Here is a 56,787-nt window from a genome sequence, read left to right on the forward strand (position 1 = left end):
GACGGTGTCCTGGGGTCCGGCCCTGACCGACCTGTCGTACTTCCTGGGCTGCGCGCTGCCGACCCAGGATCGCCGGGAGCACTACGACGCGCTTCTGCGCGCCTACCACCGGGCGCTGGGGCCATCGGCACCCCTGTCGCTCGCCGACGTGGCCGAAGGCGTGCGCCGGCAAAGCTTTTTCGGCGTGATGATGGCGATCGTGTCCTCGATGCTGGTGGAACGTACCGAGCGCGGCGACCGGATGTTCATGACGATGCTGCAGCGACACTGCGATCATGTGCTCGACACGGACGCGCTGGCGACGCTGCCCGTCGCGCAGACGCCCGAACCCCTGCGGCCTTCGGAGGCCGACGAACTCGCGCATGCCCCGACCGCCGAGCCGCTGTGGAGCGAAAGCTGGTACGCCGACTTCGCCGATGCGGCACAGGGATTGGGTGGCTGGTTTCGCCTCGGCCTGATCGCCAACGAGCAGACGGCGTGGGTGCACGCGCTGCTGTGCGGCCCGGACATGCCGACCGTGGCCGTGGACGTGCGGGTGCCGCTGCCGGCGGACCCGTGGGTATTGGGCACCGACTCCTTCGAACTCGGCCACGCCGCGACGGCGCCGCTGCAGGCCTACCGCCTCGACCTGCGAGCGCGGGCTCAGGCCTACCCCGATCCGTCGGCGTTGTTGCGCGGCGAGGCCGGCACCCCGGTCGAGATGACGATGAACCTGGTGTGGGACACCGACGGCGTCCCCTACAAGTACCGCATGACCACCCGGTATGAGATCCCTTGCCGGGTCTCGGGCACGGTCACCGTCGGCGACACCGGCTACCGGGTCGAGTCGGTTCCCGGCCAGCGCGACCATTCCTGGGGTGTGCGCGACTGGTGGAGCATGGACTGGATTTGGAGCGCGCTGCACCTCGATGACGGCACCCACCTGCACGGGGTGAACATCCGCATTCCCGGCGCGCCGGCCTTCAGCATCGGCTACGCGCAGGGCGCGGACGGCGGCGTCACCGAACTGCAGACCGTCGACTCACGAGAGTCCTTCGGCGCCAACGGCTTACCGCTGAACGCCACGCTGACCCTGCAGCCCGGCGACATCACCGCCGACATCAACGTCTGCGGGCACGCGCCGGTACGCCTGACCGCGACCGACGGGCGGGTCAGCCAGTTTCCGCGGGCCTGGGCCACGGTCGCGACGGCCGACGGCCGACGCGGGGTCGGCTGGGTGGAGTGGAACCGCAACCTTCCCGCAGAAACCGAGTGAGCGGACCCGCGCCCGTCGTGGTGATGGGTGTCTCGGGTTCGGGCAAGTCGACCGTGGGAACAGCACTCGCGCAACGCTTGCGGGTTCCCTTCGTCGACGCCGACACGCTGCACCCGCGGGCCAACATCGCCAAGATGGCGGCCGGTGAGCCACTCGACGACGATGACCGCTTTCCGTGGTTGGACCGGGTCGGCGAGTGGTTGGCCGCACACCGCCGCGGCGGCGTGGTGAGTTGCTCGGCGCTCAAGCGCAAATACCGCGACCAGTTGCGCGGGCACTGCCCGCGGGTCGAGTTCCTCCACCTCGCGGGTTCACCGGCACTGATCAGCGGCCGACTGGCCACCCGGACGGGTCACTTCATGCCGGCCGCGCTGTTGCGCTCGCAATTCGACGCGCTCGAGCCGCTCGCCGCCGACGAGTCCGGCGTGACCGTCGACGCCGGCCGGGACGTCGACGCGATCATCGACGCGTTCCTGTCGGGCCGGACGCCCTAGCCGGCGGGCGATCCGCTCAGGAGGAAAGCTTGCGGTGACCGGTCTTGACCTGCTCACCGAGTCGCTCGCGGGCGGTGTCCGCCAGGTAGCCGCCGCGAGCGCGGGCGGTCTCGGCCAGGTAGCTGCCACGCGCGCGGGCGGTGTCGGCGAACTCCTCGCCCCGATCCAGCGCCGTGCTCGCCAATTCCTCCCCGCGCTTGCGCGCCTTCTTGGCCACCTTCTCGCTGCGCTTGCGCGCCTTCTTGGCCAGCGGCGCGGCCCAGTCGGCGGCGTCGTCGGCGAGTTCTTCTCCGCGCTTCTGCGCCTTCTTCACCAGCGGCGCGGCCCGCTCTGCGGCCTCTTCGGCGAGTTCTTCTCCGCGCTTGCGGGCCTTCTTGGCCAGCGGCTTGCTTCGTTCGGCGGCCGTGCTGGCGAATTCACGGCCACGTTCCAGCGCGGCCTCGGCGTAGGGCGCGCCCCGTTCGGCGGCCGTGCTGGCGAATTCACGGCCCCGTTCGGCGCCGATCTGCAGGCTGTGCACGATCTTCTCGCCCAGCTCCGAGAAGTCGGTGTCGAATGTGGCGTCGTCTGACCCCGGGAGCGCCGACGACACTCGCTCCGAGAGCCGCTCGGCCGCCCGGCGCCCGCGCCATCCGAGTGACGGCTTGCCCGCCGTGTCGGCGGACGCGATCAACAACCCGCCGACCAGGCTGAGGTCCGTGAGAAATTGCTGGCGCTTCTGGGCTTTCGCCTGCGGATCGCTCTCGTTCCAGAACGAGTGCGCGCCGAGGTTGGCGGGCAGCACCGTGACGGCGAGCGCGGCCGAGGCGACGCGGGGCAGCTTGCCGGTGGCAAGCAGCAGGCCTCCGCCGATCTGGACGGCCGCGGTGATTTGCGCGAACGTCTCGGGGTCGCTCGGAATGTTGCCGCTCACCGAATTCGGCAGCGCCTGCAAACCGTCGACCGCGGGCGCGGCGGCCGCCGCGGCCGATTTGGGGTTGAGCAGGGAATTGACTCCTTGGCCGATGAATGCCACTGACAGCAATGGGCGCGCGATTCTCCGGATCAACATGGCCGGTGGATTACCCGACTGGTTCGCGGACAAACCGCCCCGGGCGTCTGCGCAGCTGAAGTGCCGTGGCGGGCGACACCGTTAGGGTGAAACCCGTGAGGGCGTTGATCATCGTCGACGTGCAAAACGATTTCTGCGAGGGCGGTTCGCTTCCGGTGGCCGGCGGCGCCGCCGTCGCACCCGCTATCACCGCCTATCTGGCCGGCGAGCCGGGCTATCAGCATGTGGTAGCAACCCAGGACTTTCACATCCGGCCCGGCGACCATTTCTCCGACCGGCCGGATTATTCGTCGTCGTGGCCCCCGCACTGCATCGCGGGAAGCCCCGGCGCTCAGTTGCGGCCCGACCTGGACACCCGCCGGATCGAGGCGGTGTTCCGCAAGGGCGCCTACGCCGCGGCCTACAGCGGTTTCGAGGGCGTCGACGAGAACGGGGCCCCACTGCTGGACTGGTTGCGGCAGCGGGGGGTCGACGAGGTCGACGTGGTCGGCATCGCCACCGACCAGTGCGTCCGCGAAACCGCGGAGGACGCCGCACGGGCGGGCCTGTCCACCCGGGTGCTGGTGAACCTGACGGCGGCCGTCTCGCCGGACTCGGCCGCCGAGGCGCTGAAGGCGATGCGGGCCGCCGGCGTCGAGCTGGTCGGGGGACCGTGATGGCGGCGCCACCGGATCGGGAGACGCTGCTCGCCGCCGTCGAGCGCTCGCCGCGCGCGGCCGCCGCGCACGACCGCGCCGGGTGGGTGGCGCTGTTCACCGACGACGCCCGGGTGGAGGACCCGGTCGGATCGCGCCCGCACGTCGGGCACGAACAGATCGGCCGCTTCTACGACACCTTCATCGGTCCGCGCGACATCACCTTTCACCGCGACCTCGACATCGTCTTCGAGACCGTGGTGCTGCGCGATCTCGAGCTCGAAGTGGCGATGGGCTCAGGGGTCACGATGCACATCCCCGCCTTCTTGCGCTACGACCTGCGAGACATCAACGGGCGGTGGCGGATTGAGGAACTGCGGGCCTATTGGGAACTGCCCGCGATGGTGCTGCAATTCCTGTCGACCGGATCGCGCGCGGCGTCGCCGGCCCTGCGACTGACGCGGGGCCTGCTGAGCAATCAGCGGCTGCGCGGCACGGCCGGCTTCCTGACGGGGTTCCGGCGGGTGCGCGCGGGGCGCAAGAAACTCGCCGAGGAGTTCCTGCGCGCCGCCGGGCGGCGCGATCACGGCGCAGCCGGGCGGGCCCTATCGCCAAGGGCCACAATAACTCTGGGTGACCACGAGCAGCTGGACCTCGCTGACCTCGCCGATCAGCTGGACGGCGCCCGTCCGACCAAGACGATCAGCGCGGGCCCCACGGTGACGATCTCGGTCGACTCCCGGCGTGGGCGCGGGATGCTGTTCGCCGACATGGGCCGGCGGGGCGCCACCATCAACCGGGTCCGGTATTTTCCCGGCTGAGCGCGAACCCGGTCAACGCAACACCAGCAGCGCCAGTGAGGCGACCGACAGGCACAGGTATGCCCCGGGGAACGCGATGTTGTAGAGCACGCCTGCCCGCAGGTGCGTCACGACGGCGCCGACGAAGAACAGCACCAGGCCGGCCCCGGCCGCGATTCCCAAGGCGGGCAGCCCCATCAGGCCCACGACCAGGCCGACCGCGCCGGCCAGCTTCACCGCACCCAGCGCCGGCAACCACGAACGCGGCACCCCCACTTCGGCCGAGTTCGCCAGGACGAACCCCGCCGGGATGAGGTCGGCCACGGCGATCCCGGCGGTGCCGGCGGCGGTCAACACGGTGATCACGACGCAGGCGGTGTTCATCTGCGCCAAACCTCCGCGGGGCGGCCGGTTTTGCGGCGGCGAGCCGGATGGTCGCCGCGGGCGCCGCGGCGCACAATCGATAAGGTCATGGTGCAGGCCTCCTTTGCAACAGAGAGCTCGAGGGACGCGGTCATTCTCTTGACGGCTCCTGTGCGGAAAAGGTGACCTATGAGCGCCCATAAGAATCTGGCCGATCTCGCGCGGCGCTTCGACGCCGACCGGCGACACCTGAGGTCCGTCGCGTTCCAGCTGCTGGGCTCGGCGGCCGACGCCGACGACGCGGTTCAGTCGGCGTGGCTCAAGGCCAGCCGCGCCGATTTCGGCGCGGTCGACAACCTCACCGGCTGGTTCACCACCATGACCGCGCGCGAGGCCGTCGACCAGCTCCGGGCGCGCAAGAGACGGGCCGAACAGCCGCTCATCACCACCGACGAGCTGGATCGGCTGACCGCGGCCTCAACGGCGCCCGCGGACGAGGACGCGCTGTTGAAGGAGTCGGTGAGCAACGCGCTGCTCGTGGTCCTCGATCGGCTCTCGCCGGCGCAGCGCGTCGCGTTCGTGCTGCATGACCTGTTCGCGGTGCCCTTCGAAGAGGTCGCCACCCTGCTGAACCGGTCGCCGGACGCCGCGAAGAAACTGGCAAGCCGGGCGCGTGGGCGGCTGCAGGCGGAGCCGGATGGGCCACCCGGGCGCGCGGCCAAGCACCTCGAGATCGTCGAAGCGTTTCTCGCGGCGTCCCGCGGCGGTGACATCGCCGCCTTGCTCGAGCTGCTGGCGCCCGACGTGGTCCGCACGGTGGATCGGGCGCTGGTTCCCGAGGACGTGCCGACCCAGGTGCGCGGCGCCGCGCAGGTCGCGGAGGAGACCCGCCGGTTCGCTCAGCGGGCGCGTGCCGGTGCGGTCATGTTCATCGACGGGGCGCCGGGCGTGGTGATCGCCCCGCAGGGGCGGGCGCAGGCCCTGTTGCTGATCGCCGTCGGAGCCGACGACCGCATCCACGCGATCGACATCATCGGGGACCGCGACCGCATTCACCGGGCCGTTCTGGCGCTGCCGAGCCGGCCGATTCCTCAGCACCACAGCCGTGTCGGGTACCAAGGACATCAGACACCGCCGGCAGGGCAGCCGGCACCGGGGCGAAAACGGGAGCGCGATGCTCGATAAGCCGTTCGGACGGCGCGGCCTGCTGCGCGGGGCCGGCGCGCTCACCGCGGCATCGCTGGCGCCCTGGGCCGGCGGCTGCGCCCCCGAGGACGACTCCTTGACGTTCTTCTTCGCGGCCAACCCCGAGGAACGCGACGCCAGGCTCCGCATCGTCGACGAGTTCGCGCGCCGCCACCCGGACATCAAGGTTCGCCCGGTGCTTTCGGCGCCGGGCGTGATGCAGCAGTTGTCCACGTTCTGCGCCGGCGGCAAGTGCCCGGACGTCTTGATGGCGTGGGATCTCAGCTACGCCGAGCTGGCCGCCCGGGGCGTGCTGCTCGACCTCAACACGATGCTGTCGCGCGACCAGGCCTTCGCGGCCGAGTTGAAGTCCGACGGCATCGGGGCGCTGTTTGACACCTTCACCTTCAACGGAGGCCAGTACGCGCTCCCGGAGCAATGGTCCGGAAACTATTTGTTCTACAACAAGCGGCTGTTCGCCGAGGCCGGGGTGCAGCCGCCGCCCACTTCGTGGGAGCGGCCCTGGGATTTCACCGAGTTCCTGAATACCGCCACCGCGCTCACCAAACGCAGCGGAACCGGGCGGGCCACCCAGTGGGGGTTCGTGAACATGTTCGTTTCGTACTACTCGGCCGGGCTGTTCGCCATGAACAATGGTGTGCCGTGGTCCAGCCCGTTGAAGAACCCGACCCACTTCAATTTCGGTGACGATGCGTTCATCGAGGCGGTGCAGTTCTATGCCGATCTGGCCAACAGGCACAGGGTCGCGCCCAATGCGTCCGAGGTGCAGTCGATGTCCGCGCCCGACCTGTTCGCGGCGGGCCGGGCGGCGATGGCGATGGGCGGCCACTGGCGCTACCAGACCTTCATCCGGGCCGACGGCCTGGATTTCGACGTCACGCCGTTGCCGGTCGGGCCGCGACGGCAGGGGCAGGCCGCGCACTCCGACATCGGCTCCACCGGACTGGCCATCTCCTCGAGCAGTCCACGCAAGGAGCAGGCATGGGAGTTCGTGAAATTCGCGACCGGGCCCGTCGGTCAGGCGCTGATCAGTGAGTCCAGCCTCTTCGTGCCGGTGCTGCAATCGGCGCTCAATTCGCCCGGATTCGCCAGGGCCCACCGGAACGTCGGCAACCTCGCCGTGCTCACCCAAGGGCCGGCGTACTCCGAAGGGTTGCCGGTCACTCCGGCGTGGGAGAAGATCGTCGCCTTGATGGACCGCAGCTTCGGGCCGGTGCTGCGTGGCTCGCGGCCCGCGGCATCCCTGGCCGGTCTGTCGCCCGCCATCAACGAGGTGCTGCGCAACCCATGACCTCCGTCGACACCGGCCCGGCGGCCGGCCGCGCGACCCGCAAGCCCGTCAACGGCGCGGGCCCCTGGCGGCGGCGCGCCCGGGCCGGCCGCCTCTTCGTGGCGCCGAACCTGGCCGCCGTCGCGGTGTTCATGCTGTTTCCGCTGGGATTCTCGCTCTACATGAGCTTTCAGCGGTGGGATATCTTCAGACCGCCGAAGTTTGTGGGCCTCAAGAACTTCCACGACCTGTTCACCTCGGATCCGCTCTTCCTGATCGCCATCCGCAACACCGTCGTCTTCACCCTCGGAACGGTCGTGCCCACCATCGTCGTCAGCCTCGTCGTGGCCGGCGTGCTGAACCGCAAGGTCCGGGGCATCGGCATCTTCCGCACCATCGTCTTTCTGCCCCTGGCCATCTCGTCGGTGGTCATGGCGGTCGTGTGGCAATTCGTGTTCAACACGGACAGCGGGTTGCTCAACATCATGCTGGGCTGGCTCGGGATCGGGCCGGTCCCGTGGTTGGTCGACCCACGATGGGCCATGGCCTCGCTCTGCGTCGTCAGCGTGTGGCGCAGCGTGCCGTTCGCCACCGTCATCCTGCTCGCGGCGATGCAGGGGGTTCCCGAGACCGTCTACGAGGCGGCCCGAATCGACGGGGCGGGCGAGATCCGGCAGTTCGTGTCCATCACGGTGCCGCTGATCCGCGGGTCGATATCATTCGTGGGCGTCATCTCGATCATCCACGCGTTCCAGGCCTTTGACATGGTGTACGTCCTCAACGGCGCGAACGGCGGTCCGGAAACCGCCACGTATGTCCTGGGCATCATGCTGTTTCAGCACGCGTTCTCGTTCCTGGAATTCGGGTACGCGTCCGCGCTGGCGTGGGTGATGTTCGCCATCCTGCTCGTGTTGACCGTGGTGCAGCTGCGGATCACCCGGCAACGGTCCTGGGAGACGTCTCGTGGCCTCAGCTGAGCGGTTGTTCACCCGCCATGTCGTACGCGGTGTGCTCGTTTACGCCGCGCTGATCGGGATCGCCTGGTGCTGGTTGTTCCCGATCGCCTGGGCCGTGTCCGGCTCGTTGAAGGGCGAGGGAGAGGTCACCGAGCCGAGGTTGCTGCCGGCGCATCCGAGGTGGTCCAACTACACCGAGGTGTTCTCGTTGATGCCCTTCGCACGAATGTTTTTCAACACCGTGCTGTACGCCGGGTGCGTGACCGCCGGGCAGGTGTTCTTCTGCTCGTTGGCCGGATACGCGTTCGCCCGGCTGCAGTTCCGCGGCCGTGACACGCTGTTCGTGCTCTACCTGGGCACCTTGATGGTGCCGCTGACCGTGACCGTGATCCCGCAGTTCATCCTGATGCGGACGGTCGGGTGGGTCGACACCCCCTGGTCGATGATCGTGCCGGGCTTGTTCGGCAGCGCATTCGGCACGTACCTGATGCGTCAGTCCTTTCGGACGCTGCCGACCGATCTCGAGGAGGCGGCGATACTCGACGGCTGTTCGCCGTGGCAGATCTACTGGCGAATCCTGCTGCCCCATGCCCGTCCCGCGGTGATGGTTCTGGCGGTGCTCACCTGGGTCAACGTCTGGAACGACTTCCTGTGGCCGCTGCTGATGCTTCAGCGCAACAGCCTGGCCACGCTGACGCTCGGCCTGGTACGGCTGCGGGGCGAGTACGTCGCGCGCTGGCCGATCATCATGGCGGCCTCGATGGTGATCATGTTGCCGTTGGTGATCATCTATGCGGTCGCGCAGCGCTCGTTTGTCAGGGGCATCGCCGTCACGGGACTCAACGGTTAAGCCCATGGCCTCCGTCACTTTCGAGCAGGCGACCCGCCGCTACGCCGGAGCCGAGCGCCCGGCCCTCGACCGCCTCGATCTGGAGGTCGGTGACGGCGAGTTCGTCGTTCTGGTCGGCCCCTCCGGATGCGGCAAGACCACCTCGCTGCGAATGGTCGCGGGGCTCGAGGCGCTGGACTCCGGGCGCATCCGGATCGGGGACCGCGACGTCACCACCGTCGATCCCAAGGACCGCGACGTCGCGATGGTGTTCCAGAACTATGCGCTCTACCCGCACATGACGGTGGCGCAGAACATGGGCTTCGCCCTCAAGATCGCCAAGACGCCGAAGGCCGAGATTCGCGACCGGGTCCTGGATGCGGCGAAACTGCTGGACCTGCAGCCATATCTGGACCGCAAGCCCAAGGAGCTTTCCGGTGGGCAACGCCAACGGGTGGCGATGGGACGCGCGATCGTGCGCCGCCCCCAGGTCTTCCTGATGGACGAGCCGCTGTCCAATCTCGATGCCAAGCTGCGCGTGCAGACCCGCAATCAGATCGCGGCGCTGCAACGGCGGCTCGGCACCACCACCGTCTACGTCACCCACGACCAGGTCGAGGCGATGACCATGGGCGATCGGGTCGCGGTCCTGAGCGACGGCGTGCTGCAACAGTTCGCCGCGCCGCGCGAGCTGTACCGCAACCCGGTCAACGTCTTCGTCGCGGGCTTCATCGGGTCCCCGGCGATGAATCTGTTCACCCTGCCGATCGTCGATTCCTCAGTGTCGCTGGGGGATTGGCTTATCCCGCTTCCGCGGCAGCTCGCCGGCGCCGCGAGCGAGGTGGTCGTCGGAGTGCGCCCCGAGCATTTCGAACTGGGCGGCCAGGGCGTCGAGATGGAGGTCGACGTGGTCGAGGAGCTCGGGGCGGACGCCTACCTCTACGGCCGAATCACGGGCTCCGGCAAGGTCATCGACCAGCCCGTCGTCGCGCGCGCCGACGGGCGCCGGCCGCCGGAGAAGGGCAGCCGGGTGCGCCTGCACCCGGAACCGGGCCACCTGCACTTCTTCGGTGTGGACGGCCGGCGAATCTCTTGAGGGAGGGTGAGGCGATGGAGGCGGCAATGAGCGTATCCCGCGCCGACTTGGTGTGTGAAGGCGGCGGCGTCCGGGGCATCGGGCTGGTCGGTGCGGTCGACGCGCTGTCCGAGGCCGGCTACCGGTTTCCGCGCGTTGCGGGCAGCAGCGCGGGCTCGGTCGTCGCGTCGCTGGTGGCCGCCCTACAGGTCGCGGGGGAGCCGCTGAGCCGGCTGACGGAAGTGATGCGGACCATCGACTACCGGAAGTTCCTCGACCGCAGCGTGATCGGCGAGGTGCCGCTGATCGGTGGGGCACTGTCGCTGTTGGTGTCCGACGGTGTCTACCGCGGTGCCTATCTGGAACGGCTGCTCGCCGGCCTGCTCGCCGACTTGGGCGTGCGGACGTTCGGCGACCTGCGCACGGGCGAGGAGCCGGACCAGTTCGCCTGGTCGCTCGTCGTCACGGCCAGTGACCTGTCCCGGCGAAGGCTGGTGCGCATCCCCTGGGACCTCGACTCCTATGGCATCGACCCGGACGAGTTTCCGGTGGCCCGCGCCGTGCACGCCTCCTCGGCGATTCCCTATGTGTTCGAACCCGTCCGGGTGGGCGGCGCCACGTGGGTCGATGGTGGCTTGCTGTCGGATTTCCCGGTCGAGCTGTTTGATCGCCCCGACGCCCAGCCGCGCTGGCCGACTTTCGGCATCCGGCTGTCCGCGCGTCCCGGCATCCCGCCCACCCATCCGGTGCGTGGTCCGGTTTCGTTGGGCATCGCCGCGATAGAGACCCTGGTGAGCAATCAGGACAATGCGTACATCGACGATCCGTGCACCGTACGGCGCACCATCTTCGTTCCCGCCGACGAGGTGAGCCCGATCGACTTCGACATCACCGCCGAGCAACGCGACGCCCTGTATCAACGAGGACGGCAGGCGGGCCAACAATTTCTGCGGACCTGGAGTTACCCGGACTACCTGGCCGCCTGCGGCGCCCCGGCGAAAGGGGCGCCCTAGCTTGGGCCCGATTCCGGGCTCCGAAGCTTATCGGCGCGCGCAGCGGATCGCGTGGAGGCGGTGCTCGACGCGCTCGACGTCAGCCGGTGACGGCAACTGGTTGGTGACGCGGGTGATCTCGACGCCGATATCAACGGGGTTGATCGGCCAGAATTGGCGCCTCATGAGTTTGTTTGCGATGGCGGTGATCTCGTCGTTGCAGAGCCGCCGGCGGGCCAGGGCGGCCAGGGGTGCATATCCGGTCGTCGGCATGCCGGCGGGATAGCCGGCCCGCACGAAAGCCACAATGCTCGACACCCAAAGGGCCAGGTCCATCGTCCACCTCGCTCACCGCCGCGTTTCTAAAGGAGCGGCAGTTCTTACGACTAGCAACGTACCATCGGCGATGTCATCAGCTGAGTAACGCCACACAGTTAAAACACAATTTTTACGCGCCGGCGGTCGCGGGTCGTGCGAGCGATCTTGGCCACGATGCTCGCGGGCGGGCGCGCCGTAACGGCGTTTGGCCGCAAGGGTTCCTAGTATTGCCGGGTGGCTGATCGCTATGGAACCGATGTCCTTGCCGCCGCGGGCCGGCGCAAGCCCCGCTCGACCGAGCACGCCGCCGAACCGGGGCTGGTGGTCGAGGACGTGCAGACCGGATACGTCGGAGCGGTGGTAAGAGTCGAGTACGGGCGGGTCGACCTCGAGGACCGGCACGGGCACGTGCGTGGCTTCCCTTTGGGCCCAGGTTATTTGCTGGAGGGCCGCCCGGTGATCCTGACGGCGCCGCGTCGTGCGGCGCCGGTCGCGGCGGCGAGGACGGCTTCCGGTTCGGTCGCGGTGCCGGGCGCCCGCGCCCGGGTAGCGCGTGCCAGCCGGATCTATGTCGAGGGCCGCCACGACGCCGAACTCATCGCGCAGGTCTGGGGTGAGGATTTGCGGATCGAGGGGGTCGTCGTCGAGCACCTCGGCGGTGTGGACGACCTGGTGGACATCGTGGCCGAGTTCGCGCCCGCTCCGGGGCGGCGGCTTGGGGTGCTCGTCGATCACCTCGTCACGGGTTCGAAGGAGGCGCGGATCGCCGATGCGGTGCGGCGCGGTCCGGGCGGCAGCGACACCCTGGTGGTCGGTCATCCTTACGTCGACATCTGGCAAGCGGTGAAACCCCAGCGGCTCGGCCTGACCGACTGGCCCGATGTGCCGCGGCACATCGAGTGGAAGCACGGCGCGTGCCGGGCGCTCGGGTTGCCCCACGCCAACCAGGCGGACATCGCCAGGGCCTGGCGGCATATTCGGTCCCGCGTGCGCGACTGGAATGACTTGGAGCCCGCGCTGATCAGTCGCGTCGAGGAACTCATCGACTTCGTGACGCAGCCGGCGTCCTGACCTGGCGGGTGGCGGCGTCCCCGGGCCGTCCAACGAGAAAGGAGGCCGATTGCCGGCGCCCAGTACCGCCCCCGGACGGCGCAGGACGTTCGGGTTGCGCTCGGCCGCAGTGGCTTTGGTGGTGATTGCGGTGACGTCCGCGTGCGGGCATTCCAGTGGCGACTCGGGCCGTGCACGAGCGGGCAAACCCGGCGCAGCCGCGGTGAAGGTCACCATGGCCGGCGTCGGCGGCAACGAGGTGTGCGCGCTGGACAACACCAGCGTGGCCGCCGGCCCGGTGACGTTCACGCTCGCGAACACGAATGCGCCCGGGATCAGCGAGGTCGAATTGCTCTCCGACCAGCGGATCGTCGGCGAAACGGAGGACCTCGCGCCTGGACTGGACCCGGTGTCGTTCACCGTCATTCTCGACGGTGGATCGTATGACCTGTTTTGCCCCGGCGCGAGCCGCGAACACCAGACTTTGACGGTGACGGGCCGGGCGCCGGCCAGACCGGCGGGTGCCGCCGCGAGCGTGCTCAACCGGGGTGCCCAGGATTACGCGGCGTACGTCATCAAGCAGATCGGCCAGCTCGGCGACGGGGTCAAGGCGCTCGACGCCGCCGTGCAGTCGGGCAACGTCGAGGCCGCGAAGGCCGCGTACGCCAAAGCCCGGCTCTGCTGGGAACGTTCGGAGTCCGCCGTCGGAGGCTTCATCGTGTTGGGCTTCCCGGCCGGCGACAATGCCGGGCGGTTCGACTACCTGATCGACATGCGCGAGTCCACCCCCGTCGATGCGAAAGTCGGCTGGAAGGGTTTCCACGCCATCGAGCGGGACCTGTGGCGGGGCGGGGTGATCACCCCCGCCACCATGAGTCTGAGCTCCGAATTGGTCGGCAACGTGGGCAGGTTGAACGCCGTCGTCGCGCTGCTGCAGTATCAGCCCGAGGACCTGGCCAACGGCGCCAGCGACCTGATCGAAGAGATTCAGAACACCAAGATCAGCGGCGAGGAGGAGGCCTTCAGCCACATCGATCTGGTTGACTTTTCGGGCAATGTGGAGGGCGCCCAGCAGGCGTACGCGTCGCTACGGCCGGGCCTGGAGAAGATCGACGGCACCCTGGTCGGCCGGATCGACCAGCAATTCCGCACGGTGCTGGCCACTTTGGCCGGATACCGCGACCCCTCCGCGCTGGGCGGCTTCCGGACGTACACCCCAGCGCTGAAGGCCACCGACGCGGCGAAGCTGACCGCGGTCATCCAGCCGCTGCACCAAAGCCTGTCGATGGTCGCCCAGAAAGTCGTCACTGCGGGCTGATCGTGACCGACGACACCACCGAGCCCGACGAAGCCGTATCGGTTTCGCGCCGGCGCGTGCTCGGCGGCGCCGCCCTGGCCGGGCTTGCCGGCACCGCGGTCGGCGCCGCGGGCGGCGGCGTTGCGGGGTACGCGACGGCAGCCGGACGCGCGGTTGACGGTGACGACGACAACGTCGACTTGCGTCGTAGCTACCCCTTCTACGGCCAGTCGCATCAGGGTGGAATCGCCACGCCCCCACAGCGTTACGCCGTGTTCATGTCCTTCTCGCTGGCCGCCGGTGCGGGGCGCACCGAGCTGCAGACGCTGCTGGCACGCTGGTCGGCGGCGGCGGCGATCCTGCAGCGCGGAAGGCCGGTGGGCACCATCCAGCCACGGGTCGAGGTCCAGCCACCGGCCGATACCGGGGAGGCCTACGGACTGAGCCCGGCCAGTCTCACCGTCACCGTCGGACTCGGACCGTCGCTGTTCGGCGATCGGTTCGGGCTCGCCGCGCGGCGACCCGCGGTCTTCGCCGATCTGCCCCCGCTCAACGGGGACAACCTGGACCCTCGGCTGCGCGGCGGCGACCTGTCCGTGCAGGCCTGCGCCGACGACCCCCAGGTCTGCTATCACGCCGTGCGCAACCTGGCCCGGCTGGGCCGCACCATCGTCTCACCATCCTGGGCGGTGCTGGGGTTCGGGCGAGCCTCGGCCGGTCCGGGCCAGCGCACCCCGCGAAATCTCCTGGGCTTCAAGGACGGGACCCGCAACATCGCCACGCAGGCCGAGTACGACCGCTTCGTCTGGGTCGACGACAGCGACCAGCCGTGGATGAACGGTGGGACGTATCAAGTCGTGCGGAAGATCCGGATGCTGCTCGAGACGTGGGATGTCGACCGCATCGGCAATCAGCAGCGGATCTTCGGCCGCACCAAGGATGAGGGGGCGCCGCTGAGCGGCACGGGCGAATTCGATACGCCCGCCTTCGCCGCCACGGGCGCCGGAGGCAGCCCGCTCATCGACCCGATGTCTCACGTTGCCTTGGCCGCCCGGGAGAACAACGACGGCATCATGATCCGCCGGCGGTCCTACAACTACACCGACGGCCTGGACGCCAACGGCCAACTCGACGCCGGCCTGCTGTTCATCTCGTATCAAAATGATCCGCAGGATTTTATTCGCCTACAGAACCGGTTGGGCGCCCACGACCTGCTCAACGAGTACATCCGCCACGTCGGCTCGGCAATCTTCGCGGTGCCGCCCGCGCCCGCCGAAGGCCACTACATCGGGCAAGGCCTTTTCGCCTAAGCAAAACCCCCGGGATTCAGCCGGCGATGGACGGCGCCACGTTTCGGCTGTGTGATGCTTCGTGTCGCCCACGTAAACCAATCGGGTCCACCGTCACACATCGGCCGCCGCAGAGCACTAACTCGGTGAAGACGCAGAATCAGCGAAACGGAGGAAGTCACATGACCAACGCGCTCGTCATCGACGCCGAAGGCCTCGACAAGCTGTCGTGCAACGCCAGGGCCAACCCGGAGACGGGAAAGAAGACCCTGAAAGCCAAGACGGTGTGCGAGACCGGGTTCCGCAACATGACCTATGTCCGTGACCTGGCGCCGATGCTGGTGGGTGAGCCGCCCGCGCTGCTCGGCGATGACTCCGCGCCCAACCCTTCCGAAACGGCGCTGGCGGCGCTGGGTTCGTGCGTGTCGGTGGGCTTGCTGGCGAACGCGACGCACCGCGGCGTGACGCTGACCAAGATCGAGGTCGAGATGGAAGGCGACATCGACATCTCCGCGGTGTGGGGTGTGGGTGACACCCCCGAGGGAAAGCGCCTCGGCTTCAGCGCCGTTCGCTGCAGGGTGACGTTGGCCGGAGACGCCGACGAGGCGACGCTCAAGGAGATCCACGACAACGCGATCGCCTGGTCACCCGTGGTGAACACGTTCCGCAACCCGGTGAGCGTCGACTCCACCCTGTTCACCGGATAGGCATCGAGACGGGAATCGGGCTATGGCAACCACATTGACCAAGAGCGATCTCGGCCAGGTCATCAGGCTGGCCCGCGTCAAGCGGGGGCTGAGCTGGGCGAAGATCGCCGAATCGATCGGCAAGGACCCGGTGTGGACCGTCGCGGCGCTGCTCGGGCAGCATCCGCTGCCGGCCGGCGACGCGGAGACGGTCGCATCGCTTCTGGACCTCGACGACGAGGCGGTGGCGGTCCTGCAAATGATGCCGTATCGGGGTTCCGATGCGACGATGGCAACAGATCCCACGATCTACCGGTTCCACGAGGCGCTGGACGTCTACGGCCCGGCGATCAAGGAACTCATCGGTGAAGAATTCGGTGACGGCATCATGAGCGCCATCAACTTCCAGATGAGCGTGCGGCGGCGGCCGCACCCCGAAGGCGACAGAGTGGTCGTCACTTTCGACGGCAAATTCCTCGACTACGCGTGGAAGCACTCGGCCCAGGAGGTATCGAGATGACGGCGACGATGAACCCGGCGGCGGGCCAGGTGGATGCCGAACTGTTGGAAGACATCCGGGCCCACGCCGGGGCGCTGGACCGCGGCGAGCACCAGTCTCGCCGCAGCTTCACGGCCCTGGGTGGGGCCGGCCTGCTCGGGGTCGGTGCGCCCGGCAACGCCGACGGCAGACTCCCCGCCATGGCCGAGGTGATCCGGCTGATCTCCGGAGAATGCATGAGCACCGGGTTCTCTCTCTGGGCCCATCGGATGGCGGTGGAGTATCTGCTAACGGCAGCAACGCCTTTCAGCATGGCGGTGGCCCAGCCACTGCTCGCCGGCACCACGCTCGGGGTGACTGGGATGGCTTCGGCGTTCAAGGAGGCGGCCGGCTGCGGAGGTATGGAGTTGACTGCCGCGCCGGTCGATGGCGGCTACGCGGTGTCCGGATCGATCAGGTGGGCGAGCAACCTCTATCCCGACTCGACGATGGTGACCGGGGTGCGCACCGACACGGGCGAGCGGCTGATCGTGGCCTTGCCGCTGAGCACGCCCGGCGTTGCGGTTGGTGATCATTTCGACCTGCTGGCAATGGGCAGCACCGCCTCGTCATACCTGAAGCTGGCGGACGCCTACGTCCCTTCGGGGCAGGTGTTGTCGAGTGACTTCGACGCCTTCCTGCAGGCGGTCCGCCCGACGTTCCTCGTCCTGCAATCGGCCATGTGCCTGGGGCTGACCAGAACCGCGGTGGAGCAGGCCAAAAACGGTCTCAGCGGGGTCAACTCGGTCTTCACAGCCCAAGTCGACGCCGTCGAGGAGAAGCTCGCCGGCGCGGAAGCGGCATTGGCGGAGCTGGCCGCGGCGGTGGGTGGGGACGAGCCGCCCAGCAAACGACAGCTGTTGTCGCTGCGGCTGGCCGCGGCCGAACTGTCCAGCGCCAGCGCCGATCTCGAGGTCCGTACCGCCGGTGGCAAGGGGTATGCGAGCAGGACATCGGCGAGTCGCCGTTACCGGGAGGCGGCGTTCATCCCCGTCCAATCCCCGTCAGAAGGCCAGCTGCGGTGGGAACTTGCCGCATGCGCCTGAGTGCGAGACCATGGTGACCCCGGTGGCGGTGCCGCCGGGGGGCACCGAATCCGAACGCGTCGTCGGCGGTGTCCCGCTTGCCAGCCTGGTCCGCGACTTTCACCTGCCGATGGTCAATTTTGCCCGCACCATGGTGGATTCGGCGACGGTGGCCGAAGAGGCCGTGCAGGAGGCCTGGGTGCAGGTCCTGCAGTCCGCGGATTCCTTCGAGGGCCGTTCTTCGGTGGCCACGTGGTTGTTCGGGATCGTCAAGAACACCGCATCGCGGCACCGGCGCCGCGAATCGCGCATCCGGGACCACGAGGTGCTGTCCGCGGAGGACGTCGATCCGCTGGCGGGCCGCATGCATCCCGCCGGCCATCCCGACGCAGGACATTGGAACCTTCCGCCGTCGCGGCGCTTCCTGCCGGAGGACCACACCGTCGAGAGCGAGCTCGTCGGGCATGTGCGTGCGGCGCTGGATGCGCTGCCGGCGCGGCAACGCCAACTGGTCATCCTGCGTGACATCGTCGGCGCCTCCGCGGAGGAGGCGGCCGGACTGCTCGAACTCACCGCTGAAGGGCAGCGCGCGCTGCTGTACCGCGCCCGCGGAAATCTTCGCAACGAATTGGAAAAGCGGTATCGCCGATGACCGTCCACGACAACACCGTTCCGGCCGTCGACTGCGTCGAGTTCGTCCACCTCGTCGACGACCTCGTCGACTCCGATCCCCGGCAATGGGGCCCGATCGTCACCAAGCACCTCGACGAATGCCCCCCGTGCCTGGTCTACCTGCAACAGATGCTTGACCTGAAGATTCTGCTCAGCCACGTCTTCGAGGGGGAGAGGCTCAGCGAGGAGCACATCAGCGGAGTCATCGACGCGCTCAACGCTTTACGGAAAGGCGAACACGGATGACGATCAATACCCAAGCGCGGCAGTACAACGGCGAAGCGCCGCCGGGCGCTTTGGCCGCCCTACCCCCGACCGGTACGGCGGGCGACCCATTCGAGCCGCTCAGCGTGGGCGCCATGGTGGACCGGGTGGCTGCCATGGCCGTCGAGAAGGCGACGCACCCGTGGGCATTCCTGGTGCGCTCCCTGGTCGGCGGGGCGATGGTCGCGTTCGGGGCCCTGCTGGCGTTGATGGTGAGCACCGGGGTCAAGACCCCGGGGGTTGCCAGCCTGCTGATGGGCCTCGCGTTCGGCATGTCCTTCGTCCTCATCCTGGTGTCGGGCATGTCGCTGATCACCGCCGACATGGCCGCCGGCTTCCTGGCCGTGCTCAATCGCACCATGAGCGTCGGCGGCTACGCGTTCCTGGTGATCGTCGGCCTGATCGGCAACGTCGCGGGGGCGCTGGTCTTCGTCACCGTCTGCGGCGCCGCGGGAGGACCCTACCTGGGCGCCTTCGCCGAGCGGGCGGCTGCGGTCGGTGCGCAAAAGGCGGGCCAGCCGTTCTGGACGGCGCTGCTGCTGGCCGTGGTGTGCACCTGGTTCCTGCAGACCTCGATGTGCATGTTCTTCAAGGCCCGCAGCGACGTCGCCCGCATGACGTTCGCGTTCTACGGGCCGTTCGCATTCGTGATCGGCGGCACCCAGCACGTGATCGCCAACGTCGGCTTTCTCGGTCTTCCCCTGCTGCTCAACCTGTTTCATCCGGCCGCACCGCATGCGGGCATCGGTTGGGGCCTCGGTGCCCACGGCCTGCTCACCAACCTCTCGATCACCGCCGTGGGCAACCTGGTAGGCGGCACGCTGTTCGTGGCGCTACCGTTCTGGGTGATCGCGCAGTTACAGCGAAGCCTCAGCTAGCCGGCCGGTGACCATGGCGTTACGGCCGCCTTAACGGGTGGCGGCAAAAGCCCTCCGTCCCGGCGGTTAGGGACTAAAGCCCCACGACCGACACCCCGGCGGGTTATAGCGTCGCTCATGATGGAGGGAGAACGACATGTCAGCACCTGACCAGCACCGCGGCATCGTTGTCGCGGTCGACGGCTCGCCGGCCTCGGACGCGGCCGCGACCTGGGCCGCCCACGAAGCTTCGATGCGGAAAGTCCCACTCACCGTCGTCCACGCGGTGACGACCCCCACCGCCACCTGGCCGCCGGTCCCATACCCCGACTCTTTGGCGGTGCGGCTGGAAGACGAGGGCAAAAAGGCGATCATGCACGCGATCAAGCTCGCCAAGGAAGTACTTCCGGAGGACGGAACCGTCACGATCAACCGGGAACTCGTGTACTCCAGCCCGGCGCTGACCCTGATCGACATGTCCGACGGGGCAGAGATGATCGTCATGGGCACGGCCGGACGGGGACTGCTGGCCCGGGGCGTTCTCGGTTCGGTGAGTTCGACGGTCGTGCGGCATGCGCATTGCCCGGTCGCGGTGGTTCACGCCGACGGTCCGCCGAGCGTGCAAGACGCGCCGGTACTGGTCGGGGTCGACGGCTCACCGGCTTCTGAGCTCGCGGTCGGGGTCGCGTTCGACGAAGCCTCCCGGCGTGGTGTCGGCCTGACGGCCTTGCACGCCTGGAGCGACATCGCGATCAACGACCTCCCGGAAGCGGATTGGTCGTCCCTGGAAGCCGAAGCGCACCGCAGCCTGGCCGAGAACCTGGCGGGTTGGCAGGAACGCTACCCCGACGTGACGGTGCAACGATTGGTCGTGCGGGACCAACCGGCCCGGCAACTCGCCGAAAAGTCGGAGACCGCACAGCTTCTGGTCGTGGGCAGTCACGGCCGGGGCGGCTTGACCGGTCTGCTGTTGGGGTCGGTCAGCAACGCGGTCCTGCATTCCGTTCGCGTACCGGTGATCGTGGCGCGGCCACCGGCGTCCTCCTGATCCACGCCGGGCGAGACCACCGCCGCCGTCCATGCGCACAGGGCGGCGACGTCGCGTCCGGCGCGCGCCACGGTTCGATCCGGGCGCACCACAGCGCCGTTGGCATGTCCCCGGTGTAGCCATGTCGCCAGTGGGCCGCCGGCTTCGGCGACCAGCACGGCGACGTTGCGCCGCCGCAGCGCCGCCTCGTCGGCGGCACCGGGGCGAGCTGTACTGATCAACGCGAAACCGGTGCCCAGCACGTCGTCCAGCCGTCGACCTTCGCCGAGCGGCGCATTCGGGCACAGCGACCCGCCGAGCCGGCGCGGCGCCAGGGAGGTGCGCACCAGCGCGGAACGGTGCAGCGGCGGCGTGCTCGAGTCGACCACCTTGTCGCGCAGGCCCGGGATGAGCCGCAGCCGCGGCAACAGCGCCCGGCGCGCCGCACTGCCTACCCGGCCACCGCCGGTCATCGCCCAACCGACGCTCAGCGCCAGCCGAATCATGGATCGGGTATGCGGTTTGCGTTCCCGCTCATAGGTTTCCAGAACGCCAGGCGCCAGGGTGCCGTGGTGGACCCCGGCGATCTTCCACGCGAGGTTGGCGGCATCGCGCAACCCCGCCCCCATGCCCTGGCCGATGAACGGGGGAGTGAGGTGTGCCGCGTCGCCGAGGATGAAGACGTTGCCGCGGCGCCAGCGGTCGGCGATCTGCGCGCGGAAGGTGTACTCGGCGACGCGCACCACGGTCAGCTCACCGAGAGGCACCGTGCTGGTCCACGGCCTGATCAATGGCTGCAATCGGTCCAGGGTGCCGAAGTCGTCCGCGGTCTCGCCGTCCAGCAACTGGAATTCCCACCGGTAGCGGGCCGGCCCGATGCGCATGTAGGTCCCCGCGCGAATCGGGTCGCACAACTGGTGAACCCCGTCCCACTGGCCCAGGTCGGCGTCGGTGGCGACGTCGACGACCAGCCAGCGCTGCTGAAAGTTCAAGTCCCGCATGGTCGCACCGATACCGGCGCGCACCAGGCTGTTGGCGCCGTCGCAGCCGAGCACGTAGTCGGTGTCGACCCGGTGGAGTCCGCCGTCGCAGCGGTCGGTGAACGTGACCTGAATACCTGTCCCGCCCGTCACGACGTCGGTGACTTCGGAGTTGCCCCGGAGTTCGGCGTACGGGTGGCGCTCGAGGTTGGTCCGCAGCAGGGTCTCCAGCTCCGGCTGGTCGAACATGTTGGCCGGCGGGAAGCCGTGCACATTGTGCCCGGGGTCGCGGTTGAACTCGGCGAGCGTCCGGAGCCGGTTGTCCACCAACCGCAGACCCAGTGTCGGCCGCGATATCCCGGCGAATTCGTCGGCCAGCCCGAGGCGGGCGATGATGCGATAGATCTCGTCGTCCAGATGCACGGCGCGCGGCTGGGGGTACACGCCGGGCCACCGGTCGAGCACCAGACAGTCCACGCCGTACTGCGCCAGCAGCGTGGCCGCGGTGACGCCGGTCGGTCCGGCGCCGACGATGACGACGGGAACCCGCCGGGTGGGCGGAGTCGTCACGCGAATCGGACTGTGGTGCGCTGCGTTCCGAGGTCGATGGCCCCGTCGTCGGTCGCCACCGAAGCCTCGACGACGTCACCGTCACGCAGGTAGTTGCGGTTGGCGGCCTGGCGCGAGAAGAACATCTTCCATTTCACCGCCGGCGGCAACAGGTTTCCGACGAGCTGCACGGCCTTGGGCGGGGCGCTCAGCGCGGTGCCGGCCGGCGTGCCGGTGAGCACCAGGTCGCCCGGGGCGAGTTCCTGGAACTGGGTGAGCGACTGCAGCGCCTGCAGCGGCCGGTAGAGCATGTCACCCTCGACGAGCGCGTTCTGGCGTTCCTGGCCATTGACACTCAGGCGCAGTCGCAAATCACCGAAGCGCTTCAGCTCGTCGGCGGTGAGCAGGACCAGCGCCGGCCCGACCGGCGTGAAGGTCGGATACGACTTGGCCTCGTAGAACTGCGTTTGCGGGAGCTGGATGTCACGTGCGGAGACGTCGTTGGTGACCACCAAGCCGGCGACGAAATCGCTCAAGTTCGCTTCGGAGATGGCGGTGCCGACCGGGATCCCGCGGCCGATCACCAGGCCGATCTCCACCTCGTAGTCCAGCAGCCGGACATGCGGGGGTTTGACGATGTCGTCGAAAGGCCCGTTGATGGAGGCCGACGCCTTGCGGAAGAAGGTGAGCGGTATCGACGCCGGATCCATGCCCGCGTCTTTGACGTGCGACTCGTAGTTGGTCATCTGGGCGATCACCCGGCACGGCCGGGTCACCGGCGACACCAACTTCAGGGACTCGACGGCAACGGTATCGGTGCTGTGGGCCGCGTTCTCGACGGCGGTGCGGTCGGCCAGCAGCGCGGCGGTGCTGGCCGCGGAGGTGTCGATCTGCACCGCACCCCGGGCGGTTTTGAGCCACCACGCGTGGCCGGTTTCGGAGGCGGAGTGCAGCACGGAAAGGGTCATGAGGTGGGAACTTTCAGTAGGCCGATCAGGCGGTTGACATCGAACTCGTTGTGTGCGCGGAGCCCGGTGATCATCGAAACCAGTTCGCGGCCAGCTGATTTCGGGTCGGTGCCGAGAAAATCCCTGGTCGCCGGCGGTCCCCACTGGGCCAGACCGGACGCGGTGAAGGGCGCCCAGCCGGGGTCCAGCGTGTTGTCGAACAGGTCCCCATCGGCGAAGTGCTCGAACAAGTACCCGTCGGGATCGCGCCAGTAGTCGAAGATCTGACTGCCCTGGACGTGCCTACCGATCCCCCAGGACCGGGAATAGCCTTGGGCGCCAAGGTATTCGCCGCCAGCGGCCAGCGCGTCGAGATCGCTGACCTGATATGCCGAATGGACGTAACGGTTGGCCGGGCCGAGGGCCATCGCCAGGGTGTGGTGGTCGGCCGGTGTCGACCCGCGGTCGCAACGGATGAAACTCATCGTCGGCCCCCGGTCGCGCTGGCCGGGAAAGTACAGGAAGTCGCTGACGATCATGCCCAGGTAGTCCAGGTACCAGTTCAGCGTCTCGATGTACTTGGTCGACTGCAGCACCAGATGGCCCAGGCGCTGGACCTGTGCGGGTGCCCGCGGGGGGCGCTGGCCGGCATTGATGCGCCGCACATCCCGTCCGAAATTGAACTGGTGGACTGGCTGGCCGGGCAGCTCGGGGAGTTCGTGCATGCCGGCGACCACGCGGACCGGCATGCCGCTGGGGTCGACCAACGCGACCGACAGTCCACCGATGGTCTCCGGCAGCGGCTCGACGGGGGCGCCGAAGCTGTCCGCCAACCGAAGCACGTCGGCCTCGTCGCACGCCCGGAAAGCCGCACCGGTGAAGCGTTTTCGCGGGCCGCGGCGCAGGATGACGCACGGCGCGCCTTCCCGGGTTCCCCTCAGCTGCAGTTCGTCCACGCCGCGTTGCGCCGTGTGCAGGCCGAAGGCCCGCGCGAACGTCTCCGCCCGCGCCAGGTCGGGCCGCTCGAACTCCAGCCACGCGATGTCGGCGACTTTGATGACCGGATTGCGGGCCCGGCCGGGGTGCTCGCCGCGCCGCGAACCCCGTTCCCCGTGCGCGTGAGCGCTCTTCGTCAGATGCATGACCACTCCATCGAGTAACTGACGAAATCGTCACATACGAGAGAACGTTCAGTCAAGACCCTGACGGAATCGTCATCACCGATGCATACTGCTGGGGATGAGCGCGATGGCAGAGCCGCCCAACCGGCTGGAGCGGCGCAAGTGGCGGACCCGGGCGGCGCTGGTCAAGGCGGCGCAGCGGCTGATCGCCGAGGGCAAGGTCAATGTGCCCGTCCTCGAGATCACCCAGGCTGCCGACGTCGGGATGGGTTCCTTCTACAACCACTTCGACAGCAAGGAGCAGCTGTTCGAGGCCGCCGTCGCCGACGTGCTCGACGCCTACGGGTCGATGCTGGACCGGCTCACCGCGTCCATCGAGGACCCGGCCGAGACTTTCGCCACGAGTTTCCGGCTGACCGGTCGGTTGTTTCGCCGTCGACCCCAAGAGAGCCGGATTCTGTTGGCCAACGGGCTGGAGCTGTTGTCGTCGCAACGGGGCCTGGCGCCCCGGGCCCTCCGCGATATCCGGGCCGGGGTGGCCGCCGGGCGGTTCGACGTCGAGGATCCCGAGTTGGCCCTTGCCATGGCCGGCGGCGCGCTGCTCGGCCTGGGCGCTCTGCTGCGTGACGATCCCGATCGCGACGACGCGCGCGCGGCGGACCTCGTCACCGAGAACGTGCTGCGGCTGTTCGGCCTCAGCGCCGCCGACGCGCGGGCGATCTGCCGACGCCCGCTGCCCGACGACGGACTCGACGGGGATTAGCGGGCGAGGGCACGCACCGAGAATGCGACGTTGTCCGCTCGGCGCTGCGTCGCGGTCTCGCCCTCATGGAAGCCCGTCGTAGCCCGTCGCGGTCACAGGCGGCGGAACGAGGTTGCCGCGGCGAAGCTTCCGCGCGGAGGAGGGGAGGTCCGGAGCCGGGCGCCGTACCTAGGCGACCGACACGATGCGGGCGACCAACTTGCCGCCGCGGATGACCTCGATCGTCTGTCCGGCCGCGACCTCGTCGAAGTATCGGCCCGCGCGCTTGCGTAGCTCGTCGAGTTCGATCCCGCCGCCTGCACCGGCCGGGGCCGCGGCGCGCTCCGCGTCGCCGGCGGGCACGATCTGTGCCAGTAATCGACCGCCGCGAACCACACTGAGGGTTTCCCCTGCCGCGACCCGGTCGAAGCACCGCCCGGCCCGTGTTCGCAGTTCGTCGAGGCCGACCCAACCGCCGGCGTCCGACGCCGCGGGTTCGACCGATCGCGCGGGGATCGGGGCGACCCGCCAATCACCGACGGGCACGATCCGGGCCACCAGTTTGCCGCGCCGGACGACGTCGATGGTCTCGCCGGTCGCCACGCGCTCGAGATACCTGCACGCGTCGCTCCGAAGTTGGCCCAGGCCAATGGTTTCGCGCGTCTCGCGGCGGGCGCGGTGTCCACCGACGGGCCGCGGGGATGTCGAACCGACGGAGCCGGCTCGAGTCAGCCGCGCGGTGCCAGCATGTCCTTCCATCCGTCGTCTCCTGTCTTACTCGAATTCTCAACCGCATACTTGACGCCGTCGGGCCCCACCAGTTCACCGCTCTGGGGAAGGTAGACGGCCGGGGGAGGGCCGCCGGGTGTGTAGACGCACGGGTTGGGTTGCTGCCCATTGCATTCCACGGTGCCCGATCCCGGCCGCTGCAGTGCATCGCTGACGGGGGGCGGTGTGCCCGCCACCCGGTCGGAGGGCGCCGGGTTGAGGCCGTTGTCAACCGACGGCGCGGGGATGACCTGACCCGGCTTCACCGGCTGGTCGCAGCGCGCGGCGGGTGCCGGGCAGGTCAGGATCTGGTTGGGGTCGCCGTACCAGGGGTTGGTGCCCAGTGGTACATACGGTTTGGGGTCGCGGCACTCTCGCGGTGTCGCGGCGCGTTTACCGGGGACGTCCACACAGGGCAGATTGCGCGCACCGCGCACGGCGTTGGCGGGAGTGTCCTGCGGGATCCTGCAATAGGTTCCGGACGGCATCGGCGCCAGGCTGGTGTCAGCGGGGGACCGCCACTGATCTGCCGGGAGAAAGCCGGTCAGGCAGGGCGGGGGCTGGTTGATCGTCAGCGAGGTGCCGAGCGACGCGTAGCCCGGGAAAGCCGACGTGACCGTCTGGCCTTCCGAGGCGCCCTGCGGATAGGCCACCAGCAGTTGCTCGACGCCCTTGTGGTAGCGCTTGAGCATCTCCAGCACGATCTCGAGATTCGCCAGTGTCTGCGGCAGCGACTCGCGGACGTCGCCGAACACCTCGTTGATCTGGTCGGCGGTCGGCGCCCCTTGGGTGAGGATGCTTCGCACGTGCTGGTCGCTTTCCGCGCTCTGCGCGGCCAGGATGCTCAGGTTGTGCGACCAGCGCTCGATCGAGTCGGCGGAGTCGACCTGGCTGTCGAGGATCGGCCCGGAATTCTGGATGATGTCGTTGACGTCGGCGATGTTGGTCTTGAAGTCGCCGGCGATGGCCTGGGTGGCGTCGACCAGCCGCTGCAGCGCGGGCCCCAATCCGCCGACCGCTTGGGCGGTTTCGTCGAGCAGCGAGGCGATCTTGTCCTTGGGTAGCACCGCGAGGCCGCGGTTGGCGGCGTCGAGCGCCGGCCCGATCTCGGTGGGCACCGTGCCCTTGGTGATGGTCTGTCCCGGCGAGAAGTACTGGCCGGGGTTGCCCGCCGACACCAGATCCAGATACTGCTCGCCGACCGCCGACACCGAATGCACGTTCGCCGACGCGTCGATCGGGATCTTGTAGCGGTCGGCGATGCTCATCGTGGCTCGCGCGCCGGTCATGGTCGGCTCGACGGCGGTGACCGTGCCGATGGTTTCCCCGCGATAGGTCACGTTGGAGGTCTTGTAGAGACCGCCCGACGCGGGCAGGTCCGCCTTCAGGGTGTACTGGCCGATCCCCGCGGCGCTGGGGATCTGCAAGTAATACCAGCCCAGCGCAACGGCCGTGATCGCGGTCAGGACGGCGAACATGACCAGTTGGCGCTTGATGAAGCGGGTCAGCATTGCCTGTCCGCCCTTTCGACCAGCGGCCCACCCGGGGCGTCGTTCGGGTTCGGCGTGTACCGGACGTCGGGGATCATCGTTTCGGGGTCGCGGCCCCACGATTGCTCGAGTGCGCGCAGCGCTCCGGAGAACCCGGTCCCGGTCAGGACCGCGTTGTCGACGGCGCTCATGGTCAGGTCCAGCGTGAGCGACAGGTTGAAGTAGTCGCCGCGGAACGCCTTGGGCACGGCGTCGATGTCGAACGGCCGGACGAGGATCAGCTTGAGTGCGCGAATGAGATACGGCGCCGCACGGCCGAGTTCCCGCAACGGGCACTGCAGCGACAACAGGTCCTGGTGTATGTCGCCGCGCGAGGGGGACAGGTACTGGTCGGCGAGCTGGCTGAGCCGCCCGGTCGCGTCGACCGCGTCGATCAGAAGGTTCTGCTTGTCGGCGAAATGCTTGAGTAGCGGCGGGAATTCGGTGAGGACACGATCCAGGACGTCCGACCGGGGACCCACGTACGCCAGCAGTCGGTTGGTGGAATCGATGGCCCGGGTGATGTCGGCGCGTTGCTCGTCGAGTCGGGCGGTGAAGGTGTCGAGCTTGTTCAGGAAGGCGCGGATCTGCTCGGCCCGACCGTTCACGATGTTGTAGACCTCGTTCTGCAGCACTTCGAGGTTCGGGACGCCGCCGCCGTGCAGCACGATGGCAAGGCTTGCCAGCGTCTGCTCGGTCGTGGGGTACGTGGACGAATTCTTCAGCGGGATGGTGTCGCCGTCCCTGAGTGGTTCGGGGGACGGGTTGGGCGGTGCGGCCAACTCCACATGCTGAGAACCCAGGAGGCTGGTCTGCCCGATTTTGGCGGTCGCGTTCTTGGGCAGCTTGACTTCCTTGCCCAGACGTAGCGTCAGTGTCGCGACCCAGTTCTTCAGCTCGATCGCGCGCACCGTGCCGACGAAGACGTCGGCCACCCGCACCCGGCTGTTGTCGTTGAGGGCCAGGGTGTCGGGCATCTGCACATAGACGGTGTAGGAGCCGGGCCCCGAACCCGGGCCGCCGGGCATCGGCACGTTCGCGATTCCGTGCCACTTCGCGCACGACGTCAGCACCGTCGCGGCCGTCACCAGAGCCAGCCCCTTCCAGGCGCTGCGCCGTGTGCGAGAACCGCACGCGCGCAGCGTTTTCCGGATTGCACTGCTTCGCGCGTGGCTCACGATCCCGCTCCCGTCGACGCGGCTGCCGGTGTGGGCGCGGCCGGGCCCGGGACCACACCCGGTGCCGGCGGCGGTGGCGGGATCGGCACCTGCGGGGCCTGCAGGCCGATGGGCGGCAGCACCGGGTTCTCGTCGTAGGCGTTCGGCGGCCCCGGCGGTGTCTGCAGCCCCGACGACGGCGGCGGGATGTCCGGACCGCCCATCAGTTCGGCCAGCGACGCGGGGGTGAGCAGGCCCCCGGTGGCCGGTCCGACCTGTGTACCCTGCATGCCCGGCGCGACAACCCAGCCCGGCTGGGTGTTGCGGTGCGACAACGGTGTATCGGGCACCCAGATCCCGGGCACGGTGGTGTCCTTGTACCCGTTCGGCGGCTGCAGCCGGGGTTCGGAGTAGGCGACCTCCTTGGGCAGCGCCTCGGCGGTGCTGAACAGATTCAGTCCGAACGGCAGGTAGTTGAACTTGATGGCATCGAGGATGGGCGCCAGGTATTGCGCACACAGTTCGGCGGAATCCTGATACCCCAGCCGGCTGCCGGCCTGAATCATGCTGCACACGAACTGCATCGGGTTCGCGAAGTTGGGGATCGCCGGGATGGACATGACCGCGCCGTGCGAAGGGTGATAGATCTGGCTGAGGTTGGTCTCCAGCGTCGGCAGGACGTGCAGGGCCGTCTCCAACCCGTTCAGCGGATCGGGCTGGACCAGCGTGGTGGTGAGAGTGGACAGGTTGTCCACGTCGTGTGCGAGCACCGCGCGGTTCTTGGCCAGGAATGGGCGCAGGGTGGACAGCAGGCTGTCGAACTGCCGGAGCGCGTTGGTGAGGTCGCGGTCGGAACCGGTCAACTTGTCGGTGAATTGGGCCAGGTTCTTGTTCAGCGCGACGAACTGCTGGTCGTCTTTGTGCAGGGCGTTGACGAACTGGGCCAGGCTGCGCACCACCGCGAAGAAGTCGCCGCGGCCCTCGTTCAGCGCGGTCAACGACCGCGACAGGCTGTTCAGCGTGGTGTTGATCTGCTTGCCCTTGCCGGCCAGCCCGTCCGCGAACGACTCGATGGCCTCACCGAACGGACCCTTGGGCTGCTCGGGCGTCGGGCCGAGTTTGGAGATGATGTTGGCGACGCTCTCGCGCAGTTCGTCCCACTCCGTCGGGACCTGGGTGCGCTCGATGGGGATCACCGCGTGATTGCCCATCACCGGGCCACCCTTGTAGGGCGGCTCCAGCTGGATGCTGCGCGACGCCACCAGAGTGGGGTTGACGATCACGGCGGACGCGTTGGCGGGCACCTTGTACTTGTTCTCGTAGTGAAACGTCACCTTCATCTTGTCGCCGGCCGGTTCGATCTTGTCGACCGCGCCGACCCGAACGCCCATGATCTGGACCTTGTCCCCGGAATAGAGCGCGTTCGCGGCCGGTAGGTAAGCGACCACGGTGTTGGTGGTCAACCTCTGGTAGAGCCGCCAGCCGACGAATCCGGCGACCAGGGCCAGCAGAACCACCAGCGCTCCGACGACCGTTCGGGGCCGCAGATGGCGGATGGGGAAGACGCTGCTCAATTCTGGCTACCTCCCGTGATGCCGCTGCCTCCCGTGCCGCCGGGGTTGATCAACGGTGCGGGCAACTGCTGCCCGGGTCCCGGCGGCGCCGGCGGCCCCGGCGGCAGCCCGGGCGCAAACGTCGACGGCGGCGGGGTGGGGCCTGCGGGTTGCAGGTTCTCGGTGCGCGCGCCCGGCGGCGCCTGGGCGGGCAGCGGCACCGGTGTGCCCGGGACGTTCGGCGGCAGGTCGCCCGGCCGGCCGGCGATCGGGATCCCCGGGGTGGGTGGCAGCCCGTCCGGGTTCGGCGGCGAGGTCGCGACGTCGATCGGTGCGGGGAGGCTGCCGCCGAACGGGCCGACGTCCACGCCCGCGCAGGGCAGCGGATTTCCCGGCCGCGGCAGCGCGTCGGCCGGCGGGGTGTACGAGCACGCCGTTCCGGGCGGGACGGCCGGTCCCGGGTGCTCCGGGGTGCCTTCCAGCACCGGAGGCGCGGGCGGCGGTGCCCCGTTGGGGAATCGGGTGCCGTTGGGATCGGGCCAGCGGAACGTGGGGAGCCCGGCGCTGCGCCAGAAGTCCTCCGGGTCGATCCCGCGCTTCTTGAAGGCGGCGTCGACGAAGGGCTGCAAGATCCAATACGGCAGCAGGTTGGACAAGACGATCTTGAAGTACGGTCCCGACGCGACGGATTCGCCGAGCGATGCGGCGAATTGGCTGACGTACGTGAGGGTCTGAGCCAGGTCGTCCTTGCGCGCCACCAGCACGTCGCTGATCGCCCGCAACTGCTCCAGGACGGGATTGAGGTTCGGGTTGTCGTTGATGAACCCCTGCACCTCAGCAGAGAACGAGGAAATGTTCTGCAGCAGGGCGCCGATCGCGCGGCCGCGTTCGTTGAACGCGACCAGCAGCGTCTTCGTGTTGACCAACAATCGGTTGATCTGTTCGCTACGGTCACCGAGCACACTGGCCACCTGGTGGGCCTGAGCGAGCAGGTGCTTGATCTCCTCGTCGCGTTTTCCGATGCTGTCGGAGAATCTCGTCAGCCCGTCGAGTGCGGAACTCAGGTGCGGGTAGGTCTGATTGATGGTCTGCGACAGAACATTCAGCGACTGCTTCACGGTGTCGATGTCCCAGCCGGTGGCGGCCTTGGTGACATCGAACGCGGCGTCGTAGAGCTGATAGGGGGTGGTGCTCTGCCCCAGCGGCAACACGGCCCCCGGCCGCAACGTCTGCGCGCCCCGCGGCTCGATCTCGAGCACCTTCTTGCCCAGGATGGTGTCGGTCTTGATCGCGAGCCGGCTCTCGCTGCCAATGGTGTTGGCGCCGATGTTGAATTTGATCCGGACGTGGTCGCCGTCGATTTCAAACCCCTCCACCTTGCCGACATTCACGCCGGAGATGCGCACCTTGTCGCCCTTGTTGAGTTGACCGGTGTCGGTGAACTGCCCGTAGTAGCTCGGGCTGGCGAACATCATCGGGATGCTGGTGAAGCTTTGGCCGACGGCGACCACGAGCACCAGCACGGTGATGCCCATCAGCCCGACCCGATTGCGGTTGAATTCCGTCAGCGTTCTCATTGCGGCGTGCACCTGCCGGTGGGCTGCTGCCAGAGCCGGACAGTGCGGACCGGCCCGCCGGGTTGCAGCCCGTTCCACTTGATCGTGAGGTCGCAGACGTAGAAGTTGACCCAGTCTCCGTAGAGGCCGATGCTGCGCCCGATCAGGTTGAGCGCGGTCGGGGTCTTGTGGATCAGGTCGCCGAGCTGATCACGTTGGTCGACGAGCGGTTGCTGAAGAGCCTGCAGGTAGTTGATCGCCTTGTGCAGCAGGGTGCGGTTGTCCGCGAGGAGGTCGGCCACCGTTCCGGCGGCGTTGCTGATGTTCGCGGTGCCGGCGGCCAGCGGGTCGGCGTGGTTTTGCAGCCCGGTGATCAGTCTCTCGAAGTTGTCGACGGTCTGGTCGAACTCCTTGCGATGCCGAACGGTGGTGTCCAGCACGGTGTTCAGGTTCTTGATCACCTCGCCGATCGCCTGATCGCGTTCGGCGATGTGCGCGGTCAGCTGCGCGGTCTGATCGAGGATGTCGTTGATGGTGCCGCCCTGACCCTGAAACACGGTGATGATGGCCGACGCGATGGTGTTGACCTTTTCCGGATCGAGCGCCCGGAACAGTGGCTTGAACCCACCGATCAGGGCGTCGAGATCCAGCGCCGGTGACGTCCGGGACAGCGGGATGGAGCCGCCCGGCGGCAGGATCCGGTCGGCGCCCTCGCCCTCGCCGCGCTTGAGCTCCAGGTAGCGGTCGGCGAACAGGTTGAGGTAGCGGATCTGCGCGGTCGTCGACTGGTAGAGCGGTATGGAGCGGTCGACATCGAAGTCGACCAGAACCCGCTGGCCGCGTTCGATCAGCCGTACCGCTTTCACCTTGCCGATCTCCACTCCGGCGGCGCGGACGAACTGCCCGTTCTTGAGTCCGGTGGCGTTCCGGAACTCCGCGGTATAGCTGTTGGTGCTGTTGAAGCGCATCTGAGCGAACACCACGACGATCGACACGGTGATCAGCAGCAGCACCAGCGAGACGATGCCGAGCTTGATAGCGGAGCCGGTGATTTTCATGGGTTGATCGTGTTGTCCCCGACTTGGCGGCCCCATACGTATTCGATTGCGTACGGAGAGCCGGTCTCCAGGTGGTTGTACGGGGCGAGGCTGGCGCCGGTGTCCACCACCAGACTCGGCGCAGGCCACAGGTCATGGCTGATGGCCTGCCAGCAGCCCGGCGCACCCCCCGGGCCGCCGTGCGCGTTCACCCGCGGCAGATTATCCGGATAGACAAAGGGATTCGGCGCGCCGCCGACCAACCCGGCCAGACCCAGGAGTCCCATCGTGGCCGCGGTGCCGGCTAACCCCGGGAGCGTGAGGATGCCGCCCAACCCCGATGTCAGTTCGGTCATGGTTCTCAGCGCGTAGCCGTTACCGCCGCCCGTCGTCGCATAGGCTGCGGGTTCTTCGTCGTAGTAGTTCTTGATGGTGCAATAGATCTCGGGACTGTAGGTGTCGAGCAGTCCGGCGGTGGGGACCAGGTCCGCCGCCCCCCGCTGCAGGTAGGGACCGCCGCGGGCGAAGATGTCTGCGCCGGTGTTACCCAAGCCGGCCGCGGCCAACAACGCGGCGTCCAGGTCGTTTTCCTGCGCACGCACCGTGCGCGCGGTGACCACCGCGTTGTTGAGGGCGTTCAGCAGATCGGGGGCGGCGTTGGCGTAGACGTCGCCCAGCGCCCCCAGCTGCTGAATGTCGTGCCGGATCTGCGGCATCTGCGGATTGACGTCGTCGAGGATGGCGTTGGCGTTGACGATCGACTGCCCGAACTTGTCGCCCAACCCGGTCAATGCCTGCGCGGCCGCGGCCAGCGTCAGATTCAACTTGACCGGATCGATCTTCGCCGTGACGGCGGTGAGCGTCTCGAACAGCGTATTGAACTCCGTTGTCACCGTCCTCGCATCGATCACGTGCTCCGGTGTGATGGGTTGGGCTGCGGGCTTTTTGGGCGAGGTCAACGACACGTACTTGTTGCCGAACAGCGTGGTCGCCCTGATGTTGGCGTCGACGTTGGCCGGAATCAGCTCGATCCACTTCGGATTCACGGTCAAGACGAACTTGGCCGCCGGTGTTCCGTCACGCTCGATCTCCGAAATGCTGGCCACCCGGCCGACTTCCACGCCGTTATAGGTGACCTTCGAGCCCGGATCCATCACCAAACCGGCCCGGGGAGCCAACATCGTCAAGCGTGTCGTCGGCGAGAGCTGGCCGCGAAACTGCAGCCACACGAAGCCCAGCACCACCGCGGCGACTACCAAGAAGGCCAGCGCCGCCGTCCTGTACGGCGGTATGCGTTGCGGGTTGAGCTTCGCCGGGGTAGTCATGGCGGCTAGACGGTGAGGTTGAAGTTCGGGGTTTTGCCGTACACCGCCATCGCGGTCAGAACGACCACCACGACGATCGTGATCAACGACAGCCGCATCGACCGGCCCACCGCTTCGCCGACGCCCACCGGCCCGCCGGTGGCGGTGTAGCCGTAGTAGCAGTGGGTGGTCATGACGACCACGGCAACCAGGATGACCTCGGCGAACGACCAGGCCACGTCGTTGAGGCGCAGGAATGTGTGGAAGTAGTGGTTGTACGTGCCGATGGACTGCCCGTACAGCAAAACCGTGGTGACCTGCTGCGACAGGAAGGCCATGGTCATCGCCAACCCGTAGAGCGGGATGATCACGATCAGCCCGGCCACGACCCGAGTGGACGCCAGGAAGGGGACCGACCGGATACTCATCACCTCGAGCGCGTCGATCTCCTCGCTGATCCGCATGGCGCCCAACTCGGCGGTCGCGCCGGCGCCGACGGTGGCGGCCAGGGCCTGGCCGGCGGCCACCGGCGCCACGAACCGCACGTTGACCAATGCCGCCAAGAATCCGGTGAATGCCTCGACACCGATGTTGCCCAGCGTCGCGTAGCCCTGAATCGCGACCAGTGAGCCCGCGGACAGGGTGATGAAGCCGACGATGGCGGCGGTGCCGCCGACGACCGCCATCGCGCCGGTGCCCATTCCCATCTGGGCCACCATGCGCAGCAGCTCCTTGCGGTAGCGGTGCACGGCGAACGGGATCTGCCCGATTGCGCTCAGGGCGAACCAGACCATCTGCCCGATTTCCACCAGTACCCGGTCGGGAGCTTCCCCGTAGCGGGTGAGGGCGGCCCGCGGAAAGTGCAGGTGCCGGGCGGGAACCCCGGTGGCCGCGGTCATGTCAGCGCCCCGTTCCGAACCGGACGCCGATGGTGGTCAGCGCCGCGTTCACCGCGAACAGCGCGATGAAGCACAGCACGACCGTCTCGTTGACGGCGGTGCCCAAACCCTTGGACCCGCCGCGAACGATGAGCCCGCGGTAACAGCCGACCAGGCCGGCGATCAGCCCGAACGTCGCCGCCTTGACAAACGCGATCACCACCTCGGGCAGGCCGGTGAGCGCCGTGAGTGTGGACAGGTAGGCACCGCTCGAGACGTTCTGCAGGTACACGCTGAACAGGTAGCCGCCCCCCAGGCCGACGGCGACCACGAGACCGTTGAGCAGCACCGCGACGAGAGTTGAGGCGACGACGCGCGGCACCACCAGCCGGTGGATCGGGTCGATGCCGAGCACCTCCAGCGCATCGATCTCCTCGCGGATGGTTCGCGCCCCGAGGTCGGCGCAGATGGCGGTGCCGCCCGCGCCGGCGACCACCAGGACCGTCACGATCGGGCCGAGCTGGGTGACCGCGCCGATCGCGGCACCGGCGCCCGAGACGTCGGCGGCGCCGATCTCGGCCAGCAGGAGGTTGAGCGTGAAGATGAGGAGCACGGTTTCCGGGATGGAGACCGCGATGGTGGGCAGCAGCGACACCCGCATGAGAAACCAGCCATTCCAGATGAACTCGCGCCACTCGAACGGCTGCCTGAGCGCTTTGCCGGTCAGCACGCACATCCGGAAGAACCCGCCGGCCACTTCCGTGCCCGGTCGAATCCGCTGGCCAATTTTGCTGGCGGTCAGGTGTGAGGTGGTCATCCGCGCCGCCCCTGCGTCGACCGCGCGATCAGTCGCGAGGTGCACACTGCGCGGTCAAGCGGGCCGCGCGCGGGCGCGGGACGAAGTGCGTGAGCGTGATCGTGATGCCGCGTCGCAGGCAGATCGACCGGGCGATGACGCACCGAAAAGCTGTGCAGCACAGAATATTCCGTATAATGAGTGACGGAAGCGTGCCGCGAAATCGTGCTCTCTGAGCATCGCCGCAACGCCGTTCCATGTTTTCCGCGGCTGGCCACATCACCTTGCTTCCGACGCCGGTCGATCAGGTGATTCCCCCGACCGGCACCTCGGGACCGTGCTCTCAGCTCCATACCGCCCTCGTTTGCGCCACCGAGTCACTATTGCATCAGACCGTACGGTCAGTCAACAACTGCCACACTAGCCGAAATTGCACCACAAAACGGTGCGAACAACGTCTCGGATCGAAATCGCGTTGTTCGGGCAGTTACCAGGTTCTTTGGGCTTCATACAGGTTTTGGCATGCGCTACCCGCCGGGCAGACAGAGGAGATGGGAAGCCCCTAATACCGACCGCCCGTACGGCGACGGTGACCGCGCTTCGGAGCTCGCTCACGCTGCGGCAAGGACGGCCGAGGAAATCACGCGGGAAGCTGGTTCGCGCCGGTTATCCACCAGCACAAGGCATTACAGGTCGGTCAATCAGCAGAATTCGTGACCGCGGCCAGGCATTCGCGCACGACGGAGACGATGTCGGCGGAGGGATTCGCCCACTTGCCTAGTGTCAGTCGGTCCAGAAGCAGCCCGCCGAGGAAGACGTCGACGAACGCGGCGCCGACCTGTTCGGGCGTCCGGGAACCGGCGGGATCGAACCAGACCCACATCCACTGCAGCGATCCCCACAGCTGCAGAGCCGCCAGGTCGACGTCGACGCTTCGGAACAGGCCGCTCTCTATTCCGGTGCGGATCTCGTCGACGACCAAGGCCTGCAACTGATCCCGTAGCTTGCGCACCTGCTGCATGGCGGGGTCATCGAACAGTTGAACCACTTCGCGCTGGCTGGCCACCGTCGCGTCGCGGGCGACCACTTGGAGCAGCGCGGAAGCGTAGATGATTGCGGCGATGCGTTCGTGCGGCGCGGCCAGGCGGGCCCACGCTATCTGCAGCGCATCGAGTTGGCGCGCAAGGTGGGTCTCTTCGAGCTCGCGCAACATCTGTGCTTTGGTCCCGAAGTGATGAACGATGGTGCCCTTCGACATGCCGAGCTCGTCGGCAATGTCGCCCATATTCGTTCTGTCGTAGCCGCGTTCGGCAACGTAACGGACAAACGCGTCGAAGATCTCGCCGCGTCTGCCAGGCGATCGGGGCATCTTCCACCTTCGGCTCAAACTAACCGTACGAACGGTCTATCATAAGTTTCGCGATGTCAAGCTCCCGCAAAGTGTGCCGCGGGGGGCGACAGCCGCGTGCCATCAGCCGGCGGGGATCAGCCCCATGGGTGGATTTGGCGGTCAGCTCCTGGGCGACCGTACCAAGAAGGCGTGCAAAGACCCGCCGCCGGCAGGTCGGGCCCGTCGGTCGGCGCGGCTACAGCGCCCTGGGGCCGCCGAAACTTTCCGGCGCGGTCACCACATACGTGTTCTCGTGGGCCGTCGGCTTGATCTCGCCGGCGGTGTACACCGTCATCAGCTCTCTGCCATCGCCATCGGCCACGCACACATAGGTATCCGTGTCGGCGTCGTAGTCGAAGCTTTCCCAAGCCAACAAGAACGCCAAACAGTTCCCGGCACGATCGGTGACGACGAGCTTGTGTACCCCGGATTCCTTCAGAAGCTTGGCATCCTCCGCGCGCCGCTGAGGGATGTGATTGGTGTGGAGCGTAGCGTGTGACATCTATGTACTCCCTTAGCGAGGGTGTCTGCGTCTAGCCTAGGCTCAACTGTTCGACTAATCCGAGGCTTGACGGAAACGTTTTCTCCCCGGGTGCCCTCCCGCCCAGGGCACTACGACCCCAATCAAGGGGTCGTTAGTCGTTTAGCCGGACACACCGCGATGTCGTGAGGCCGGGCGGCACCTTGTCGCAATCCAGGTCCGCTATCTTCGGCGGGACTTTGCGCGCGAGGGAGGGTGGGCCCACCGCTAGGCGCCTGGGCGCCGCTGAGCCTCCAGGCCGGTCACGGGCGACGGCGTCTTGGGCCGCAACGCCACCAATACCACGCCGGCGGCGAACACCGCCGCGGTCAGCCAGGAGAACCGCCCATCCGGCGCGAAGCCGCCCTGGGCCAGCAGGTGCAGACCCACGGCGGCCAGGACCGCGCCGGACAGCATGATCGCCTCACCCCAGCGATCGCCGAGCGGTAGCCCGAACGTCGGCAGCGGAACCGCGAAGACCCGCCGCTGCCACCACAGCAGCACCAATTCGGCCGCCGTCACCACGCTCAGGATCGTGATCCACTCCAGCCGAACCAGCCACCAGGCCGCAGTACCCTCGTGGGGCTGGGGGATCAGGCCGGCCGGATAAGCGACGATCGCGACGACTACCACCGGAATCATGTGCCACAGGTAAAGCGCCATCACGTTTTCATTGGCGGTCGACAACACGCGCTGAACCCGGCCGTGGTGCAGGACGCGGTCGAGTATCGCCGCGAGGGCCATCGCCGCCCCGGCTTGCGTGCAGGCGAACGCCATCATCGCCACCGTGGGGGGCGTGGTGTTCTCGATCGCTTCCCCGGGAACGCCGATCATGCTCACCGGATACGGCCCCACCCGGATCAGCAGTGCCAGGGCGACGGCCGAACCGGCGGCGAGCAGCACCGGTCTGCGGCCGGCCAACAGCCCACCCTGCCAGGCGATCCCGAGCTGGTAGAGCAGGCCCCAGCACAACAGGTAGTTCAGCGAACCGATGTAGGGGACGTGGCCCGCGAGCGACACGGCGTCGATCAGCACGACCCCGGCGGCCAGCAACGCCGGCACCTTCAGGCCCCAACGCCGATGCGCCGCAACGGCAATCGGCGTCAGCGACACCACCAGCACGTACACAGCGAGAAACCACAGGTGCATGGCCACCGCCCACCCCGCGTACTCCAGCACCGTGCCCGCCACCTGCCGGGCCTGGAGCACCACCACGATCAGCGAAACGAGCGCGACGTAGACCGTCGTCGGCCCCAGCACCCGAGCCAGCCGGTGCCGAATCCACGCCTGGCGCGAGAAGCTGCCCCCCTCCCGGCGATGCGCCCACGACACGGCTCCCGCGTAACCGGCCACGAAGAAGAACACCGGGACCGCCTGGAAGATCCAGGTCAGCCATTGCGTCCACGGCATGTCGAACAGCGGGTTCTCGCGGCCGAATTGACCCTGGTGGTAGGTCACGGAACCGGCCAGCCAGTGGCCCAGAACGATGAGGACCACGCCCGACGCGCGGTACAAGTCCACCGCCAGATTGCGGGCCGGTCGCGTCGTTTCTACGTCGTCCATCGGATCGCGACTAGATGGATGCGGTGCACTCGCGCAACGCTACCCGTCCCATGGCCTGAAGTCGCTGAGCGCACAATGACGCCATGAAACAAGCTCGCCTTGCCAACCTGGGGGTCGGTCGCCTGGGCCTGGGCGCCATGGGCATGTCCGTGGCCTACGCCGGCGCCGGCAGCGACGAGGCCGAGGCGATCCGCACCGTCCACCGCGCCGTCGACCTGGGCGTCACGCTGATCGACACGGCCGAGGTGTATGGCCCCTACCTCAACGAAGAGCTGCTCGCCCGCGCCCTGCGGGGTTGCCGCGATCAGGTGGTGCTGGCCACCAAGTTCGGCCTGATCTCGCGCACGGGGCGCAACGGCCTGGACAGCAGCCCCGCCAACATCCGCATCGCCGTCGACGGTTCGCTGCAAAGGCTGGCCACCGACCGCATCGATCTCTACTATCAGCACCGCCTTGACCGCGGCACCCCGATCGAAGACACGATCGGCGCGTTGGCGGAGCTGGTCGTCGCAGGGAAGGTCCGGCACATCGGCCTGTCGGAGGTCGGTGTGAACACCATCCGGCGCGCGCACGCGGTGCATCCGATCACCGCGGTGCAATCCGAATATTCGCTGTGGACGCGCGACCAGGAGGACGAGATCTTGCCGCTACTGCGCGAATTGGGGATCGGCTTCGTCGCCTACTCACCGCTGGGCCGCGGCTTTCTCACTGGCGCCATTCGCTCCACCGAGGGGTTGCCGGACAGTGACTACCGCAAGACCAATCCGCGGTTTTTCGACGAGAACTTCCGGCACAACCTGCAAAGCGCCGACGAATTGCGCGCCATCAGCGCTGACGTCGGTGCGACGCCGGCTCAGGTCGCTCTGGCCTGGCTGTTGGCGAAAGGTCCCGACATCGTGCCGATTCCGGGGACCAAGCGCGTGGCGCGGCTCGAGGAAAACGTCGGTGCCGACTCCGTCGAACTGACACCCGAGCAGCTGTCCCGGCTCGATCGGCTCACCCCGCCCCGAGGTGGCCATCACGCCGACGCGCAGATGGAATGGATCGACCGCTGATGGCGACGCAGAAGCCGGTGATCGGCGCGAGCGGCGAGGTGCGAATCATGGTGCGGCGCAATAGCGAGCGCCGCCAGCTGACTTGTTAGTCGGCGCCGGCGAGCGCCGCGGTGCCATACTTCTTTTCGATCAACGCCCACGGGTCGGCGTAGGGGCCTCGTCCCTCGAGCCGGCGCTGCACCATCAGGACGGCCCGCAAGACCGGCCGCAACACCGGGCTCAGCAGCCGCACCACTATGCGCAGGCGGCCCTGCGTCTCGGCGATCCAGGCCAGCGTCTGCGACCAGTCGTGTTCCTGGAAATCGAGCAGCGCCTGGGCTTCTGTGGTGTCATACCAGCCGGTGAAGCTCCAGCCGCGGTCGTCGCCGGGATCGCCGGGCAGGCTCGCCGACGGGCCGAGGCCGCCCAGTCCGACGGCTTCCATGAGACTGTCCTCGAGCTCGCGCTGGGTGAGCACATACGACTCGTTGCCGCCGATCAGTAGCACCTTGCCGGCGATGCCGGCTTGCCGATCGACGCCGTTGGCGAAGGCCAGCGCCACGTCGCGCGCGTCCACCGCGTGCATGCGGTTGTCTCCGGGCATCGAGCGCATCAGCAGCAGGGAGTCGCCGTTGACCGTCGTGTGCGTATCCGGCGAGATGACCCCGCCCAGCCGGAAGAGCGCATACGGCAGGCCGCTGGCGCGGATCGCCGCCTCGGCGAGCACCTTGTCCTGACCGTATTGATCGATGGGATTCACCGGGGTGTCGGGGGTGATCCGCTCGGGCTGGCGGTAGGGGTTGCGCGACCCGTACACCGCGGCGCTGGACGCCATCAGGAACAACGGCGGCCGGGGGAGGGCGGCGCAGGCCGCCAGGAGATTCTCCGTGCCACCCACATTCACCTTGCGGGCCAGCGCGGGTTTGCGATACGACAGCGGGGACACGACGGCGGCGAGGTGAACGATCGCGTCGGGTTGATGGGTCGCGACGAGGTCACGCAGCGCCTCGGCATCCAGCAGATCGGCATAGGCCGGAATCAGCGTTCCCGGGTGACGGGCGGCGGCCAGCTCCTTTTCGACGGCGAGGGTGTTGTCGGTGCGCAGATCCAGCGCGATGACGGTGCGTCCCCGCTCGAGCAGGATCTGGGTGCAGCGTTTGCCGATTTGTCCGAACGCGCCGGTGACCAGAACGGTGGACGCGGTCATGGGCTCGCTCACCGGCCCATCGCCACGGTGGCGACCCTGCCGATCGCCCGGCGGATCCGGTCGGAGACGTAAAGCGAATACACGGGAGTGACGATATCCTCTCGCAGTCGAGTCAGCTTGGAGCTCTTGATGAACCACTGGCCGGCGATGTTCTCGTAGGTCTCGTGGTAATGGCCGTAGCCGACCAGCGTCACGCCGGGGCCGAATCGGACGACGTCTTGCAGCGCCCACACCCCGCGCGCGGTCGTCGCCGACGTGAGCGTGATTTCGGGAGAGTGCACCTGGTGCGCGGTGGCCTGTGCCCGCCGGCCGAGGGCCTTGCGCGTGAACGCCACGAACTCGTCGGCGCCCTCGATCACCTTGCCGCCGGCCTCGGCCGTGTCGCTGACGAAGTCATCGCTGAAGATGGTCCGCCACGCCGCCCAGTCCTTGGTGTCGAGGTAGCGGCAGTAGCGGGCCTTGAGCTGCTTGATGGCTTCGGTGGCCAGCAGCGTGGCGGCGTCCGCGTCGGCGACGATGCCCTGCCCGCGCTCTGTCATTGCGGCTCGATTCTATGCGGCTCTGCGTGACGTTTCCCTGGCGAAGTGTAAACCTCTCAGCCTTTGAAGTGGACCACCTGGTGCGGTGGCCGGCAGCACGCCATCCCGTGTCCACACCTGTGCGCTCTGGTCGAAGTAGCCGCGACTGAAGCGGTTGGCGTGGGCGGTGCACAGGACGAAGTCGTTTCCCAGTGCTGGTTGGAGCGATTCGTGCGTGCGGTGCGCAGTCAGATGTCGAAGTCGCCGTCGGCGATCGGCGCGGCGTAGTTGACCGTCAACGCCAGCGGCTCGCCGAGGCGGTCGGGGTGCGATTCGATGGCGTGCAGCATGGCGGCGGCGGTGATTCCGCCGAAGGGCCCCACCATGTTGGCCCATTCGGGATGGGTACGCCCACGCCGCACGTGCGTGCCCGTCGCGTCCAGGCGGATGGCGTCGTCGAAGGGATGTGTCATGAGTCGACCGCACACTACTGGGCCGGACAACCGCCGGTGATGTACGGGTCCGGCGAGCGACCGCGTCGGAAAGCGAGGCACCATGGCCAACTCCGAGGGCGAAGTCGTGACGAAGTCTCCCGCTGAGCTGATCGACGCCAGGATCAAGGAGTTGGGGGATTGGCGCGGCGAAACGCTCGCCCGCATCAGGGAACTCATCAAGGACGCGGTCCCCGACGTGATCGAGGAGTGGAAGTGGCGGGGCGTCCCGGTCTGGTACCACGACGGAATGATCTGCACCGGCGAGACCTACAAAAGCGCCGTGAAGATGACCTTCGCCAAGGGAGCCTCGCTCGATGACCCCGCCGGCCTGTTCAACTCCAGTCTCGACGGCAACACCAGACGCGCGATCGACTTTCACGAGGGTCAGCAGGTTGACGAGAAGGCATTGACGGCGTTGATTCGCGCCGCGGCCGAGCTGAACCGCTCCTAAGGCGCCAACCTGTACAGCCGCGCGAGAGGTGCTGTACAGTCGCCCAGCACAAGGTCGACGCTCGAACGGGAGGCCATCCGGTGACGTCGGAGTCGGTCGAGGAATTCCGGGCCCGGGCCAGGGCCTGGCTCGCCGCCAACTTGCCGCGCCTGGATTCCGCGGACGCGATGCCCCTGCAGCGCGACGCGCTCACCTCGTGGCAGCGCGCCCGCGAGCTCCAAAAGAGGCTGTACGACGGGGGATTCGCCGGCATCTGCTTTCCGCGCGAATACGGCGGACTGGGCTTGGGCTACGAATACAAGAAGGCGTTCGACGCCGAGGCCCTGGCGTATGAGACCCCGTTGATGCTCAACGTTCCGTCCTTCGCGATCTGCTGCGCGACGATCCTCGACATGGGCAGCGAGGAGCAGAAGCGCACCCACATCGCGGCCGCGTTGCGCGGCGACGAGGTGCTGGTGCAGCTCCTGTCGGAGCCCAGCGGGGGGTCGGATCTCGCGGGCGTCCTCACCCGCGCCGACCGCCGGGACGGGCGATGGATCATCAACGGCGCCAAGACGTGGAGCACGTGGGCGTTCGCCGCCGACTACGGCCTTTGCCTGGCCCGCACCGACTGGGGCGTGCCCAAACACGAAGGGCTGACGATGTTCCTGGTGCCGCTTCGGCATCCCGGGGTCACGATCAACCGCATCAAGCAGGTCAACGGCTCCGTCGAGTTCTGCGAGGAGTTCTTCGACGACGTCGACGTCGGTGACGATGCCGTGGTGGGGGTGCCGGGGAAAGGGTGGGACGTCGCCTCGCGGCAGCTCTACCACGAGCGTCGCAGCATGGGTGACGGATCCGAATACACCAGCGGTCCGGGAATCGCCGAGGCTGAAGACATTTCGGTCGACCTGCTGGCTCTGGTCGAGAAGACGGACCAGGTCGGCAGCGGACGAGTCCGCGAAATGGTGGGCCGGGCCCTGGCCCATCGTGTCGTGCACGGGCAACTCAGCGAGCACGTCTTTCACGCCGTCACCCACGGATCCCTGCCGCCTGCCGCGGGATCGATCATCCGGCTGTCCATGGCCGAGGTGCACGACGTCGAAAACGACACCGCGTTGGCCGTGGCGGGTCCCTCGGCGGTGATCGACGACGCGGCGGGGCTGCTCGACATCGGCACCCGTTACCTGGGCCGGCAGATCGCCAGCATCGGTGGCGGCACCACCGAGATGGCGCGCAACGTCATCGGGGAGCGGGTCCTGAACTTCCCGCGAGAGTACACCGCCGACCGCGGCGTGCCGTTCAACCAGGTGCGGCACGGAAAAGCCTGAGGGAGGCCGGAATTGAGCGACCAGCTTCGTGACATCCGGGAATTGGCCGGAGATTCCGATGCTTACCGGGACGAACTGTACCGGCGCTGGACCGGCCTGCTCAGCTACCGCTACATCGGCCGCAAACACTCCTCGATGGATCTCGGGGAGGCCGACGACACCGTCGTCATTCGCCGGGACATGCGCAACGAGGCCGGCGGAATCATGGTGGCGCCGTTGGCCATTTCCTCACCGGAGGGCTGCCAGACCGACATGGTCGCAGTGCCGAACCCGGTCGTCGCCTCGGTGCAGATCATCGACCCCGGCTACGACGTCAACCGGGTCGAGATCGTCGGCTCCGGCATCGTGCATCAGGGCCGCACCATGGGTTATGGGCGGTGCAAGATCGTCGACGCCGACAACCCGGACAGGGTGATCGCCTTCAACGAGGGGCAGGGGGCGATCATCGGCATTCCGCCGGAAGGCCTGGGCCGGATGGATGTCGCGGGTACCGAACTGGTGATCGAGGATTCGCCGGATCTGCCCCCGCTGTGGCGCGCTTTCGGCGCCAGCCGGCGGGGCGACGGCCGCTGGATCCTGCCCGAACTGAGTACCGAGCTGGCGTCCCCGGACGCCGCGCTGCACATCGGACCCCAACACGTCGTCCTCGAGACAGCGGCGATCGACCTGGCCGCCGAGGTCGCCGGCACCCGGAGGCTGCAGGTGGTCAGCTGGCACGTCATGTTCATGTCGCGCGGCAAGGTGGGCCCCTTTCGCGTCGAGGGCACCGCGCACCCGGGTGGGCCGGGACGCGTCGGGGTGCGGATGCTGCTGCACGACGAGGGGAATGGCGACAGGGCCGTCACCTCGGCGGCGGCGGTGTTCAACATCGTGGGCTAGGCGTTACGGGTTCACGACCTACCGCCCTCCGCCGGAACTTGCACCATGTGCTCATACGCACGCGACGTTGGGATTACAGCGCTAAGCGCGTTGTTGACCGCATCGTGGCGGTCAGGAAAGCTCGCAAACCCTGACGTTCGATCTTTGATGTCGTCGTCTGACACATCTCTTGCCGTGACCTATGGCCATACATCAACTTCGGTACGTATGGTGCAAGGACGATCCGACGACGGGAGAATCGCAGTGGCAGAACGGCTGGCCGGCAAGGTCGCGCTCATCAGCGGGGGTGCGCGGGGGATGGGGGCCTCGCACGTGCGGGCGCTGGTGGCCGAGGGGGCCGAGGTGGTGTTCGGTGACATCCTCGACGACGAGGGCAAGGCCGTCGCGGCCGAGGTCGGAGACGCTACCCGCTACCTGCACCTCGACGTCACCAAGCCCGAGGATTGGGACGCGGCGGTGGCCACCGCGCTGAGCGAATTCGGCCGGATCGACATCCTCGTCAACAACGCCGGCATCATCAACGTCGGCACCCTCGAGGACTATGCCCTCTCGGAGTGGCAGCGCATCCTCGACATCAACCTGACGGGCGTGTTCCTCGGAATCCGCGCCGTGGTCAAACCGATGAAGGAAGCCGGCCGGGGATCGATCATCAACATTTCCTCGATCGAGGGCATCGCCGGCACCATCGCCTGCCACGGATACACCGCCACCAAGTTCGCCGTGCGGGGCCTGACCAAGTCGGCGGCGCTGGAACTGGGGCCCAGCGGCATCCGGGTGAACTCGATCCATCCCGGGCTCATCAAGACCCCGATGACCGAATGGGTTCCCGAGGACATCTTCCAGACCGCGCTGGGACGGATCGCGCAGCCCCAGGAAGTCTCCAACCTGGTCATCTACCTGGCCAGCGACGAGTCCAGCTATTCGACCGGTTCGGAGTTCGTCGTTGACGGCGGCACCACCGCCGGCTTGGGCCACAAGGACTTCTCTGCGGTCGACACCGCCGGGCAGCCGGACTGGGTTACCTAGCGGGACTGAGGGACTCGGCCTCCTGGGCCGACTTCTCGGCACTGGGCTTGGGCCAGGGCGACGGCACCGGGCGCTGCCGCACCCGCTGGGGCCACCAGAACCACTTGCCCAGCAGCGCGGCGATCGACGGGGTCATCAACGACCGCACGATCAGCGTGTCGAACAGCAGACCCAGCCCGATCGTGGTGCCGACCTGGCCGATGACCGTCAGCTCGCTGACCGCCATCGTCATCATCGTGAACGCGAACACCAGGCCCGCCGAGGTGACCACCGAGCCGGTACCGCCCATCGAACGGATGATCCCGGTGTTCAGGCCGGCGTGGATCTCCTCCTTGAACCGGGCCACCAACAGCAGGTTGTAGTCCGCGCCCACGGCCAGCAGGATGATCACCGACATCGCGAGCACCATCCAGTGCAGTTCGATGCCGATGAGGTGCTGCCAGATCAACACCGACAGGCCGAACGACGCACCCAGCGAGAGCAACACGGTGCCCACGATGACCGCCGACGCCACCACGCCGCGGGTGATGAGCAGCATGATGATGAAGATCAAGCACAGCGACGAGATCCCGGCGATCAACAGGTCATAGGTGTTGCCGTCGCTGAGGTCTTTGTAGATCGACGCGGTCCCCGCCAGATAGATCTTCGAGCCCTCCAGCGGCGTGCCCTTGAGCGCTTCGTAGGCGGCCTTCTTGATGGCGCTGATGTGCGAAATACCTTCCTGCGACATCGGATCGCCGTCATGGCTGATGATGAAGCGCACGGCGTGGCCGTCCGGGGAGATGAAGTTCTTCATCCCCTTCTTGAACTCGGCGTTGTTGAAGGTCTCCGGCGGCAGGTAGAACGAGTCGTCGTTCTTGGACGCATCGAACGCCTTGCCCATCGCATTGGAGTTCTTCTGCGCCTCGTTCTGCTGGTCCTGCAAACCCTTCTGCGTCGCATACATCGTCAACATCGTCGTTTTCATGGCCTTCATGTTCTCGATCATCGACGGCATCAACGCCACCATCTGCGGCATCAACGTGTCGAGGTGATCCATGATCGGCAGCAGGCTCTCGATGTCGTCGGTCATGATGTCGATGCCGTCCAGGCCGTCGAAGACCGAACGCAGTGACCAGCACACCGGGATGTCGTAGCAGTGCCGTTCCCAGTACAGGTAGCTGCGGATGGGCCGGAAGAAGTCCTCGAAATCGGCCATGTGCTGGCGCAATTCGTTGATATCGATGGTCATGTCGTGCATCTTCTTGACCATCTGGTGCATGTCGTTGGCCATCTGCGCGGTGATGCTCGACATCTTTTCCATGCTGTCGATGGTCGTCTGCATCATGTCGGCCTGGTGCAGCATGTCGGCCATCTGGTCTTCCTGGTACTTCTGGTTCATCTGCTGGGTCACGCCCTGCATGCTGATCTGGAACGGGATCGAGGTGTGCTCGATCGGCGTGCCCTGCGGCCGGGTGATGGCTTGCACGCGGCCGATTCCCGGCACGCGGAAGACCGTTTTGGCGATCTTGTCGATGACCAAGAAGTCCGCGGAATTGCGCAGGTCGTGGTTGCTTTCGATCATCAGCACTTCGGGATTCATTCGCGCCTGCGAGAAGTGCCGGTCCGCGGCCGCGTAGCCCTCGTTGGCGGGGAGATCGGCGGGCAGGTAGTTGCGGTCGTTGTAGTTGGTGCGGTATCCGGGCAAGGTCAGCAACCCGATGAGCGCGATCCCGATCGTCACCACCAGGATCGGGCCGGGCCACCGGACCACCAGGGCGCCGATCTTGCGCCACCCGCGAATCCGCTGAGTCCGCTTGGGCTCGAGCGTCTTACGGAATCGCGTCGCCACCGAAATGACGGCGGGGCCCAGCGTGAGCGCCGCCGCCACGACCACCACCATGCCGATGGCCAACGGGATGCCCAGTGTCTGGAAATACGGCAGGTTGGTGAAGTGCAGGCAGAATGTGGCACCGGCGATGGTCAGGCCCGACCCCAGCACCACGTGGGCCGTGCCCTTGTACATGGTGTAGTACGCGTCTTCGCGGGATTCGCCGACGGCGCGGGCCTCCTGATATCGGCCGATCAAGAAGATCGCATAGTCGGTCGCGGCCGCGATCGCCAACGTGACCAACAGGTTGGTGGCGAACGTCGAGAGCCCAATGATCTTGTAGTAACCCAGAAAAGCGACCATGCCGCGCGCGGCGGAGAGCTCGAAGACCACCATCAGCAGCGTGAGCAGGACTGTGACGACCGATCGGTAGACCAAGAGCAGCATCCCGATGATGACCGTGAACGTCGCCGCCGTGATGAGCTGCAGGCTGCGGTCGCCGGCCGTGTGCTGGTCCGCTGACAGGGCCGCGGGCCCGGTGACGTAGGCCTTCACCCCTTTGGGTGGGGTCAGGCTTTTGACGATGTTCTGGACCGACTCGACCGATTCGTTGGCCAGGGCTTCGCCCTGGTTACCCGCCAGATACACCTGGACGTAGGCGGCCTTGCCGTCGTTGCTCTGTGCGCCCGCCCCCGTGAGTGGGTCGCTCCACATATCCTGAACGTGCTCAACGTGTTTGGTGTCGGCATCGAGCTTCTTGACCATCTGGTCGTAGTAGGCATGCGCGTCGGCGCCGAGTGGCTTTTGGCCTTCGAGCACGATCATGACCGAGCTGTTGGACTTGTACTCGTTGAAGATGGCGCCCATTCGCTTCGTCGCGACGACCGATTGCGCATCGTCGGGAGTCATCTCGACCGAGCGCATCTTCCCGACCTCGTCCAGCTGGGGGACGACGACGTTGAGCACCCCGATCAGCGCGATCCAGCCGATGATGATGGGCACCGCGAAGGTTCGGATGATTCGCGGAATCTTCTCCCGCACCGGTTCTGGGGCGACGGGAATGGTTTCGGTGCGGGCGTCGTCGAGGTGTGTGCTCATGCGGATTTCACCATGCAGAAGGTCAGGGCGTGCACGCGGTTGGTCATGTTCTCGGCCTTGACTTCGTCGTCGATGGTGATGCGACAACCGAGGGAATCACCGTCGCTCTGCGCCGAGAGGTTCGGGAAGACGGAGGGGGCGGTCGTGCTGAGCACCAGCGTCCAGGGCAATGGCGCGTCGTCGACCCGCTTCGGGTCGGCGGACAGGTCCAAGTAGTTCACATTGGCGGTGCGGGCCGAGCCGAAGACCTCGTACTTGACCACTTTGGGCTTGAACGGCTTGGAATCGTCCAGTCGCGGGCTGGTCATGATGCCGGTGTCGTGGGCGCCGAAGAAAGACTTGACCCGAGCCACGGCAAAGCCGCCGACCACCAGAACCGCGACGATCAACAGGGGCAGCCATGCATTGCGCAAACCCGTGGATTTCTGCACCTGAGGGATTCCTCCTCATCATCCGATCATGATGTGGCTAGTTGTGCGCAACGACTGACGGTGCACCGCAACGGTTTCGACGGTGAGCATGGTCTGTGAAAGTTCGACGGTCTCAGAGCAACGGCATCCCGAGAACACCGGTAGTCGCCCCCGGTGCCGACACGTGCCATGTGATGCGAAGGCGTTCTCGAGTACCGCAGAGAGAGCATAGTACATACTGTGCATATGTTGCACACCATGCAACAATTGCTCTCAGTGTTTCAAATCACTCGGTGAAGATGCTGTTGACCAGCGCGGCGGCGCGTTCTACGTGCGGCATCGGCGTGTCGTCGTCATCGCCCGCCTCTCCCTTCGACCAGCGTTCGATGCCCGAGCGCACCGCGGTCAGCGCCAGCGCGGCGATCAGCGCGACGATCTCGTCATCCGGCCGCATGCCCTGGCGGCGGGCCACCACGTCGGTCAGATGAGTCTGGAACCGTTCCAGATCGGCGAGAAACGCGGCCAAGACCGCCGGCGAGGTCTTGGCGAGTTCCAACATGTGGGCCGCGTGTTCGCGCCGCGGAGGCACGTCGCGAAGGTGGTGCGCGGCCAGCGTGATCAGCTCGGCCAGCACCACCGAATAGGGCGCCGGGCCGGCGGCGACGAAATCCGCCACCAGTTCGGGGGGGATGTCCGAGGGGCCGTAGGCGAGCGCGGACTCTTTGTTGGGGAAGTAGTTGAAGAAGGTGCGCGTCGATATCCCGGCTTCGGCGCAGATCTCGTCGATCGTGACCTTGTCGTATCCGCGTTCCAGCGTCAGGCGCACCGCGGCATCGCGGATGTCCGCGCTGGTTTGGCGTCGCCGGCGCTCACGCAGACCCATCTGATTGACGACCACGGCCTCCATAGTTGCACATTCTGCACACTTTGCAGTCAAAAGGCGCGGCCCGTCATCTCGCCTTTGGCCGGGAAACCGCGCCGCCGTCGGTTAGGCCGCGGATGCGGCGAGGGCATCCCGCAGGTGAGCGCACTGGCTGGTGAAAAACCGCAGCGATACCGGCGCCTTGTCCACGATCTGGTCGAACGCGTGGAACGCGCCCGGGGCGATCTCCTCGTGCACCGCAACGCCCGCCGCGCGCAGGCGTCGCGCGTAATCCACGCACTCCTCATAGAACAGGTCCAGCGTCCCGACTCCGATCCATGCCGGCGGCAGGCCGGACAAATCGTCCCGGCGCGCCGGAGCGGCTTCTCGGGGGTCGGCGCCGTTGAGGTACCAGCGCCAGGCCAGCTGGTTGTCGGTCCCGGTCCACATGATGCGCTTCTGGCCGCGGTGGTCGGCTCCGGTCCGGTCGTCGAGCATGGGATACACCAGCATTTGGAAGGCCAGCTTGACGTCGCCGCGGTCGTGAGCCCGCTGCGCCAGAGCCGCCGCGAAATGTCCTCCCGCACTGGCGCCGCCCACGGCGATCCGGTCCGGGTCGACCCAGGGCTGACGCGCGAGCCACTGCAGCGCCGCGTAGCAGTCTTCGAGCGGGGTCGGGTACGGGTGCTCGGGGGCCAGTCGGTGTTCGACGGCCGCGATCGCCACTCCCGTGCCGTGAGCCAGCTTGCGGAGGTATTTGTCGTCCTGGGAGGCATGGCCCATGACGGTGCCGCCGCCATGGATCCACAGCAGGGCAGGCGCCGGATTCCGATGGGAGCCGGGATGATGCAGGCGGACCGTGACGTGCTCGTTGACCGTCGCTTCCGGCACGTCGTGCAGTCGCCCCGTGTTACCGAGGAAATTCATGATCGCCCGTTGAACCTTGAGCCCGCGGTGCAGGGCATACCCGCGGGGCAGGAAGGGGGCAACCTTCCGCAGGCCCGGGTCAACCGCCTGTCGCGAGGTAAAGGCGTTGTCGGGGAACCTGTTTGCCATCGATGCCCTCGATCCGTTCCGTCGGTGGACACGCTGACCATACAGCGTCCCGATTGTGTCTCGGGGCGTCTTCGCGTCGCTGAGCTGCGACGCTTGCCGGCGGCTGATTGGTCGGCCAGGGGACAGGGTAGTCCGCAGGCGTGGCTTCGACCCTTACCAAGATCATCAGCGTCCTGGACCCGCGCACTGGCGACACCGTCACCCAGGTGCCCATCACCGAGCCGGCCGACTGTGACGAAGCGGTCCGCCGCGCCGCCGCCGCGGCCGACGCGTGGGCCCGCACGCCGCCGGCCGAACGGGCCGCCGCCATCGCGGCCGCAGCGGACGACGTCCGGGCCGCGGCCGACGAGCTCGCCGAACTCAACGAGCGGGAAACGGGCAAGTTGCGCGGCGACGCGCGCGGCGGTGTGGACGCCGGAGTCCGCACGCTGTTGCAGTACGCCCAACTCGGCCCGATGCATCGCGGCCACGCCCTGCAGGGCGGATGGTCCGCCACCGATCTGATGGTTCCGCAGCCGCGTGGTGTGGTCGCGGCGATCACCCCGTGGAACGATCCGGTCGCGGTGGCGGCCGGACTCCTGGGCGCGGCGCTGGTGACCGGCAACACCGTGGTGCACAAGCCCAGCGAGCGTTCCCCCCGGACCGGCCGGCGCTTCGCCGAACTGCTGGCTGCCCGGCTGCCCGAGGGCGTGCTCGAGATCGTGGACGGAGACGGGACCGTCGGGGAGCACCTGGCCGCCGCGGAGTTGGTCGATGTCGTCGCGCACGTGGGCAGCAGCGCGACCGGCCGACAGATCGCGCGGGCCTGTGCCGAACGCGGCGCCAAGGCACTGCTCGAGAATGGCGGCAATGACGCCCTGATCGTCGACGCCGGTGTGGACCCGGCCTGGGCGGCCGGCCAGACCGCGCTGGGCGCCTTCGCCAACGCCGGGCAGATCTGCGTCTCGGTGGAGCGGGTGTTTGTCGTGCAGTCGATCGCGGATGCCTTCCTCAATGCGTTGATCGACGAGGCGATTTCGTGGGCCGACCGCATCGGACCGCTGGTCGACGAGCGGCACCGTGAGCACGTGCACGCGCACGTCGAAGACGCCACGCGAGCCGGCGCCCACCTGCTGGTGGGCGGCGAGCCGAAACCCGGGCCGGGCTCGTTCTATCCGCCCACGGTGCTGACCGACTGCACGCCCGACATGCTGATCATGCGCGAGGAGACGTTCGGTCCGGTCGCGCCGGTCCGGGTGGTGCCGGACTTCGCCGCCGCGCTGACCGAAGCCGCCGACGACCGCTACGGCCTGGCCGCCACCGTGCTGACCGGCGACATGGCGCATGCCCAGGAGGCATGGCGCAGCCTTCCGGTGGGGACCGTGAAGGTCAACGCCGTGTTCGGCGGGGCGCCGGGCGGAGCTTCCGAGCCCCGGCGCGCCAGCGGCACGGGATTCGGCTTTGGGCCCGAACTCCTCGACGAGATGACCGCCATGAAGGTGGTGCACTGGTCAGCGCCCGGTGACTGATCGAAAGCCAGGTCCTGCAGGGATTTCGCCGCCTCAGTCGGCCCCGGCTTGCCAGCTACCGGGCAGCATCGGCGCGGACACTCTGCCGCCGAATCCGTCGCCGGCCAGCCTGGTCAGTCCGGCGGCGCGCCGTGCGGCGGGAGTGCCCGCGGCGCCCAGCGGCCCCGCCCCCTGGTCCGAGACCGACGCGGCAGCTAGAGCGGCATCACTCGCGACCGTGAATTCGGGCTCGGCGTCCAGGAATTCGTAGCGGTAACCGCGGTGCATGCGGCGGGGTGCCGATTCTCGACGCCGCCGCAGCTGTTGCCGCTCTGCCACCCCAGCCGGCGCGCTGGCCTCGGTCGCGACGGTGGCCACGGCCGCCTTTCGGCTTTTGCCGGCGACGCTGACGTCCGAGTCGGCGCCAAGCGTACCCACGAGGTACGGCGGCACGAAAGCCTGTGCGTCCATGGCACTTTCCGGACCGACGACCGACGGGGGCGGTCCGGGTGGGGCAGCGGGCGCTGCGGCCGCGGCCGGTGTTGGCGCCAGGACCGGAGCGGACGCGTGCAACGGGGCGGAGCTGACCGTCGGTGCGGTGGTCACCGCCGGAACCGAAGGGGGCTGAGTCAGAGGAATCGTAGTGGCCGGTAAGGGGATCGGAGTCCCCGCGGGGACGGGCGCCGGCGCGGCGAGGCCCGCCAGCCCCGCCAGGCCGGCTACCGCTCCGGCGGGCACCACCAGGACCGGGGTGACCAGCCCGAGGGTGTAGATCGGATTGCTCAGGAAGAAACTCAGCAGCCCCGCCGGGTTGAACAGAAGAAGGTTGATGAGCACCAGCGTTCGGTGGATCACAAACTGCAGAGCGAGCATCACGATCGTCTCGAACAGTTGCGCCGGATTGTGCGCGTACATGGGGATCAGGGTCTCCACGCGCGAAAGGAACATCGACAGGCTCGGGTGCATCGACCAGCCCTGCGGCGAAAGGGGATTGAAGGGAAACAGCGCTTGCAGCCACTCCTGCAGATTCTGGGGGAGTGAGGTTCCCATGATGTAGGGGTTGCCCCCGCTCATCCCCGAGCCGCCGCTCATTCCGGAACCCGAATTCATGCTCCCGGAACCCATGTCCGCGTGCACGATTTGCGGCGCTGCCGTGGCGCGCGGGGCAGCGGCAACCGTCGTGGTCGACACCGCCTGGTAGGCGGTCATCGTCGTCGCGGCCTGGACCCACATCCGCGAGTAGTCGGCCTCGTTCAGCGCGATCGGAACTGTGTTCAGGCCAAAGAAGTTCGTCGCCACCAGCACTGCATGCATGGCGTGGTTGGCGGCCAGCTCGCCCGGTGTGGGCATCGCGGCCAACGCCGTCGTGTACGCCGTCGCGGCCACCTCGTGTTGGGTGGCCATGCCGGCGCTGTCCGCGCTCGCCTGCAGCAGCCAGGCGAGATAGGGCACATGCGCGGCAACGTATTGCGCGCCGGTCGGCCCCGCCCAAGGACCGGCCTGAACCTCGCCGAGGATGGCGGTGAGCTCGCTCGCCGCGGATCCGTACGCGGAGCTCAGCGCGCTCCACGCGCCGGCCGCGGCCAGCAGTGGCCCGGGTCCTGGCCCGCTGAACAACAGCGTCGAATGGACCTCCGGTGGGAAGGCCATCCAGATCGGCGCCGTCATCGTCGGCCCGTCCAGGCGGGCCCGCGCCGCACCCGCGTCTCGCCGTCGAGGCAAAGCACCGCCAGCTCCTTCCGGTCGGGGCCCACTCGGTTAGCCGCCGAATAGGAGTCTACGGCCATATCTAGCCGCAGATACGGAGTGATTCCTGACAAGTGACTGTATATGCGGACTGTAGGCGAGAGGGCTGCTGGGGAAGTAATCGAGCTGGCCTGGCGGGATTGGCGCAGACGGTATACGTCGCAGAACCCCCCCCGGGCGACAGATCGTGCCTGCCGCGCCGGTTAGCATTCGGGAGGTCTGGACGGCGATGTGGAGGGTGAGGCTTGACTGCGATACCCGTCATCGCGCTCACCGGTCATCTCGGAGCCGGCAAGACGACGTTGCTCAACCACCTGTTACGCCAACCTGACACGCGAATCGGCGTGGTGGTCAACGACTTCGGCGACATCAATGTCGACGCCGGTTTGGTGGCCGGCCAGGTCGACGAGCCCGCCTCGATCGCCGGGGGCTGCATTTGTTGCCTGCCCGATGGTGGTGGGCTCGATGATGCACTTATCAAGCTCGCCGACCCAGTTCGGCGCCTCGACGCCATCATCGTAGAGACCAGCGGTCTTGCCGATCCGGTCGCAATAGCGCGGCTTATCGCCTTCAGTGAGATCCGCGGAGTTCGACCGGGCGGGCTCATCGACGTCATCGATGCCGTGAACCATTTCGACACCGTCGACTGCGGCGCACTGTCGCCCGTCCGCTACGGCGTGGCGTCGCTGATTGTCGTCAACAAACTTGACCAGGTGCCTGAGGGCGACCGGTCGGCGGTGGTGCGACGCGTCACACAGCGTGCGGCGCAACGTAACCCGCGCGTACATGTCGTGGGCACGACGGGTGGTCGGATAGATCGAGGGCTACTCTTCGACGCGTCCGCAACGTCCGGACAGGTCGGGCAGCTTTCGTTTCTGGATCTGGAGTACGACCGCGACCATGACCATGACCATGACCACGTTCATGCGGATGCCGTTACCGTCAGTAGCCCTGGTTGCGTCGACCCCGATGCCCTGTTCGACCTTCTCGAAGATCCACCGGCGCGGGTGTTCAGGCTGAAAGGCGTCGTGGCGGTGCGGCACCGCACGACCGTCCACGACTACGTCGTCAACATGGTGGGTAGCGCAATCCATATCGGTAAGGCGCCGCAGGGGACTATGGCCAACTGCCTGGTGGCGATCGGGATGGACCTCGACATCGACGGTGTCCGTACGCGACTTGACGGCGCGCTGCAGCCCGCGTCGGGACGGGCGTCGGCGCAGGCTCTCCGGCGGCTCGCGCGGTACCGGCGCCTCAGCGCCTGAGAAGCGATCCGGCAAGATACGAATCGATGTCATCTTCGCTCGGCGACGTGCTCGCCACATTGGAACTCGAAAGGGTCGGCCAGTGGCTCTTCGTCGGGCAGCAGCTGCCCGCGCCCGCCAACCACATTCTGGGCGGGCATATTTCGGCTCAGGCCTTATTGGCGGCAAGCCGCACCGCGCCGGGTCGCCTACCGCACAGCGTCCACACGTACTTTCTCCGCCCCGGCGATTCACGTCGGCCGGTGGACTTCGAAGTTGTCGACCTCCAAGAAGGCCGGACTTTCTCGGCGCGACGGGTCACTGCGCGCCAAGACGACAAGGTTCTGATGGAAGCGATGTCCTCGTTCAAAGCCACCGACTCCGCACCCGCTCAGGTCGTCTACCAACCACCCATGCCAAAGGTTCCCAGTCCGGAGTCCTTGCCGTGGGTAGCGCCACACGTGGCCGAGTCCGACGAGGGCTCCCAAGGGCGGTGGGCGAGCCTGCGCTGGTTCGAGCGCCGGATCGTCGACACCGAGGTCGCTCCACCGGCGCGGGCGCGAATGTGGTGGCGACCCGAAGGGCAGGTTCCCGATGATCCAGTGCTGACCGCCAGCCTGGTGGCCTATCTGTCGGCGGTGACGTTGACCGAGCCGGCATATGCGGCACGCGGTGGTGTCGGGGCGTCGGCGCAGCGAGATCATTCCGTGTGGTTCCACGGTTCGGCGGTGTTGTCGGATTGGCTTCTTTACGATCGGTCGTCGCCGAGCAGCGCTGGTTCGCTGGCGCTGGCCAGTGGGACGATGTTCAACCGCAGCGGCGCGCTGGTGTGCACGGTGGAACAAGAGATGTACTTTCCGCCGCGGGTGGTCGCGCCGGGCTAGGCGGACGATCGACGATGCGTCGTCAATGACCCTGCAGCGCAACACTATTCGTCACTGTGACGTATTGCCCGGCGGTGGGCGCGGGGAAGGCGGACGGGGGACAGGACCCCCGGTGTGACGAATGTCAACCGACGACAGTGACGCGGGTCATAGCCCGATCAGTGCCGAACGGGTCATGCTGGCCGTTCGTTTGCTTATCTATCTAATGGCTGGGAGCGCGATGGCCGACCTCGACTTCGCCTATGACCTGACACTCGACGAGGCGCGCAGACGCAGCGCGATGTTCGCCGCGATCGGTGACGACTATGACCCGATCGCGGTGCTCGGCGCGGAACAGAAGGCCTACGAAATGCTGTACTCGAACCTGGACGAGGAGCAGCAACGGGTCTATGACGAGTTGGTCCGCGCCGGCGTGCTGCCCGAACGGACGACTGCTCGTGTTACCGATTGATCCGACCGCCGACCGTGGCCGCCGCGCATGGCTGCCTTGTCCGCGCTGCGAACACGGCGCCAAATGCGGTGAGTGCCGAAGTAGCCGCAACTGCGATACGCACTGGCAATACCTCCTGAGCAACAAGGGCACCCTGGTGCACTTGCAGTGCTCAGATTGCGGCCACCTCTGGTCGACGGACACGCATCGCCGCACGCGCCCCAAGCGCTGGGGGCACAAGTTGAACTAGGGCGGTGACCGCCTGCATCCGAATAGCCCTGCGCCGCACCATAATTCGTCACAGTGACGTATTGACGGCGATGGGCGGGGAGGAGAGGGTCGGTGCCGTATCGACCGGTGGCCCGGCCGCGGACAGGTGAATGCCCCGGCGGCCGGGTCATTGCCCTGATCGTTGACGCCTACCATCACGCCGGTCGCGCCGGGCGGGCGTCTCGTCACGCGCTTGGAGAACTCGCCGGCGTTCCAAACCGCCTGGTGAGCC

General features: G+C 67.5%; 55 protein-coding genes and 1 pseudogene (1 of these 56 cut by a window edge). 30 read left to right on the forward strand and 26 right to left on the reverse strand.

All coding sequences use genetic code 11. From position 1 onward, the window contains the following. Positions 1–1,255: the 3' portion of a DUF7064 domain-containing protein gene (locus AWC03_RS07465; protein WP_085239877.1), read on the forward strand. 758 nt of this gene lie to the left of the window's left edge; 1,255 of the gene's 2,013 nt are visible here — the last part of the coding sequence; its start codon lies beyond the left edge, outside the window; the stop codon is at positions 1,253–1,255. Further along, on the forward strand, positions 1,252–1,749 hold the full coding sequence (locus tag AWC03_RS07470; protein WP_085239878.1) for a gluconokinase: 498 nt from the start codon (positions 1,252–1,254) through the stop codon (positions 1,747–1,749). Before AWC03_RS07465 ends, AWC03_RS07470 begins: the two co-directional genes overlap by 4 nt. 16 nt (positions 1,750–1,765) lie before the next feature. On the opposite strand, the gene AWC03_RS07475 is transcribed toward AWC03_RS07470, so the two are convergent. Then, positions 1,766–2,800, reverse strand: a complete 1,035-nt coding sequence (locus tag AWC03_RS07475) for a DoxX family protein (protein ID WP_085239879.1) — start codon at positions 2,798–2,800, stop codon at positions 1,766–1,768. A gap of 95 nt (positions 2,801–2,895) precedes the next feature. On the opposite strand from AWC03_RS07475, the gene pncA reads away from it, so the two are divergent. Continuing rightward, on the forward strand, positions 2,896–3,456 hold the full coding sequence (gene pncA, locus AWC03_RS07480) for a pyrazinamidase PncA (protein WP_085239880.1): 561 nt from the start codon (positions 2,896–2,898) through the stop codon (positions 3,454–3,456). Further along, a complete protein-coding gene (locus tag AWC03_RS07485) occupies positions 3,456–4,256 on the forward strand; it encodes a ketosteroid isomerase family protein (RefSeq protein WP_085239881.1) in 801 nt (266 codons plus the stop codon). Before pncA ends, AWC03_RS07485 begins: the two co-directional genes overlap by 1 nt. Positions 4,257–4,268: 12 nt before the next feature. On the opposite strand, the gene AWC03_RS07490 is transcribed toward AWC03_RS07485, so the two are convergent. Next, positions 4,269–4,619: a DoxX family protein gene (locus AWC03_RS07490; protein ID WP_085239882.1), complete on the reverse strand. Its 351-nt coding sequence runs from the start codon at positions 4,617–4,619 to the stop codon at positions 4,269–4,271. Positions 4,620–4,787: 168 nt separating this feature from the next. Here AWC03_RS07490 and AWC03_RS07495 point away from each other — a divergent pair, with 168 nt between their 5' ends. The 6 genes from AWC03_RS07495 to AWC03_RS07520 are packed head-to-tail and all read left to right on the forward strand — an operon-like array spanning position 4,788 to position 10,947. After that, positions 4,788–5,783, forward strand: a complete 996-nt coding sequence (locus AWC03_RS07495) for a sigma-70 family RNA polymerase sigma factor (protein WP_085239883.1) — start codon at positions 4,788–4,790, stop codon at positions 5,781–5,783. Next, on the forward strand, positions 5,773–7,095 hold the full coding sequence (locus AWC03_RS07500) for an ABC transporter substrate-binding protein (protein WP_085239884.1): 1,323 nt from the start codon (positions 5,773–5,775) through the stop codon (positions 7,093–7,095). Before AWC03_RS07495 ends, AWC03_RS07500 begins: the two co-directional genes overlap by 11 nt. Next, entirely contained in the window at positions 7,092–8,051 is a 960-nt protein-coding gene (locus AWC03_RS07505; RefSeq protein ID WP_085239885.1) for a carbohydrate ABC transporter permease, read from the forward strand. Before AWC03_RS07500 ends, AWC03_RS07505 begins: the two co-directional genes overlap by 4 nt. Then, on the forward strand, positions 8,038–8,880 hold the full coding sequence (locus tag AWC03_RS07510; protein ID WP_085239886.1) for a carbohydrate ABC transporter permease: 843 nt from the start codon (positions 8,038–8,040) through the stop codon (positions 8,878–8,880). The genes AWC03_RS07505 and AWC03_RS07510 overlap by 14 nt, the downstream gene beginning before the upstream one ends. A 4-nt stretch (positions 8,881–8,884) precedes the next feature. Then, positions 8,885–9,955, forward strand: coding sequence for an ABC transporter ATP-binding protein (locus AWC03_RS07515; protein ID WP_085239887.1), 1,071 nt, complete (start codon positions 8,885–8,887; stop codon positions 9,953–9,955). A 26-nt stretch (positions 9,956–9,981) separates the two neighbouring features. After that, positions 9,982–10,947 (forward strand): patatin-like phospholipase family protein, encoded by a 966-nt coding sequence (locus AWC03_RS07520; RefSeq protein ID WP_085239972.1) that lies wholly within the window; start codon positions 9,982–9,984, stop codon positions 10,945–10,947. 27 nt (positions 10,948–10,974) lie between these two features. Here AWC03_RS07520 and AWC03_RS07525 read toward each other — a convergent pair whose 3' ends face one another. Beyond that, positions 10,975–11,262: a DUF3349 domain-containing protein gene (locus AWC03_RS07525; protein WP_085239888.1), complete on the reverse strand. Its 288-nt coding sequence runs from the start codon at positions 11,260–11,262 to the stop codon at positions 10,975–10,977. Positions 11,263–11,478: 216 nt separating this feature from the next. Here AWC03_RS07525 and AWC03_RS07530 point away from each other — a divergent pair, with 216 nt between their 5' ends. From AWC03_RS07530 to AWC03_RS07575, 10 genes are all read left to right on the forward strand, one after another. Continuing rightward, positions 11,479–12,315, forward strand: coding sequence for a DUF3097 family protein (locus AWC03_RS07530; RefSeq protein ID WP_085239889.1), 837 nt, complete (start codon positions 11,479–11,481; stop codon positions 12,313–12,315). 121 nt (positions 12,316–12,436) lie between these two features. Next, on the forward strand, positions 12,437–13,612 hold the full coding sequence (gene efeO / locus AWC03_RS07535; protein ID WP_142278348.1) for an iron uptake system protein EfeO: 1,176 nt from the start codon (positions 12,437–12,439) through the stop codon (positions 13,610–13,612). 2 nt (positions 13,613–13,614) lie between these two features. Next, a complete protein-coding gene (efeB, locus tag AWC03_RS07540) occupies positions 13,615–14,901 on the forward strand; it encodes an iron uptake transporter deferrochelatase/peroxidase subunit (RefSeq protein ID WP_420845649.1) in 1,287 nt (428 codons plus the stop codon). Between the two features lie 161 nt (positions 14,902–15,062). Beyond that, positions 15,063–15,587, forward strand: a complete 525-nt coding sequence (locus AWC03_RS07545) for an OsmC family protein (RefSeq protein WP_085239891.1) — start codon at positions 15,063–15,065, stop codon at positions 15,585–15,587. A gap of 22 nt (positions 15,588–15,609) precedes the next feature. Continuing rightward, positions 15,610–16,086, forward strand: coding sequence for a cyanase (gene cynS / locus AWC03_RS07550; protein ID WP_085239892.1), 477 nt, complete (start codon positions 15,610–15,612; stop codon positions 16,084–16,086). After that, entirely contained in the window at positions 16,083–17,150 is a 1,068-nt protein-coding gene (locus AWC03_RS07555) for an acyl-CoA dehydrogenase family protein (protein ID WP_085239893.1), read from the forward strand. The genes cynS and AWC03_RS07555 overlap by 4 nt, the downstream gene beginning before the upstream one ends. A 10-nt stretch (positions 17,151–17,160) precedes the next feature. After that, positions 17,161–17,781 (forward strand): RNA polymerase sigma factor, encoded by a 621-nt coding sequence (locus AWC03_RS07560; protein WP_085239894.1) that lies wholly within the window; start codon positions 17,161–17,163, stop codon positions 17,779–17,781. Next, positions 17,778–18,047 (forward strand): hypothetical protein, encoded by a 270-nt coding sequence (locus AWC03_RS07565; protein ID WP_085239895.1) that lies wholly within the window; start codon positions 17,778–17,780, stop codon positions 18,045–18,047. Before AWC03_RS07560 ends, AWC03_RS07565 begins: the two co-directional genes overlap by 4 nt. Then, positions 18,044–18,943, forward strand: coding sequence for a formate/nitrite transporter family protein (locus tag AWC03_RS07570; protein WP_085239896.1), 900 nt, complete (start codon positions 18,044–18,046; stop codon positions 18,941–18,943). The genes AWC03_RS07565 and AWC03_RS07570 overlap by 4 nt, the downstream gene beginning before the upstream one ends. Positions 18,944–19,079: 136 nt before the next feature. Beyond that, entirely contained in the window at positions 19,080–19,970 is an 891-nt protein-coding gene (locus AWC03_RS07575) for a universal stress protein (protein WP_085239897.1), read from the forward strand. Here AWC03_RS07575 and mhpA read toward each other — a convergent pair. From mhpA to AWC03_RS07590, 3 genes are read right to left on the reverse strand one after another with little or no spacing between them, the layout of a single operon-like run. Then, positions 19,862–21,499, reverse strand: a complete 1,638-nt coding sequence (mhpA, locus tag AWC03_RS07580) for a bifunctional 3-(3-hydroxy-phenyl)propionate/3-hydroxycinnamic acid hydroxylase MhpA (RefSeq protein WP_249025839.1) — start codon at positions 21,497–21,499, stop codon at positions 19,862–19,864. The genes AWC03_RS07575 and mhpA overlap by 109 nt on opposite strands. Further along, on the reverse strand, positions 21,496–22,446 hold the full coding sequence (locus tag AWC03_RS07585; protein WP_085239899.1) for a fumarylacetoacetate hydrolase family protein: 951 nt from the start codon (positions 22,444–22,446) through the stop codon (positions 21,496–21,498). The genes mhpA and AWC03_RS07585 overlap by 4 nt, the downstream gene beginning before the upstream one ends. Further along, positions 22,443–23,567 carry a VOC family protein gene (locus AWC03_RS07590; RefSeq protein ID WP_085239974.1) on the reverse strand — a complete coding sequence of 375 codons (1,125 nt, stop codon included), beginning with the start codon at positions 23,565–23,567 and terminating at the stop codon, positions 22,443–22,445. The genes AWC03_RS07585 and AWC03_RS07590 overlap by 4 nt, the downstream gene beginning before the upstream one ends. A gap of 97 nt (positions 23,568–23,664) precedes the next feature. On the opposite strand from AWC03_RS07590, the gene AWC03_RS07595 reads away from it, so the two are divergent. Next, complete coding sequence (locus AWC03_RS07595; protein WP_085239900.1) at positions 23,665–24,309, forward strand: TetR/AcrR family transcriptional regulator; 645 nt, start codon at positions 23,665–23,667, stop codon at positions 24,307–24,309. 168 nt (positions 24,310–24,477) lie between these two features. On the opposite strand, the gene AWC03_RS27250 is transcribed toward AWC03_RS07595, so the two are convergent. The 12 genes from AWC03_RS27250 to AWC03_RS07655 all read right to left on the reverse strand — a co-directional run bounded on the left by AWC03_RS27250 (position 24,478) and on the right by AWC03_RS07655 (position 38,339). Further along, on the reverse strand, positions 24,478–24,891 hold the full coding sequence (locus AWC03_RS27250; protein WP_085239901.1) for a type II toxin-antitoxin system Phd/YefM family antitoxin: 414 nt from the start codon (positions 24,889–24,891) through the stop codon (positions 24,478–24,480). Between the two features lie 125 nt (positions 24,892–25,016). Then, positions 25,017–26,567: an MlaD family protein gene (locus AWC03_RS07605; protein WP_085239902.1), complete on the reverse strand. Its 1,551-nt coding sequence runs from the start codon at positions 26,565–26,567 to the stop codon at positions 25,017–25,019. Beyond that, a complete protein-coding gene (locus AWC03_RS07610; RefSeq protein WP_085239975.1) occupies positions 26,561–27,727 on the reverse strand; it encodes a virulence factor Mce family protein in 1,167 nt (388 codons plus the stop codon). Before AWC03_RS07610 ends, AWC03_RS07605 begins: the two co-directional genes overlap by 7 nt. A 32-nt stretch (positions 27,728–27,759) precedes the next feature. After that, positions 27,760–29,316, reverse strand: coding sequence for a virulence factor Mce family protein (locus tag AWC03_RS07615; protein ID WP_085239903.1), 1,557 nt, complete (start codon positions 29,314–29,316; stop codon positions 27,760–27,762). Further along, on the reverse strand, positions 29,313–30,872 hold the full coding sequence (locus AWC03_RS07620; protein ID WP_085239904.1) for a virulence factor Mce family protein: 1,560 nt from the start codon (positions 30,870–30,872) through the stop codon (positions 29,313–29,315). Before AWC03_RS07620 ends, AWC03_RS07615 begins: the two co-directional genes overlap by 4 nt. After that, complete coding sequence (locus tag AWC03_RS07625) at positions 30,869–31,909, reverse strand: virulence factor Mce family protein (RefSeq protein WP_085239905.1); 1,041 nt, start codon at positions 31,907–31,909, stop codon at positions 30,869–30,871. Before AWC03_RS07625 ends, AWC03_RS07620 begins: the two co-directional genes overlap by 4 nt. Next, complete coding sequence (locus AWC03_RS07630) at positions 31,906–33,213, reverse strand: MCE family protein (protein WP_085239906.1); 1,308 nt, start codon at positions 33,211–33,213, stop codon at positions 31,906–31,908. The genes AWC03_RS07625 and AWC03_RS07630 overlap by 4 nt, the downstream gene beginning before the upstream one ends. Before the next feature lie 5 nt (positions 33,214–33,218). Further along, entirely contained in the window at positions 33,219–34,091 is an 873-nt protein-coding gene (locus tag AWC03_RS07635) for an ABC transporter permease (RefSeq protein WP_085239907.1), read from the reverse strand. A gap of 1 nt (position 34,092) precedes the next feature. Next, on the reverse strand, positions 34,093–34,806 hold the full coding sequence (locus AWC03_RS07640; RefSeq protein WP_369830152.1) for an MlaE family ABC transporter permease: 714 nt from the start codon (positions 34,804–34,806) through the stop codon (positions 34,093–34,095). Positions 34,807–35,563: 757 nt separating this feature from the next. Then, a complete protein-coding gene (locus tag AWC03_RS07645; protein WP_085239909.1) occupies positions 35,564–36,235 on the reverse strand; it encodes a TetR/AcrR family transcriptional regulator in 672 nt (223 codons plus the stop codon). Between the two features lie 217 nt (positions 36,236–36,452). Beyond that, the gene (locus AWC03_RS07650; protein WP_085239910.1) at positions 36,453–36,758 is read right to left on the reverse strand and encodes a hypothetical protein; all 306 of its coding nucleotides are present in this window, start codon (positions 36,756–36,758) and stop codon (positions 36,453–36,455) included. A 246-nt stretch (positions 36,759–37,004) separates the two neighbouring features. Further along, on the reverse strand, positions 37,005–38,339 hold the full coding sequence (locus AWC03_RS07655) for an acyltransferase family protein (protein WP_085239911.1): 1,335 nt from the start codon (positions 38,337–38,339) through the stop codon (positions 37,005–37,007). An 83-nt stretch (positions 38,340–38,422) separates the two neighbouring features. Between AWC03_RS07655 and AWC03_RS07660 the strand changes: the two genes are divergently transcribed. Then, positions 38,423–39,394 carry an aldo/keto reductase gene (locus tag AWC03_RS07660; RefSeq protein ID WP_085239912.1) on the forward strand — a complete coding sequence of 324 codons (972 nt, stop codon included), beginning with the start codon at positions 38,423–38,425 and terminating at the stop codon, positions 39,392–39,394. Positions 39,395–39,479: 85 nt separating this feature from the next. Here the strand turns inward: AWC03_RS07660 and AWC03_RS07665 are convergent, their stop codons facing one another. The 3 genes and pseudogenes from AWC03_RS07665 to AWC03_RS27795 all read right to left on the reverse strand — a co-directional run. Further along, complete coding sequence (locus tag AWC03_RS07665; protein ID WP_085239976.1) at positions 39,480–40,580, reverse strand: NAD-dependent epimerase/dehydratase family protein; 1,101 nt, start codon at positions 40,578–40,580, stop codon at positions 39,480–39,482. 8 nt (positions 40,581–40,588) lie between these two features. Continuing rightward, the gene (locus AWC03_RS07670; protein WP_085239913.1) at positions 40,589–41,119 is read right to left on the reverse strand and encodes a nuclear transport factor 2 family protein; all 531 of its coding nucleotides are present in this window, start codon (positions 41,117–41,119) and stop codon (positions 40,589–40,591) included. Positions 41,120–41,349: 230 nt separating this feature from the next. After that, a pseudogene (locus AWC03_RS27795) lies at positions 41,350–41,571 on the reverse strand (acyl-CoA thioesterase domain-containing protein); the annotation flags it as partial. 82 nt (positions 41,572–41,653) lie between these two features. On the opposite strand from AWC03_RS27795, the gene AWC03_RS07680 reads away from it, so the two are divergent. The 4 genes from AWC03_RS07680 to AWC03_RS07695 all read left to right on the forward strand — a co-directional run bounded on the left by AWC03_RS07680 (position 41,654) and on the right by AWC03_RS07695 (position 45,258). Further along, entirely contained in the window at positions 41,654–42,043 is a 390-nt protein-coding gene (locus AWC03_RS07680; protein WP_085239914.1) for a DUF1801 domain-containing protein, read from the forward strand. Positions 42,044–42,123: 80 nt separating this feature from the next. Continuing rightward, positions 42,124–43,353: an acyl-CoA dehydrogenase family protein gene (locus AWC03_RS07685; protein WP_085239915.1), complete on the forward strand. Its 1,230-nt coding sequence runs from the start codon at positions 42,124–42,126 to the stop codon at positions 43,351–43,353. Between the two features lie 12 nt (positions 43,354–43,365). Further along, positions 43,366–44,232 carry a hypothetical protein gene (locus AWC03_RS07690; protein ID WP_085239916.1) on the forward strand — a complete coding sequence of 289 codons (867 nt, stop codon included), beginning with the start codon at positions 43,366–43,368 and terminating at the stop codon, positions 44,230–44,232. 243 nt (positions 44,233–44,475) lie between these two features. Beyond that, positions 44,476–45,258, forward strand: a complete 783-nt coding sequence (locus AWC03_RS07695) for an SDR family oxidoreductase (RefSeq protein ID WP_085239917.1) — start codon at positions 44,476–44,478, stop codon at positions 45,256–45,258. On the opposite strand, the gene AWC03_RS07700 is transcribed toward AWC03_RS07695, so the two are convergent. The 4 genes from AWC03_RS07700 to AWC03_RS07715 all read right to left on the reverse strand — a co-directional run bounded on the left by AWC03_RS07700 (position 45,251) and on the right by AWC03_RS07715 (position 50,494). Continuing rightward, positions 45,251–48,166: an MMPL/RND family transporter gene (locus AWC03_RS07700; protein ID WP_085239918.1), complete on the reverse strand. Its 2,916-nt coding sequence runs from the start codon at positions 48,164–48,166 to the stop codon at positions 45,251–45,253. The genes AWC03_RS07695 and AWC03_RS07700 overlap by 8 nt on opposite strands. Further along, the gene (locus tag AWC03_RS07705) at positions 48,163–48,579 is read right to left on the reverse strand and encodes an MmpS family transport accessory protein (RefSeq protein ID WP_085239977.1); all 417 of its coding nucleotides are present in this window, start codon (positions 48,577–48,579) and stop codon (positions 48,163–48,165) included. Before AWC03_RS07705 ends, AWC03_RS07700 begins: the two co-directional genes overlap by 4 nt. A gap of 283 nt (positions 48,580–48,862) precedes the next feature. Next, positions 48,863–49,483, reverse strand: a complete 621-nt coding sequence (locus AWC03_RS07710; RefSeq protein WP_085239919.1) for a TetR/AcrR family transcriptional regulator — start codon at positions 49,481–49,483, stop codon at positions 48,863–48,865. A gap of 81 nt (positions 49,484–49,564) precedes the next feature. Continuing rightward, entirely contained in the window at positions 49,565–50,494 is a 930-nt protein-coding gene (locus AWC03_RS07715) for an alpha/beta hydrolase (RefSeq protein ID WP_085239920.1), read from the reverse strand. A gap of 140 nt (positions 50,495–50,634) precedes the next feature. Between AWC03_RS07715 and AWC03_RS07720 the strand changes: the two genes are divergently transcribed. Beyond that, the gene (locus tag AWC03_RS07720; RefSeq protein WP_420845650.1) at positions 50,635–52,002 is read left to right on the forward strand and encodes an aldehyde dehydrogenase family protein; all 1,368 of its coding nucleotides are present in this window, start codon (positions 50,635–50,637) and stop codon (positions 52,000–52,002) included. A gap of 33 nt (positions 52,003–52,035) precedes the next feature. On the opposite strand, the gene AWC03_RS07725 is transcribed toward AWC03_RS07720, so the two are convergent. Further along, complete coding sequence (locus tag AWC03_RS07725) at positions 52,036–53,649, reverse strand: PPE family protein (RefSeq protein ID WP_085239921.1); 1,614 nt, start codon at positions 53,647–53,649, stop codon at positions 52,036–52,038. A gap of 323 nt (positions 53,650–53,972) precedes the next feature. On the opposite strand from AWC03_RS07725, the gene AWC03_RS07730 reads away from it, so the two are divergent. The 3 genes from AWC03_RS07730 to AWC03_RS07740 all read left to right on the forward strand — a co-directional run bounded on the left by AWC03_RS07730 (position 53,973) and on the right by AWC03_RS07740 (position 56,306). Continuing rightward, on the forward strand, positions 53,973–54,992 hold the full coding sequence (locus AWC03_RS07730) for a CobW family GTP-binding protein (RefSeq protein ID WP_085239922.1): 1,020 nt from the start codon (positions 53,973–53,975) through the stop codon (positions 54,990–54,992). Between the two features lie 26 nt (positions 54,993–55,018). Beyond that, complete coding sequence (locus AWC03_RS07735) at positions 55,019–55,855, forward strand: acyl-CoA thioesterase (RefSeq protein ID WP_085239923.1); 837 nt, start codon at positions 55,019–55,021, stop codon at positions 55,853–55,855. A 175-nt stretch (positions 55,856–56,030) separates the two neighbouring features. Then, complete coding sequence (locus AWC03_RS07740; RefSeq protein ID WP_420845651.1) at positions 56,031–56,306, forward strand: DUF6400 family protein; 276 nt, start codon at positions 56,031–56,033, stop codon at positions 56,304–56,306. Positions 56,307–56,787: the final 481 nt, after the last annotated feature.

Source organism: Mycobacterium europaeum, assembly GCF_002102155.1.
Classification (GTDB): domain Bacteria; phylum Actinomycetota; class Actinomycetes; order Mycobacteriales; family Mycobacteriaceae; genus Mycobacterium; species Mycobacterium europaeum.

Coding starts and splice junctions, on each gene's coding strand:
- AWC03_RS07475 (WP_085239879.1), bottom strand. CDS start 2,800: ATGTTGATCCGGAGAATCGCGCGCCCATTGCTGTCAGTGGCATTCATC.
- AWC03_RS07485 (WP_085239881.1), top strand. CDS start 3,456: ATGGCGGCGCCACCGGATCGGGAGACGCTGCTCGCCGCCGTCGAGCGC.
- AWC03_RS07490 (WP_085239882.1), bottom strand. CDS start 4,619: ATGAACACCGCCTGCGTCGTGATCACCGTGTTGACCGCCGCCGGCACC.
- AWC03_RS07495 (WP_085239883.1), top strand. CDS start 4,788: ATGAGCGCCCATAAGAATCTGGCCGATCTCGCGCGGCGCTTCGACGCC.
- AWC03_RS07500 (WP_085239884.1), top strand. CDS start 5,773: ATGCTCGATAAGCCGTTCGGACGGCGCGGCCTGCTGCGCGGGGCCGGC.
- AWC03_RS07505 (WP_085239885.1), top strand. CDS start 7,092: ATGACCTCCGTCGACACCGGCCCGGCGGCCGGCCGCGCGACCCGCAAG.
- AWC03_RS07515 (WP_085239887.1), top strand. CDS start 8,885: ATGGCCTCCGTCACTTTCGAGCAGGCGACCCGCCGCTACGCCGGAGCC.
- AWC03_RS07520 (WP_085239972.1), top strand. CDS start 9,982: ATGAGCGTATCCCGCGCCGACTTGGTGTGTGAAGGCGGCGGCGTCCGG.
- AWC03_RS07525 (WP_085239888.1), bottom strand. CDS start 11,262: ATGGACCTGGCCCTTTGGGTGTCGAGCATTGTGGCTTTCGTGCGGGCC.
- AWC03_RS07545 (WP_085239891.1), top strand. CDS start 15,063: ATGACCAACGCGCTCGTCATCGACGCCGAAGGCCTCGACAAGCTGTCG.
- cynS (WP_085239892.1), top strand. CDS start 15,610: ATGGCAACCACATTGACCAAGAGCGATCTCGGCCAGGTCATCAGGCTG.
- AWC03_RS07555 (WP_085239893.1), top strand. CDS start 16,083: ATGACGGCGACGATGAACCCGGCGGCGGGCCAGGTGGATGCCGAACTG.
- AWC03_RS07560 (WP_085239894.1), top strand. CDS start 17,161: ATGGTGACCCCGGTGGCGGTGCCGCCGGGGGGCACCGAATCCGAACGC.
- AWC03_RS07565 (WP_085239895.1), top strand. CDS start 17,778: ATGACCGTCCACGACAACACCGTTCCGGCCGTCGACTGCGTCGAGTTC.
- AWC03_RS07570 (WP_085239896.1), top strand. CDS start 18,044: ATGACGATCAATACCCAAGCGCGGCAGTACAACGGCGAAGCGCCGCCG.
- AWC03_RS07575 (WP_085239897.1), top strand. CDS start 19,080: ATGTCAGCACCTGACCAGCACCGCGGCATCGTTGTCGCGGTCGACGGC.
- AWC03_RS07585 (WP_085239899.1), bottom strand. CDS start 22,446: ATGACCCTTTCCGTGCTGCACTCCGCCTCCGAAACCGGCCACGCGTGG.
- AWC03_RS07590 (WP_085239974.1), bottom strand. CDS start 23,567: ATGCATCTGACGAAGAGCGCTCACGCGCACGGGGAACGGGGTTCGCGG.
- AWC03_RS07595 (WP_085239900.1), top strand. CDS start 23,665: ATGAGCGCGATGGCAGAGCCGCCCAACCGGCTGGAGCGGCGCAAGTGG.
- AWC03_RS07605 (WP_085239902.1), bottom strand. CDS start 26,567: ATGCTGACCCGCTTCATCAAGCGCCAACTGGTCATGTTCGCCGTCCTG.
- AWC03_RS07620 (WP_085239904.1), bottom strand. CDS start 30,872: ATGAGAACGCTGACGGAATTCAACCGCAATCGGGTCGGGCTGATGGGC.
- AWC03_RS07625 (WP_085239905.1), bottom strand. CDS start 31,909: ATGAAAATCACCGGCTCCGCTATCAAGCTCGGCATCGTCTCGCTGGTG.
- AWC03_RS07630 (WP_085239906.1), bottom strand. CDS start 33,213: ATGACTACCCCGGCGAAGCTCAACCCGCAACGCATACCGCCGTACAGG.
- AWC03_RS07635 (WP_085239907.1), bottom strand. CDS start 34,091: ATGACCGCGGCCACCGGGGTTCCCGCCCGGCACCTGCACTTTCCGCGG.
- AWC03_RS07640 (WP_369830152.1), bottom strand. CDS start 34,806: ATGTGCGTGCTGACCGGCAAAGCGCTCAGGCAGCCGTTCGAGTGGCGC.
- AWC03_RS07645 (WP_085239909.1), bottom strand. CDS start 36,235: ATGCCCCGATCGCCTGGCAGACGCGGCGAGATCTTCGACGCGTTTGTC.
- AWC03_RS07650 (WP_085239910.1), bottom strand. CDS start 36,758: ATGTCACACGCTACGCTCCACACCAATCACATCCCTCAGCGGCGCGCG.
- AWC03_RS07655 (WP_085239911.1), bottom strand. CDS start 38,339: ATGGACGACGTAGAAACGACGCGACCGGCCCGCAATCTGGCGGTGGAC.
- AWC03_RS07660 (WP_085239912.1), top strand. CDS start 38,423: ATGAAACAAGCTCGCCTTGCCAACCTGGGGGTCGGTCGCCTGGGCCTG.
- AWC03_RS07665 (WP_085239976.1), bottom strand. CDS start 40,580: ATGACCGCGTCCACCGTTCTGGTCACCGGCGCGTTCGGACAAATCGGC.
- AWC03_RS07670 (WP_085239913.1), bottom strand. CDS start 41,119: ATGACAGAGCGCGGGCAGGGCATCGTCGCCGACGCGGACGCCGCCACG.
- AWC03_RS07680 (WP_085239914.1), top strand. CDS start 41,654: ATGGCCAACTCCGAGGGCGAAGTCGTGACGAAGTCTCCCGCTGAGCTG.
- AWC03_RS07700 (WP_085239918.1), bottom strand. CDS start 48,166: ATGAGCACACACCTCGACGACGCCCGCACCGAAACCATTCCCGTCGCC.
- AWC03_RS07710 (WP_085239919.1), bottom strand. CDS start 49,483: ATGGAGGCCGTGGTCGTCAATCAGATGGGTCTGCGTGAGCGCCGGCGA.
- AWC03_RS07715 (WP_085239920.1), bottom strand. CDS start 50,494: ATGGCAAACAGGTTCCCCGACAACGCCTTTACCTCGCGACAGGCGGTT.
- AWC03_RS07725 (WP_085239921.1), bottom strand. CDS start 53,649: ATGACGGCGCCGATCTGGATGGCCTTCCCACCGGAGGTCCATTCGACG.
- AWC03_RS07735 (WP_085239923.1), top strand. CDS start 55,019: ATGTCATCTTCGCTCGGCGACGTGCTCGCCACATTGGAACTCGAAAGG.
- AWC03_RS07740 (WP_420845651.1), top strand. CDS start 56,031: ATGCTGGCCGTTCGTTTGCTTATCTATCTAATGGCTGGGAGCGCGATG.